Raw genomic sequence first — 57,671 nt, forward strand, 5'->3', positions numbered from 1 at the left:
ACCAGACCCGGCTTGTGCTTCGACGGATCGATTTCCCACAGTTCCTTGATGCCGATGCCATACACCTGCGGATCAGCGCCGTCACGCAGCTTGAACTTGTCGGAAAGCTGGCGGCCCAGATGACCACGCGCGCCTTCGCAGAACAGCGTGTATTTGGCGTGCAACTCCATGCCGAGCTGGAAGTTCTCGGTCGGCTCGCCGTCTTTGCCGATACCGAGATTGCCCGTCGCAACGCCCTTGACCGAGCCATCGCCGTTGTAGAGCACTTCAGCCGCCGCAAAGCCCGGAAAAATCTCGACGCCCAGCGCTTCGGCCTGCTGACCCAGCCAGCGCGTCACATTTGCGAGCGAAATCACGTAGTTACCGTGATTCTTGAAGTTGTCCGGCAGCGCCCAGTTCGGCACCGCCTTCGCGCCCGTTTCGTTGAGGAAAAGAAAGCGGTCTTCCGTCACCTCGACGTCCAGCGGCGCGCCTTTTTCCTTCCAGTCCGGGATCAGTTCATTGATCGCGCGCGGGTCCATGACAGCGCCCGAGAGAATATGCGCCCCAATTTCCGAGCCTTTTTCGAGCACGCAGACGCCGATTTCGACGCCTGTTTCCGCGGCACGCTGCTTCAGCCGAATGGCCGCCGACAGGCCCGCCGGGCCGCCGCCGACGATCACGACGTCGTATTCCATCGACTCGCGCGGGCCATATTGCTCGATCAGACTTGCGGGGGTCATTGATGCTCCTCTTACCGTTAGAATGCTTTTTTCGGGATCGTATTGTCATTGAACGATCCCTGCACTGCAACACAATGAGGCAAGATTAGCACGATCGTTCTATTATTGTGAACCGGGATTTGACCTGATGTCTTGCGCGGCGCGCAGGCCGGCAGTCCCCGTCACATCCACGTTCCAAGGAAAATGACAATGGGCCGTTCGATCAATCTGGAAGGCAAGGTCGCGCTGATTACGGGCGCGTCGAGTGGACTCGGCAAGCGGTTTGCCATGGTGCTGTCGCAGGCGGGCGCCAAGGTCGTGCTGGCCAGCCGACGTATCGAGCGCCTGAAGGAATTGCGTGCCGAGATCGAGGCATCGGGCGGCGCGGCGGCCGTCGTGTCGCTCGACGTGACCGACTACCAGAGCATCAAATCGGCCGTCGCGCACGCCGAGACCGAGGCGGGCACGATCGATATCCTCGTCAACAACTCGGGCGTCTCGACCACGCAAAAGCTGACCGAGGTGACCCCCGCCGACTTCGAATATGTGTTCGACACGAACACGCGCGGCGCCTTTTTCGTCGCCCAGGAAGTGGCCAAGCGCATGATCATGCGCGGCGGCGGCGCGAGCAAACCGGCGTACCGGATCATCAATATCGCGTCCGTAGCAGGCTTGCGCGTGCTGCCGCAAATCGGCCTTTACTCGATGAGCAAGGCGGCTGTCGTGCATATGACGAAAGCGATGGCGCAGGAGTGGGGCCGCCATGGCATCAATGTGAACGCAATCTGTCCGGGCTACATCGATACCGAGATCAATCACCATCACTGGTCGACCGATCAGGGGCAGAAGCTGGTGTCGATGTTGCCGCGCCACCGCGTCGGCAAGCCGGAAGACCTCGACGGACTGTTGCTGCTGCTGGCCGCAGATGAATCGCAGTTCATCAACGGCTCGGTGATCGCCGCCGACGACGGCTTCGGGCTGTCGTGATTTCATCCACTAGGCATTGCGCGCGCTTCAGAGCAGAAAAGCGCGAAACGCGCGATCATTGACACCTGTGTGCAACGTCCGCATCGCGCGGAACGTTGCGCGAACCGGTTTGACGGGCGGCGCCTCGGAGCGCGCCCGAAGCCTTACCGATTTCCGATTCAACCTGTAGAAGAAGTGCAATGAGCGATTACCACCCCGTTTTTGAAATGTCGATGCCGATCCGCTGGGGCGACATGGATGCGTTTGGCCATGTGAACAACACGGTCTATTTCCGTTACATGGAGCAGGTGCGGATTTCCTGGTTCGAGCAGCTTGGCATCGCGGGCGGCAATGGCGAAGGGCAGGGGCCTGTGATCGTCAATGCATCGATGGAATTTCTGAAGCAGCTGCACTATCCCGGCGACGTGATTGGCCGCATGACAGTCGGCACGCCGGGCCGCAGCAGTTTCGACACGGGCTTCGAACTGTTCCGCGCCGACGATCCCAACACGCTGTACGCGCGCGGCAATGCGAAGTGTGTGTGGATCGATTACGCGGCAGGCAAGTCGGTGCCGATTCCCGATTTGCTGCGCTCGACGATCGAACATGCGCATCTCGTGAAGGCCTGAGCGCTTTTCATCGCCCAGTGAAGACCTCGCGCGCCGGCCGTCCGTGCCGGCGCCACAGCGCTACCTCAAAAGTCAGTTCCCCAGCAGCCGCTGCAGCAGTTCCGTCGCGTTGCCCGTGCCGTATTTGCGCATCAGCCGCGCGCGATATACATCGACGGTCCGCGAACTGATGTCGAGAATCCTGCCTATCTGCTTGCTGGTTTTCCCCGTCACCAGTTGCGCGGCGATCTCGCGCTCGCGCGGCGTCAGTTCGACGGCCACGCGCCGCGTCGCGCTCAAGTCCTCGAAAGTCCAGACGCCCGCTGCATGCGGTATCGACAGGTCCAGCGAGCGGCCCGTCACGTGGCACCAGAACAGTTCGCCATTGGCGCGCTTCATGATGCGATCGTCGGCGTAACTGCCTTGCGCCGTCATGATGGGCGGAATGCGCTCGCCGATCCGCTCGAACTCGTCGGGCGACGGATACAGCACGGCGAACGATTGTCCCAGCAACGACTCGCGCGAGCGGCCGAAGATCGCGGCTAGCTGCTCGTTGCAGTCTTCGATAATCCGTTCACGCGACAGCACGAGGCCGATCGGCGCGAGATGAAAAGCGGTTTGATAATCCAGAGCGGGCATGAAATCAGCGAAAGCGGCGACAGGATGCGGTACGAATACTTATGTATTTTTGCGTATTGTGCCGCAAGGCCGCCGCATCGTACCCTTTCGGCACATCACAAGATGCTCGGCTGGCGTGCTCGGGCATGGTTTCAAAGGTTTTGCACGAGTCGCGCCACCATTCGCCGCAGATGACTAGAATGGCGTTTCGGGCCTCGCCCGCAGCGCCCAGTCGACAGAAGAACGGCGTCGCACCAATCCGTATTCGGAAATCCAGTCAAGGAAGGGACACACTGATGAATAAAGTCTACGCAAGCGCGGCGGCCGCGCTCGAAGGCATCGTCAAGGACGGCCAGACGTTCGCCGTCGGCGGCTTTGGGCTGTGCGGCATTCCTGAAGCGCTGATCGCGTCGCTGCGCGATTCGGGCGTCAAGGGCATCACCTGCATCAGCAATAACGCGGGTGTGGACGGTTTCGGCCTCGGCCTGCTGCTGGAAACGCGCCAGATCAAGAAAATGATCTCATCGTACGTCGGCGAGAACAAGGAATTCGAGCGCCAGTACCTGGCAGGCGAACTCGAACTGGAATTCACGCCGCAAGGCACGCTGGCTGAAAAGCTGCGCGCGGGCGGCTCGGGCATTCCGGCTTTCTTCACCAACACCGGCTACGGCACGATCATCGCGGACGGCAAGGAAACGCGTCAGTTCGGCGAAAACCACTACGTGCTCGAGCATTCGCTGACGGCCGACGTCGCGCTCGTCAAGGCATGGAAGGCCGACAAGTCGGGCAACCTGATCTATCGCCGCACGGCGCGCAATTTCAACCCGATGTGCGCGATGGCGGGCAAGATCACGGTCGTGGAAGTCGAAGAGATCGTCGAGACGGGCGAACTCGATCCGGACGCGATCCACACGCCGGGGATCTTCGTGCAGCGCATCGTGCTGAACGCGACCCCGGAAAAACGTATCGAACAACGCATCGTCCGCGCGAACGGAGAATAACCATGGCTTGGAATCGTGACCAGATGGCCGCGCGCGCGGCGCAGGAACTGCAGGACGGCTTTTACGTGAACCTCGGCATCGGCCTGCCGACGCTCGTCGCCAACCACGTGCCCGATGGCATGGAAGTGTGGCTGCAATCGGAAAACGGCCTGCTGGGCATCGGCCCGTCGCCGTATGACGACGAAGTGGACGCCGACCTCATCAACGCCGGCAAGCAGACGGTGACGACGCTGCCGGGTTCGTCGATTTTCTCGTCGGCCGATTCGTTCGCGATGATTCGCGGCGGCCACATCAACCTGGCCATTCTCGGCGCCATGCAGATCAGCAAGAAGGGCGATCTGGCGAACTGGATGATCCCGGGCAAGATGATCAAGGGCATGGGCGGCGCGATGGACCTCGTCGCGGGCGTCAAGAAAGTCGTGGTGCTGATGGAGCACGTCGCGAAGGGCGACCAGCACAAGATTCTCGAAGAGTGCACGCTGCCGCTGACGGGCGTGGCCGTGGTCGATCGCATCATTACGGATCTCGGCGTGATCGACGTGGTCGATGGTGGTCTGAAGCTGGTCGAACTGGCCGACGGCGTCACCGTCGACGAGATCAAGGCGAAGACGGGTGCACCGCTCGATACGAGCGCGGTGAGCTGATTTTTTTGCCCGGCATTGCGCCGGGTCAGGTTGTGATGAAGCGGGTGCGATCCAGGTCGCACCCGTTTTTCTTTTGGTTTGCGTGCTTTTTTCCTATGCCGTTCGATCGATGAGAGCCGCGCGCGAAGCGGTTTAGAATCGGTCATGTTCCGTGCGCCTGTGCGCATCGCCTAAATCCGATCGAGGGAAACCTGATGACCGCTACGTCTGTCGCCGCCATGCCCGCATCCGATTCCGCTTCGCCCCGTCAACGCTACGTGCAATGCGCAAGCCCCGCCGGCCTGCATCGCATCGCGTACACCGAATGGGGCGCGCCCGATAATCCGCGCGTGCTGGTGTGTGTGCACGGCCTCACGCGCTCGGGGCGCGATTTCGACCGGCTCGCGGCGGCACTCTCGTCGGTATATCGCGTGGTGTGTCCGGATGTAGCCGGGCGGGGCTTGTCTTCGTGGCTGACCAACCCCACTTATTACGCGATCCCGCAATACGTCGCCGACATGGTCACGCTGGTCGCGCGGCTGGGCGTGGAGTCGGTGGACTGGTTCGGCACGTCGATGGGCGGCCTGATCGGCATGGCGTTCGCGGGGCTGAAAGATTCGCCCATCCGCAAGATGGTTCTTAATGACGTCGGTCCGCATCTGGAACCGGGCGCGATCGAGCGTATCGGCAGTTATCTCGGGCAGCCGGTGTCGTTCGCCACGCAGCAGGAGGCGATCGATCACGCGGCGTTGCTCGCGCAGTCGTTCGGCCCGTTGACGCAGGACGAATGGCGCGAGATCAATGCGCCGCTCGTCTACGAGCGCGATGGCGCGTGGCGCTTCCGTTACGATCCGCGCATCGCGGAGCCGTTCGCGAAGACCACGCCGGAACTGGCCGCGCTTGGCGAGGCTGCGTTGTGGCAGTCGTTTACGGCGATCGAATGGCCGGTGCTGGTGGTGCGCGGCGAGCAGTCCGATCTGCTGTCGCGTGAAACCGTCACGCAAATGGTCGAGAAAGGGCGCAACGTGTCGAGTGTCGAAATCCCCGGTGTGGGCCATGCGCCCGCCTTTCTCTCGGCTGATCAGATCGATATTGCGAAACGGTTCTTTATCGGGGACGGCGCTGACGCGTCATAATATGAGATTGGCGTGGCGTCGTTGACTGCCTGGAGCAACGACTCCTCAAGCAAAACGCATCGTCGCGCCTTGTTTTTTTCATTTTCAACGGACAGGAAATTTCATGGCAGTCATTCGTCATCACGTCGGCAAGCGTCTCTCGGAAACGGCTGTGTATAACGGCACGGTCTATCTGGCTGGCCAGATTGCCGAAGATACCGATCAGGACATCGTCGGCCAGACGCGCGAAGTGCTCGGCCACATCGACCGCCTGCTGGGCGAAGTCAATAGCGACAAGTCGCTGCTGCTGTCGGTGCAGATCTACATCTCGGACATGGTGCACTTCGCCGGCATGAACGGCGCATGGGACGAGTGGGTTGCGCAAGGCAACACGCCGCCGCGCGCGACCGTCGAAGCGAAGCTCGCCAACCCGAAGTGTCTCGTCGAAGTGGTCGTGGTGGCCGCCCAGCGCAGCTAAACCCCGCAGCTAACCTATCAGTCACGTTGCAAGCATTCGCCTGATCCGTCCGCGCACGCCGCGGACCGCCGCACGATGAACACCGACACCGTCACGACCGCTCCGAACCCAACGCCGTCTTTCGACGACGCGCTTGCCTTCGTGCGCGAGCACGCGGGCGACGCGCGCCTGTCGTCGGGCGAGTTGCTTGCGGATCACGCGGCGGGCACCGCGGCCATCATGCGTACGCTCAACGTCGATCCGCCGGCGGTGCTGGCGGCGGCGCTGTTCTCGCTGACGCCGCATCTGCAGAATCCCGAACAGACCATCGCCGATAACTTCGGCGAGGAAGTCGCGCAACTGGTCGGCGATGTGCGCAAGCTGCTGCGCCTCGGCACGGTGAGCATGCGCGCGGCGCAGAACGCGATGCCGGAAGCGGGGCGCGATGCGCAGGCCGCGCGCCGCGCGCAGGTCGAAGCGTTGCGCAAGATGTTGCTCGCGTTCGCGCAGGATATTCGCGTCGTGCTGATCCGGCTCGCGTCTCGCTTGCAATCCATGCGTTACTACGCGGCGGCGAAGATCACGCCCACGCCGGATGTCGCGCGTGAAACGCTCGATATTTACGCGCCGCTCGCGAACCGGCTGGGTATCTGGCAATTGAAGTGGGAACTCGAAGATCTCGCGTTCCGCTTTGAAGAGCCCGTCACCTACAAGCGCATCGCGAAGCTGCTCGACGAGAAGCGTGTCGAGCGTGAAACCTATGTGTCCGAGGCGATCGCGCGACTGCAGAGCGAACTGGCTGCTGCGCACATCCAGGCCGAGGTCAGCGGAAGGCCGAAGCATATCTACAGCATCTGGCGCAAGATGCGCGGCAAGGAACTCGACTTCTCGGAGCTCTACGATGTGCGCGCGTTTCGCGTCATCGTGCCGGACATCAAGGATTGCTACACGGTGCTCGGCATCGTGCACAACCTGTGGCAGCCGGTGCCAAGAGAATTCGACGATTACATCTCGCGGCCCAAGCCGAACGGCTATAAGTCGCTGCACACGGTGGTGATCGGCGACGATGGCCGCGCGTTCGAAGTGCAGATCCGTACGCAGGAAATGCATCAGTTCGCCGAGTACGGCGTGGCGGCGCACTGGCGCTACAAGGAAGCGGGCACGCGCGGTTACGGCGGCCAGTTCAGTGCCAATGAGAAGTACGACGAGAAGATTGCGTGGCTGCGGCAACTGCTCGCGTGGAAAGACGATGTCTCCGAAGGCAAGCCGGGCGAGAAGGGCGCTATCAAACCGTGGGAGCAGCTTCGCCAGGCCACGCTCGACGACGATCACATCTACGTGCTTACGCCGCAGGCGCGTGTGATTCCGTTGCCGCAAGGCGCGACGCCACTCGACTTCGCCTATCACCTGCATAGCGAGTTGGGGCATCGCTGCCGCGGCGCGCGTGTCGATGGCGCGATGGTGCCGCTGAACACGCCGTTGCAGAATGGGCAGACTGTCGAGATCGTCGCGGTGAAAGAGGGCGGTCCATCGCGTGACTGGCTCAATCCGCAGCTTGGCTATCTGCAAAGCAATCGCGCGCGGCAGAAGGTGCGCGCGTGGTTCAACGCGGTGGATGTGCAGGAGAACATTGCCACCGGTCGCGCGATGGTCGAAAAGACCTTGCAGCGCGAAGGCAAGACATCGGTCAATCTCGATCAGCTTGCTGCCAAGCTCGGCTTCAAGTCCACCGACGATCTGTTCTCGGTGGTCGGCAAGGAAGAGTTCAGCTTGCGGCTCGTCGAGCAGGCGTTGAACGATGCGCCACCGGCAGAGCCTGTCGTCGAGGCGCCCGAGCAGTTCGAGAAGCGCAGTAGCGGGGCGAGCGTCGCGCATGGTGCATCGACGGGCGTGCTCGTGGTTGGCGTCGATGCGTTGTTGACGCAACTCGCGCGCTGCTGCCGTCCCGCGCCGCCCGACGATATCGCCGGCTTCGTCACGCGCGGCAAGGGCATGTCGATTCATCGCAGTGATTGCCCAACCTTTCTGCGCATGGTCGAACACGCGCCTGAGCGTGTGCTGCAAACGGCGTGGTCCGCGGACGTGATGAGTGGGCGCGGCAAATCGGTCTATCCCGTCGACCTGTCAATCGAAGCCAGTGACCGCCAGGGCCTGCTGCGCGACATCTCCGAAGTGTTCGCGCGCGAGAAGATGAACGTCGTCGGCGTGAAGACGCAGTCGCGGCGTAACGCAGCGTTCATGCAATTCACGGTGGAAGTGTCGAGCGCGGCGCAGATACAGCGCGCGTGCGCGATGCTGGGCGAAGTGACGGGCGTCGTCAGAGCGACGCGCAAGTGACGCGGCCGTTGCGCTGTTCACGGCGGCGCGACTGGAATTTAGATGTCGCCGCATAAAAACGCTTGCCAACTTTCTCTACGCTCCATATAATCTCGTTTCTCTAGGCTCGTAGCTCAGCTGGTTAGAGCACCACCTTGACATGGTGGGGGTCGTTGGTTCGAGTCCAATCGAGCCTACCAACGAATCAGAAGCTTCGGTTTGCCGAGGTTTCGCAAACGCAAGTTGCAATGAGCGCTTCGGCGCAAAGAGCGAACAAAGCGATCATGGTTATGGCACCGCGAACGTTGACCGGAACAGTTTCGGAGCGACGCTAGTCGAGGACCACTTTCGCCCTTGTGTTTGCAGTAGTCAGCAGGAATACGAATGCGGCCCCTCGAAAGCGGGGCCGCATTTTTTTTGGTCGCATTTTTTAATGGCTTGTTGCCTGTGCCGCCGCCGGCCGGCATGACGGAGAACGAAATGGTTTCGATACGACTGCCCGATGGTTCTGTTCGACAGTACGAGCATCCCGTGACCGTCGCCGAAGTGGCGGCCTCGATCGGCCCCGGTCTCGCGAAGGCTGCGCTTGGCGGCAAGATCGACGGTGAACTCGTCGATACGTCCGCGCTCATCGATCACGATGTGTCGCTCGCGATCGTCACGGACAAGGATGCCGACGGCCTCGACATCATTCGCCACTCGACCGCTCACTTGCTCGCCTACGCAGTGAAGGACCTCTTCCCCGAGGCGCAGGTGACGATCGGGCCGGTAATCGACAACGGCTTTTACTACGACTTCTCGTATAGCCGTCCCTTCACGCCCGAAGATCTCGAAAAGATCGAAAAGCGCATGCAGGAGCTCGCAAAGAAGGACGAGCAGGTGTCGCGTCGCGTGGTGTCGCGTGATGAGGCCGTCGAATACTTCAAGAGCATCGGCGAGAAGTACAAGGCCGAAATCATCGAATCGATTCCTGCCACGGATGAAATCAAGCTGTACTCGCATGGCGGCTTCACCGACCTGTGCCGCGGCCCGCACGTCCCGTCGACGGGCAAGCTGAAGGTCTTCAAGCTGATGAAGCTCGCAGGCGCGTACTGGCGCGGCGATTCGAAGAACGAGCAATTGCAGCGTATTTACGGTACGGCCTGGACGAAGAAGGAAGACCAGGACGCGTATCTGCACATGCTCGAAGAAGCGGAAAAGCGCGATCACCGCAAGCTCGGCAAGCAACTCGACCTGTTCCATATGCAGGACGAGTCGCCGGGCATGGTGTTCTGGCATCCGCGCGGCTGGACGCTGTGGCAGCAGGTCGAGCAGTACATGCGCCGTCGCGTGAACGATGCCGGCTATCTCGAGATCAAGACGCCGATGATCATGGATCGCTCGCTGTGGGAAGCGTCCGGTCACTGGCAGAACTATCGTGAAAACATGTTCACGACCGAGTCTGAAAAGCGCGACTACGCGATCAAGCCGATGAACTGCCCGGGTCACGTGCAGGTGTTCAATCACGGCCTGCGTTCGTACCGCGATCTGCCGCTGCGTTATGCGGAGTTCGGCTCGTGCCATCGGAACGAATCGTCGGGTGCGCTCCATGGCTTGATGCGCGTACGCGGCTTCGTCCAGGATGATGCGCATATCTTCTGTACCGAAGACCAGTTCATCAGCGAATCGATCGCGTTCAACACGCTGGCGATGAGCGTCTATAAGGATTTCGGCTTCGATAACGTCGAGATCAAGCTGTCGCTGCGTCCGGATGCGCGTGCGGGTACGGATGAAACCTGGGATCGTGCCGAGCAGGGTCTGCGCGACGCGCTGACCGCGTGCGGCGTGACCTGGGAAGAGTTGCCAGGCGAGGGTGCTTTCTACGGTCCGAAGGTGGAATACCACATCAAGGATGCGCTCGGCCGTTCGTGGCAATGCGGCACGCTGCAGCTCGACATGGTGCTGCCGGAACGCCTTGGCGCGGAATACGTGGCCGAGGACAACAGCCGTCGCCGCCCGATCATGCTGCACCGGGCAATCGTCGGATCAATGGAGCGATTCCTCGGCATTCTGATCGAGCACCATGCTGGTGCAATGCCTGCGTGGCTCGCGCCGATGCAGGTTGTCGTGATGAATATCGCGGAAAGTCAGGCGGAATACGCACAATCTCTTGCCCAATCGTTGCAAAAACAAGGGGTTAGAGTGGAGGCCGATTTGCGCAACGAGAAGATTAGCTATAAAATACGCGAGCACACGCTGGAGAAGGTGCCGTATTTGCTGGTCGTCGGCGATAAAGAGCGTGATGCACAAACGGTAGCCGTGCGTGCCCGTGGCGGCGTCGATCTGGGCGTGATGTCCCTCGATGCCTTCAGCGAGCGTCTGCGTCAAGACGTACAGACGTTCAACTAACCACCAGGCAGCGCGGCTCGTTTTTTTAATTTTTAGAGGAAACGTAACATCGCTACTGATAAGTCTGCGCATCGCATCAACGGTGAAATCACTGCACCTGAAGTGCGTCTGGTCGGAGTCGACAACGAACCGCTCGGCATCGTAAAACTCGCTGATGCTTTCCGCCTGTCGGAACAGCAGGACGTGGATCTGGTTGAAATCGCACCGCAAGCGGTTCCGCCTGTCTGCCGCCTGATGGACTACGGCAAGTTCAAGTACCAGGAAGCAAAGAAGCAGCACGAGGCCAAGCTCAAGCAGAAGGTCATCCAGGTCAAGGAAGTCAAGTTCCGGCCGGGTACGGATGACGGTGACTACAACGTCAAGCTGCGCAATCTCGTCCGCTTCCTTGAAGATGGCGACAAGACGAAGATCACGTTGCGTTTCCGCGGCCGCGAAATGGCTCACCAGGAAATCGGTATGCGCATGCTCGAGCGTCTGCGTACTGATCTGGATGAAGTCGGTCAGGTCGAGCAAATGCCGAAGATGGAAGGCCGCCAGATGATCATGGTGCTGGCGCCGAAAAAGAAGAAGTAAGCAGACGTCGGCTGCGCGTTTCAATGCGCGCGGTGCGTTTGTCGGAAAGTTTGAAGCGCGCGTCGTCAAAGGCGGCGTATGCGAAGCAGGTTTCGGAAGATGTCCGCGGCAATGTTGAAGCGGGCGTATTTCCCGAAAAGCAGCGACCGGCAGTTCAGGTTGTCTGCATACCAAGTGGAGTGGGTTTCGAAGGGCGGGTGAGGGCTTTCTGAGCCAACCGCACACCCATGTCCATCAAATAATGGAGTTGTCTGTCATGCCGAAGATGAAGACCAAGAAGAGCGCTGCAAAGCGCTTCGTGGTTCGTCCGGGCGGTACCGTCAAGCGCGGTCAAGCCTTCAAGCGCCACATTCTTACCAAGAAGACCACCAAGAACAAGCGTCACCTGCGCGGCGCCACGGCAGTTCATGATTCCGATCTGAACTCCGTACGCGCAATGCTGCCGTTCGCCTAACCCTTAACCGATACTCATAGGAGCGAAACATGCCTCGAGTCAAACGTGGGGTTACCGCACGGGCCCGCCATAAGAAGATCATCAACCTGGCCAAGGGTTACCGCGGCCGCCGCAATAACGTCTATCGCATCGCCAAGCAGGCGGTCATGCGCGCAGGCCAATACGCCTACCGCGATCGCCGCAACAAGAAGCGTGTGTTCCGCGCACTGTGGATCACGCGTATCAACGCGGCGGTGCGTCAGCACGACATGACGTACAGCGTGTTCATCAACGGCCTGAAGAAGGCGTCGATCGAACTGGACCGCAAGGTGCTGGCCGACATGGCTGTGTTCGACAAGGCTGCTTTTGCTGCGATCGTTCAGCAGGTGAAAGCCGCCGTTGCAGCCTGATTGCGCTGTTAGCATCTAGTACTGCGTGGTTCGTTGCAGCGAACATCCGGTAGTCTCGGTGACGCTGCAACAAAAACGGGGCTCCTCACCGAGCCCCTTTTTTGTTGGTCGAGCCAGTTTTACTTCGATTGAATACTGACGTTGAAAAGATGGGATCAATGGATCTGGACCAGATTGTCGCCGACGCAAAAAGCGCCTTTGAACAAGCCTCCGACGTCACCACGCTCGAAAACGAGAAAGCACGCTTTCTCGGTAAATCGGGTGCCTTGACGGAACTGTTGAAGGGGCTCGGCAAGCTCGATCCCGAAACGCGCAAGACGGAAGGCGCGCGGATCAACATCGTCAAGCAGCAGGTCGAAGCCGCGTTGACGGCGCGCCGCCAGGCGCTGGCCGATGCGCTGCTGAACCAGCGCCTCGCCGCTGAAGCCATCGACGTCACCTTGCCGGGCCGTGGCGCGGGCAAGGGCACACTGCATCCTGTGATGCACACGTGGGAACGCGTCGAACAGATTTTCCGCACGATTGGTTTCGACGTGGCCGATGGCCCCGAAATCGAGACCGACTGGTACAACTTCACGTCGCTGAACAGCCCGGAAAACCATCCGGCGCGTTCGATGCAAGATACCTTCTACGTCGACGGCAAGGACGCCGAAGGCCGTCCGCTGCTGCTGCGTACACACACCAGCCCGATGCAGGTCCGCTACGCGCGTACCAACACGCCGCCGATCAAGGTGATCGTGCCTGGCCGCACGTACCGCGTGGACAGCGATGCAACGCACTCGCCGATGTTCAACCAGGTCGAAGGCCTGTGGATCGACGAGAACATCAGCTTCGCCGACCTCAAGGGCGTCTACACCGACTTCCTAAAAAAATTCTTCGAGCGCGACGACATTCTCGTGCGCTTCCGTCCGTCGTACTTTCCGTTCACCGAGCCGTCTGCCGAGATCGACATGATGTTCGAGCACGGCAAGAACGCCGGTAAATGGCTCGAAATTTCGGGCTCGGGCCAGGTTCACCCGACGGTGATCCGCAACATGGGCCTCGACCCCGAGCGCTATATCGGCTTTGCATTCGGCAGCGGCCTCGAGCGTCTGACGATGCTGCGCTACGGCGTTCAGGATCTGCGTCTGTTCTTTGAAAACGACCTGCGCTTCCTGCGCCAGTTCGCCTGAGGCGAGCGAGCAGCGTCATAGCACGCGACGAGAGCGTGACGGTAGTCAACATGAAGATCGCCGTCACGCAAACAGCGCCTCCGGCCTGATGCCATGCATCATCCGGACGCGGACACAACCTGTTTAGAACGTACAGAACCATGCAATTCCCGGAATCCTGGCTCAGAACCTTTGTCGATCCGCAACTGACGACGGCCGAACTGTCGCACGCCCTGACGATGGCCGGTCTCGAAGTCGAAGACCTGCGTCCCGCCGCGCCGCCGACGTCGAAGATCGTCGTGGGCCGCGTGCTCGAAGTCGTCAAGCACCCGGACGCGGACAAGCTCAACGTGTGTCAGGTCGATGCCGGCACGGGCGCGACGCTGAACATCGTGTGCGGCGCGCCGAACGTGGCGCCCGGCATCAAGGTGCCCGTCGCGCTGGTCGGCGCGCAGTTGCCGCCCGCTGAAGAAGGCGGTGCGCCGTTCGCAATCAAGCTGTCGAAGCTGCGCGGCGTGCAGAGCGAAGGCATGCTGTGCTCGGCACGCGAACTGAAGCTGTCGGAAGATCATAGCGGCCTGCTGATCCTGCCGGAAGATACGCCGATCGGCCAGGATATTCGCGAAGCGCTGAACCTCGACGACACCGTGTTCGAAATCAAGTTGACGCCGAACAAGGCCGATTGCCTGTCCGTGTTCGGTGTTGCACGCGAGACGGCTGCCATCACCGGCGCACCGCTGCGCCCGCTCGCGATCAAGCCCGTCGAAGTCAAGCTCAACGAAACGTTGCCCGTGAAGATTTCGGCGCCGGATCTGTGCGGCCGCTTCTCGGGTCGCGTGATCCGTGGCGTCAACGCGCGCGCGAAGTCTCCGGCGTGGATGGTGGAGCGCCTCGAACGTTCCGGTCAACGAAGCATTTCTGCACTGGTCGACATCTCGAACTACGTGATGCTCGAACTCGGCCGTCCGTCGCACGTGTTCGATCTGGACAAGATTCACGGCACGATGGACGTGCGCTGGGGCAAGCGCGGCGAATCGCTGAAGCTGCTCAACGGCAACACAGTCGAAGTGGACGAGACGGTCGGCGTGATCGCGGATGATCAGCACATCGAAAGCCTCGCGGGCATCATGGGCGGCGACAGTACGGCCGTTACGCTCGATACGACCAACATCTATCTCGAAGCCGCTTTCTGGTGGCCCGATAGCATTCGTGGCCGTTCGCGCCGTTATAACTTCTCGACGGACGCGGGTCATCGCTTCGAACGCGGCGTCGATTACTCGACGACCGTCGAGCATATCGAACGCATCACGCAACTGATTCTCGATATCTGCGGTGGCGAAGCCGGTCCCGTCGACGATCAGATCGTCAACGTGCCGAACCGCGCGCCTGTGAAGATGCGTGTCGCGCGCGCGAACCGCATCATCGGTATCGCGATCAGCGCTGAAGAGATCGCGCAGATCTTCACGCGTCTTGGCCTGCCGTTCGAGCGCGAAGGCGAAGATTTCCTCGTCACGCCGCCGCCGTATCGCTTCGATATCGAAATCGAAGAAGACCTGATTGAAGAAGTCGCGCGCATTTACGGTTTCGAAAAGATTCCGGCGCGTCCGCCTGTTGCGCGCAGCGAAATGCGCCGCACGAACGAGACGCAGCGCTCGATTCACACGCTGCGTCACGCGCTCGCCGCGCGCGATTACGCGGAAACGGTGAACTTCAGTTTCGTCGATGCCGAGTGGGAACAGGATTTCGCTGGCAACGACACGCCGGTGAAGCTGCTTAATCCGATCGCAAGCCAGTTGTCGGTGATGCGTACGACGCTGTTCGGCAGCCTGATCAACGTTTTGCGCCACAACCTGAACCGTCGCGCGGATCGCATTCGCGTGTTCGAAGCCGGTCGCGTGTTCCTGCAGGACGCGTCGATCAAGGCTGGTGAGCTGGCTGTCGAAGGCTTCGCGCAACCGAAGATGCTTGGCGCGCTGGCGTATGGTCCCGTGATCGAAGAGCAGTGGGGCGCACAAACGCGTGCCGTCGATTTCTTCGACGTGAAGGGCGACATCGAGGCGCTGCTGGCGCCCGCTGTCGCGCGTTTCGTGAAGGCGGAACATCCGGCGCTGCATCCGGGACGTAGCGCGCGCATCGAACTCGATGGCCGCGCGATCGGCTGGATCGGCGAGCTGCATCCGCGCTGGATGCAGAAGTACGACCTGCCGCACGCGCCCATTCTGTTCGAAGTCGAAGCGGAAGCGCTGATGCAGCGCGCGCTGCCGACCCCGACGGACGTGTCGAAATTCCCGCCGGTGCGTCGCGATATTGCGATCGTCGTCGATCAGAAAATCGAGGTTCAGGCGCTCTTTGACGAGATGCAAAAAGCGCTCACGGAAGAGGCCTGCAAGACCATTCAAAGGGTTGCGCTGTTCGATGAATTTCGTGCAAAATCAAATACTTCCGGCGGACTGGCGGCGCACGAGAAACGCCTTGCGGTCCGTGTAACCTTGCAAGATACTGGTGGCACCCTTCAGGATGAAACGGTCGATCTGGCCATTCAGACTTTGGTGGATCGTCTTGCTCGAGTGTATGGCGCCCGGTTGCGCGGATAACCGATAACGGCTCTTCCGCAAGTTCCGTTCTGGTAGACGCGCCATTTGACAGATATGAATGAAATGAACTCGAGTGATTTCGAAGCCCTTCTTACGGCGCAGCGTAGCGCCATGATTCGCGATATTCCTACCTCATCCTCCAGCGCGTCGGCCGAAGCACCGACGCTCACCAAGGCTGAGCTTGCCGAGCTGCTGTTCGACAATGTCGGGCTCAACAAGCGGGAAGCGAAGGACATGGTCGAAGCGTTCTTCGAGGTGATTCGCGATGCGCTGGAAAGCGGCGACAGCGTCAAGCTGTCCGGCTTCGGCAACTTCCAGTTGCGCGACAAGCCGCAGCGTCCGGGCAGAAATCCGAAAACGGGCGAGGCGATTCCTATCGCTGCGCGTCGTGTCGTGACGTTCCACGCAAGTCAAAAGCTGAAGGCGCTGGTCGAGAACGGCGCTGAAGAGAGCTTCGCGCGCTGATCGAATCGCGCGCCCGCGCAACCACTACGACGGTCAACCGACCGCTAACTGACGATGACAGCGACGATCGAAAAAGTCGTCTTGCCTCCGATTCCCGCGAAGCGCTACTTCACGATCGGTGAAGTCAGCGAGCTATGCGGTGTGAAGCCGCATGTGCTGCGGTACTGGGAGCAGGAGTTCACGCAGTTGCGGCCAGTGAAGCGCAGAGGTAACCGTCGTTACTATCAGCATCATGAAGTGCTGCTGATCAGGCGGATCCGCGAGTTGCTGTATGAGCAGGGCTTCACGATCAACGGGGCGCGCAACCGGCTCGATTCGCATGGCGCTGTGCAAGGCGCGGAAGGCGAGGGCGAAGTGATGGAAGGTACTGTCGTGCAGGCAAGCACGGCTTCCGCCACGGTCGATGTCGATCAGTTGCGCAAAGAATTGCTGCAGGTGATCGACCTGCTTGGTCATTGAATGTTTTGTTGTATCGAGTTTGATTGTTGCAGTTCTATTCGCATGAAGTGTCTGTTATACTCTCATGCTTTCGGGGCGTAGCGCAGCCTGGTAGCGTACCTGCATGGGGTGCAGGTGGTCGGAGGTTCAAATCCTCTCGCCCCGACCAGATGGATAAGAAGGACTTACGGTGCAAGCCGTAAGTCCTTTTTCGTTTGCGCGATGATTTTTCGCGTTCCACTGCCTCTCGCTAACTGCATCGTCATCCTGATTAATCTCGCGCATCAACGGATGTCCGGCAGCAGTGGCATCACTTCCCCGCCTTGAACGCACCCAATGCCGCGCCGAGTTCCTCGTCGCTGAGCGCGGGCACGACTCTGAACGTGAAGAGATCGCCCCACTCAAGCACCCATGCCGCCATCGGCGCACTGCTGTCGGATTCGATGATGGCGAAGCCGCTCAACTCGCCGATCGTATGCCAGCGTCCGAGCATCCTGATGCCGTCGGGCGGCAGGGCGCCGCCCGTCTTCATGAAGCGCTCGACGGCTGATTGCTGTGTCGTCGGTAGGCCGTTCCACTGAACTATGAACTTCATTGCGCACCTCCACTTCACTCGCGACGATGCCGGCCAGTGGCAAGCCGTCACCGTGACGGGCGCTGCGGAGTGCGGCGCTCGGGAGCCTGTATCGCGTGTGGATTCGTCCTACTGAATCGAACATTCGATGCAACCACCTCGGCGTTCCTGAGAATGATAGGTCGCGTGTATCGAACTTCCATTCGACGAATCTGAGGCTGTTGCGAGTGCGCTCGATAGCGTTCCGCGCAAGTCGCAGTGCTTTAAGTTTCCGTTAAGCCTGCGCTTTTACATTGTCATGGCGTTCGGACGATGCAAGAGGTGCTGCGAGGAGTCGTCCGACGCTTCGTGGTCCGCCGGGGGGCGAACCAGACGAAGACCATCGTCGATGCGCATTCGACCGCCGCAAGGTGCCAGATGGCGTGTGGCAAGCGGCCGAACAGTCTTCGCCCGAAGGCTGTGGGGGACGGCCATTGAACCCGGTGCTCCACCGGGTTTTTCTTTTCCGACGCTCGCCGGCATCGCGCCGGCGAGCGCCGCGGATCGCGCGAGTTGCGCCAGGATTGACTCGATTCCGCGCTGAACCGCGCGCCCGGTGGCGCGTCATAAACAGGTGATTTGGCCTATGCCATTTGCCGCGATATTGTCGTGCAATCCGCGTGCAAAACTGTATAGGCATACAGTATAGTATTCACCTATCTGGCGCGGCCGCTTTCCACAAAGCTGGCACTTTGCGCCACCCGATTCTCGCCGAACGCGCACGCGTGGCCGCCACTCGCCGCCATCATGCCCCGGCTAACTCATTCAGACGGACAGGCAAATTGTCATCTAACGGAACGATCCGCATTCGTGGCGCACGCCAGCACAACCTGAAGAACGTCGATCTCGACCTTCGCACGGGCGAAATGACCGTCGTGACGGGGCCGTCGGGCTCGGGCAAATCGAGCCTCGTGTTCGACACGTTGTACGCCGAAGGGCAGCGTCGCTACGTTGAAACATTCAGCGCTTACGCGCGGCAGTTTCTCGACCGGATGGACCGCCCGCAGGTCGATCGCGTCGACGGCGTGCCGCCCGCCATTGCTATCGACCAGACCAACCCCGTACGCAGTTCGCGGTCCACGGTCGGCACGATGACGGAGCTGAACGACCATCTGAAGCTGCTTTACGCACGCGCGGCCGAACTGTTCGACCGCGTAACCGCGCAGGCCGTGCGGCACGATTCTCCGGAAACGATCTACGCGGAACTGGACGCGCGCACGGCTGCCGACGATCCCCGTATTGTCGTGACGTTCCCCGTCGAATTGCCGGAATCGACGAGCGAGGCGGAAGTCGAGCAATGGCTGTCGGCGAGCGGCTACACGCGTGTTCAGGCGCAACGCGAAGTCGCGTCGCCCACGGGCATGCGCAAGGTGCTCGACGTCGTGGCGGACCGTTTTCGGTTGCATCAGGTCGAAAACGCGCGTGTAGTCGAGGCGATCGAAGCGTCGCTCAAGCGTGGCGGTGGGCGAGTCCATGTCTACGTCCTGCCGCAATCGCAAGAGGACGAGGGCGCCGAGCCGCAAATCTGGCGCTTCTCCACCGGGCTGCACAATCCTGACAGCGATCTGCGCTATGCCGATCCTCAGCCCGCGCTGTTCTCGTTCAACTCGGCATACGGCGCGTGCGATACGTGCCGTGGCTTTGGCCGCGTGATCGGCGTCGATCTCGGTCTCGTGATCCCCGACGAACGCAAGACGTTGCGTGGCGGCGCCATCAAGCCGATGCAGACGCCCGCCTGGAAAGAATGCCAGGACGACCTGATGCGTTATGCGGCAAAGGCGAACATTCGCCGCGACACACGCTGGTCCGAACTCACGCAGGACGAGCGCGACTGGGTCATCAACGGCTCACCGGATTGGGACGGCGAATGGCAGAAGCAGTGGTATGGCGTGAAGCGCTTTTTCGGCTATCTGGAGTCGAAGGCGTACAAGATGCATATCCGCGTGCTGTTGTCGAAGTACCGCAGCTATACGCCGTGCGAAACCTGCGGCGGCGCGCGCCGGAAAACGGAATCGCTGTTGTGGCGGCTGGGTTCGAAGCAGAATGCCGACGCCGTGCTGGAACCGGCACAGCGTTTCTTGCCGCGCGGAGTCGACTGGAATCGTGGCCAGCTCGAAGCCTTGCCGGGCCTGACCGTACACGATCTGATGCTGCTGCCCATCGAGCGCATCCGGCGCTTCTTCGATGACATCACACTACCGAGCGCGCTGCTGGACGACGCGCTGAAGCTTCTGCTCGCCGAAGTGCGCACGCGTCTCAAATACCTGTGTGACGTCGGCCTCGGCTATCTCACGCTGGACCGTCAGAGCCGCACCTTGTCGGGCGGTGAAGTGCAACGTATCAACCTGACGACCGCGCTTGGCACGTCGTTGACCAAGACGTTGTTCGTGCTAGACGAGCCGAGCATCGGCCTGCATCCACGCGACCTGAACCGGATCGTCGAAGCGATGCATCGGTTGCGCGACGCGGGGAACACGCTTGTTGTCGTTGAGCACGACCCGTCTGTGATGCTTGCCGCTGACCGCCTGATCGACATGGGACCGGGACCGGGCGAGCGCGGCGGCACGATCATCTACGACGGCACGCCGGACAAGATCCGTTCGGCGGGCACGCTGACGGGCGAGTATCTGGGCGGGCGCAAGCACGTCGCCGATGCTGCGCACTGGGCGCGCCGCGCGGTCGACGCCAGCACGCCGCGCATCGTGCTGGAAGGCGCACGCCAGCATAACCTGCGCGATGTGACCGTCGAAATCCCGCTGCAGCGGCTGGTCTGCGTGACAGGCGTATCGGGCTCGGGCAAGTCGACGCTGATTCAAGACGTGCTGTACCCCGCGCTCGCGCGGCAGCTTGGCAAGGCAACCGAATCGCCGGGTGCGCACCGCAGCCTGACGGGCGTCGAACAGATCAGCGACGCGATCTTCGTCGATCAGTCGCCGATCGGCAAAACCCCGCGCTCGAATCCTGCCAGCTACGTTGGCGCTTTCGACGAAATCCGCAAGCTGTTTGCGAAAGCGCCGCTTGCGCTGCAGCGCGGCTATGGCGCGGGTGTGGTCAGCTTCAACTCAGGCGACGGGCGTTGTCCGACTTGCGGCGGTTCCGGCTTCGAACACATCGAAATGCAATTCCTGAGCGACGTCTATCTGCGTTGCCCGGATTGCGACGGCACCCGTTATCGGCCCGAAGTGCTCGAAGTGAAGATCGAGCGGGCGGGTCGCGCGCTGAGCATTGCGGACGTGCTGGAGTTGACCGTGCACGAAGCGGTCGTGCTGTTCGCCGCAGATAGTGAAGTGCTGCGCGTGCTTCAGCCTATCGTCGATGTCGGTCTTGAATACGTGAAGCTGGGGCAGCCGGTGCCGACGCTGTCGGGCGGTGAAGCGCAACGTCTGAAGCTCGCGGGCTTTCTCGCGGAAACGGCCCAGGCGCAGACGGCACGCAACAGTGCCAAACAGGCGCCGCCGCGTCTTTTCATGTTCGACGAGCCGACTACCGGTCTGCACTTCGATGACATCGCCAAGCTGATGCAGGCGTTCGGCAAACTGCTGGCAGGCGGTCATTCGCTCATCGTGATCGAGCACAATCTCGACGTGATTCGCGCGTCCGACTGGCTGATCGATCTCGGTCCCGAAGGTGGTGACGCGGGTGGCCTCGTCGTGTGCGCGGGTTCGCCGGATGAGGTCAAGCAATGCCCCGGCTCGCATACCGGCGAAGCGCTCGTGCAATACGATCGCGCCATGGGCGTCGCCATCGAACCAACCGAAGCAGCAGAAAAAGCCGAAGCGGCCGCACATGGCATGCCGCTGCAGACGGCGCTCAACGCAGCGCGCGCAAGGCGAGCGGTCGAGGGCGAAGATGTCGTGCGTATCGTCAATGCACGCGAACACAACCTGAAGGCGCTCGACGTCGATATTCCGCACGGCAAGTTCAACGTCATCACGGGCGTGTCCGGTTCGGGCAAGTCGACGCTCGCGTTCGATATCCTGTTCCATGAAGGTCAACGCCGGTATCTGGAATCGCTGAATGCGTACGCGCGCTCTATCGTGCAGCCGGCTGGACGTCCTGAAGTCGATGCCGTGTATGGCATTCCGCCTACCGTCGCAATCGAGCAGCGGCTGTCGCGCGGCGGACGCAAGAGCACGGTCGCCACGACCTCGGAGGTGTGGCATTTCCTGCGTTTGCTGTACGTGAAACTCGGCATCCAGCACTGTATCCACGACGGCGCGCCGGTGACGTCGCAAAGCGTCGAATCGATCCTTGCGCAGCTGATGCGCGATCACAAGGGGCAGCATGTCGGTTTGCTGGCGCCGCTCGTCGTGAACCGCAAGGGCGTCTATACCGATCTCGCGAAGTGGGCGAAAGCGCGCGGCAATACGCATCTGCGCGTAGACGGCGAGTTCGTGTCTGTCGATCCGTGGCCGAAGCTCGATCGTTTCCGCGAGCATACGATCGAATTGCCTGTTGGCGACATCGTCGTGTCGGCAGACAAGGAGGCCGAATTGCGCCGTCTGCTCGACGAAACGCTGGAAGTGGGCAAGGGCGTGATGCATCTGCTTGCACCGCTCGACGGTCTCGAACGCGCGATGACCCGCAACGGCCCAACGGCGCACGTTGGTGAAGTGAAGGTGTTGTCGGTCAAGCGGGCATGCCCCGTGTGCGGTACCAGCTATCCGGAACTGGACCCGCGTATGTTCTCCTACAACAGCAAGCACGGCTGGTGCACGACCTGTGTCGGTACGGGCCTCGCGTTGACGCGCGAACAGCGCGCCGCGTACGACGACACAGTACTCGTCGACGACAATCGTGGGCGCGAGCAGACCTTGCCATCGGACGAGCAGGAACCGGAGGGCGTCGGCGACGAGCCGTGTCCGGATTGCCACGGCACGCGCCTGAATCCGTCTGCCCGCGCGGTGACGTTCAGCGAAACGCCGATTGTCGATGTCGCGCAATGGACCGTGTCGGATACGCGCCGCTGGATCGACGGACTCGAACTGACGGGACGCGATGCGGAAATCGCGCGCGACGTGATCAGTGAAATCGGCAGCCGCCTGCAATTCCTGGAAGAGGTAGGCCTGGGTTATCTGAGCCTCGATCGAGCGGCACCGAGCCTGTCCGGCGGCGAAGCGCAGCGCATCCGTCTCGCGGCGCAACTCGGCAGCAACTTGCAGGGCGTCTGTTACGTGCTCGACGAGCCGACCATCGGTTTGCACCCGCGCGACAACCAGATTCTGCTGAACGCGCTGCGCAAGCTGGGCGACAAGGGCAATACGCTGGTCGTGGTCGAGCACGACGAAGACACGATTCGCCGCGCGGATCACATCATCGACATCGGTCCAGGCGCGGGCAAACGCGGCGGCACGCTGGTGGCGCAAGGGCGTGTCGGCGATCTTTCTGCCCAGTCCGATTCGTTGACCGGTCAGTTTCTCGCGCAGCCCATCCTGCACCCGCTGCAAGCGCGGCGTCCTGTATCGCTTGCCACCAAACGTGCGCCCGCCGTGCCCGAAAAGTGGCTTACCGTGCATGGCGCAACGCTGCACAATCTACGCGACGTAACCGTGGGCATCCCGCTCGGGCGTCTCGTCGCCGTGACAGGTGTGAGTGGATCGGGCAAATCGACCCTCGCGCGCGATGTGGTGATGACGAATCTGCTGGACGCTGTCGGCCGATCAGTGCTGTCGTCGCCGGCGGTGCGCCGTGCGCGCAAGGCCGCACAAGGTGACGAAGCGCCTGCAACGAACCGCCGTTCGAGCGTGCTCGCGCGCAGCGCACCGCGGCCATCGCTCAATGTCACGCACGCGTGGCAGGGCTGCGAATCGATCAGCGGCTACGAATCGATCGATCGCGTGCTCGAAGTCGATCAGACGCCAATCGGCAAAACGCCACGCTCCTGTCCCGCCACATACATCGGCGTGTGGGACACGATCCGTCGTCTGTTCGCCGATACGCTCGAAGCGCGTGCACGCGGCTACTCGGCTTCGCGCTTCTCTTTCAATACGGGCGATGGACGTTGCCCGGCGTGTGAAGGGCAAGGCGTGCGAACCATCGGCATGAGCTTCCTGCCCGACGTGAAGGTGCCGTGCGACGTGTGCCACGGTCAGCGCTTCAACCCCGAGACGCTCGCAGTGACATGGCGCGGCAAGAACATCGGCGACGTGCTGACAATGGAAATTGACGAAGCCGTCGATTTCTTTGCGGCGATGTCGAATATCGCGCATCCATTGCAGTTGATGAAGGACGTTGGCCTGGGTTATCTGACGCTCGGCCAGCCGTCGCCGACGCTGTCGGGTGGCGAGGCGCAGCGCATCAAGCTGGTCACGGAACTGAGCAAGGTGCGCGACGACATCACGCGTCGTGGACAGAAGGCGCCGCACACGCTGTATGTGCTCGATGAACCGACCGTCGGCCTGCACATGGCCGACGTCGCGAAGCTGATCCGTGTGCTGCATCGGCTTGCGAACGCGGGGCATAGCGTCGTGGTGATCGAACACGACCTCGATGTGATCGCTGAAGCAGACTGGATCATCGATCTCGGGCCGGAAGGCGGCGTCGGTGGCGGAACGATCGTGGCATCGACCGATCCCGAAGGTCTGGTTCGCGTCGCGGCGAGCCATACGGGGCAAGCACTGGCACCCGTGCTCGCGCGGGTCGCGAGCGACACGGGCGAGGCAGAGGCGAGCGAGCGCGTGAGCGCAGGGTGACGCTGCGAGTCGGCGGCGCGGTGTTGGTGTTGCTGCGCTGCCGCGCTTGCTGGGCCTCATATAAGCCCGTGACAAAAACGGCGTTCAGGATAGGCATCCAGCAAAAGCAGGGACAAAGACATCATGGGCACACGTCATAGCGCCGCGTTCACGGCCATACTGGCAGCCGTTCTATTCGGTGCGACGACGCCATTTGCGAAAGCATTGCTTGGCGCACTGTCGCCATTTATGGTCGCGGGTCTGTTCTATCTCGGCAGCGGCTGCGGACTGGCGGTTGCAATGCTGATCCGTGGTGTGCGGCGAGAGCCTGCTGTGAACACCCCAAACGAACTGGCCATGCCACGCAGGGAACTGCCGTGGTTGATGGGTGCCATCGCTGCGGGCGGTATTGCGGGTCCGGCGTTGCTGATGTTCGGCCTCGCCGCGACACCAGCGGCGACAGCTTCGCTGCTGCTCAACCTCGAAGGCGTCATCACTGCGCTGATCGCATGGTTCGTGTTCCGTGAGAATGTCGATACCCGTGTATTTCTCGGCATGATGGCGATTGTCGCGGGCGGCGTGCTGCTGTCGTGGCAGCCGGGCGGCGGTGGTGTAGGCGCGGGCGCGTTGCTGGTCGCTGCCGCGTGTCTGTGCTGGGCCATCGACAACAACCTGACGCGCAAGGTCTCGACCAACGATGCAATGTTTAGCGCCTGCGTCAAAGGGCTGGTCGCGGGCGTCGTCAATGTCGGCATCGCGCGGGCGCTCGGCGCGCATGCACCGGCCGCGAGCCTGATCGCTGCATCGATGGTGGCGGGGCTGGCCGGTTATGGTGTGAGTCTCGTGCTGTTTGTTATCGCGCTACGTCATCTGGGTACGGCGCGCACGGGTGCGTATTTTTCGGTTGCGCCTTTGTTCGGCGTCGCGATTTCGTTTGCGCTGTGGCCCGGGCAGCCAACGCCTATCTTCTGGATAGCAGCAGCGTTGATGGCGCTCGGTGTCTGGCTGCATCTACGTGAGCGGCATGATCACGAGCACACGCATGATCCGCTCGACCACAGCCATCGTCATCGGCATGACGAACATCATCAGCACCAGCATGATTTCGATTGGGACGGCGTCGAGCCGCATGTGCATCCACATGTTCACGCACGCATCACGCATACGCACGCTCATTTTCCCGATATACATCATCGACATCGGCATTGAGGGCGCGCGGCCGCGACCGTTGCCGCCGGGCCGCCCGCAAGCAAAGCAGGGGCAACCCGTCTATATTGGTCGCTGTTTATCGATACATATGCTCACAAGGACCTTACATGCCTGATCCTTCCGTCTTTCCGATTGCGAACAAGTGGCCCGCTACGCATCCCGGGCGGATCCAGCTCTATTCGCTGCCGACACCCACCGGCGTCAAGGTCTCGATCATGCTGGAGGAGACCGGCCTCGCGTACGAACCGCATCTGGTGCGCTTCGATGCGAACGACCAGCTGTCGCAGGAATTCATGTCGCTCAATCCGAACAACAAGATTCCCGCGATCATCGATCCCAATGGGCCGGACGGCGAACCGCTGCCGCTGTTCGAGTCGGGCGCGATTCTGCTGTATCTCGCTGACAAGACGGGGCAATTCATCCCGCAGCGTGCTTCGGCGCGCTACGAGACGATTCAGTGGCTGATGTTCCAGATGGCAGGCATCGGGCCGATGTTCGGCCAGATCGGCTTCTTCCACAAATTCGCGGGCAAGGAGTACGAAGACAAGCGTCCGCGCGACCGCTATGTCAACGAATCGAAGCGGCTGCTTAACGTGCTGAACGAGCGCCTCGCAACCCGCACGTGGATCATGGGCGACGACTACACGATTGCCGATATCGCCACGTTCCCGTGGGTGCGCAATCTGGTCGGCTTTTACGAGGCCGGCGATCTGGTTGGCTTCAGCGACTTCCCGCATGTGAAGCGCGCGCTCGACGCGTTTCTCGCGCGTCCCGCCGTCCAGCGCGGGCTGGAAATTCCGAAGCGCGCCTGAGCGCCAACGAAAAAGCCCGTGCCGTCGATACAACGGCACGGGCTCAGTCCTTCCATTACGGCGTTGCAACACTCGCGCCGCCGCTATTGCTAGCGCAACAGTTATTGCCCGCCGAGCGCAGGATCGCTCATGCTCGGCTTGCCCGTCTCGACGTGGCCGGCCACACGGCGCACGAATGCCGTGTCGGTATCGACGGTGATCGTCAGGTCATACCAGCCATACACCTGACGCAGATCGAGATACACGGTGTCGCTATCGCCGCCGCGCACGGTGTGTGTGAGCGTTTTGCCCGAATCGTACGCATTGACGACCTTGAACTGGCAACGCGTGTTGCCATCGTTCTTCAGGCGCAATTGCAGATTGCCGTTCGCCACGTCATAGCCTTCCGCGACTTCCGGCTGCGCGGATTTGTGGCTGTTCCACGCCTGCTGCGCGATCAGCTTGCCGGCAAAGCGGCGCAGGAAGCCGTTCGGCCCGTGCACCGTGAAGTCGTACGAACCATCGGCTTTCACGGCCAGTTGATCGACGAGGCGCTTGCCCGCTGCGACCGTGTAGGTGCGCGGCGCGTCGGCGCTCAGCGCGTCGAATACGAGGAAGTGCGCGCCGGCGTCGCCCGTGTTGACGAAGCGCATCGAGAGCTTGCCGTTGCTGTTGTGATCGTCGATACGCACGAACAGTTCGTACGGCACGGCACGCGCAGGGCGCACGCCCGGCTCCTGCTTCGGCACGGCGCCAATAACAGGCGGCAGCGGCACGTAGTCGGGGTGGCGGTCGCTGTCCTGCGGCTTGTAGGCAGCGGTTGACGGCAGCGTCGGGAACGCATCGTTCGGGTTCTTGAAGTTGAACGCCGAGGTCAGGTCGCCGCACACGGCGCGACGCCACGGTGTGATGTGCGACTCCGACAGCTTGTTGCCCTGGCCGAACCGCGCCTGAATAAATCGAATCACCGACGTGTGATCGAACACCTCCGAGCACACATAGCCGCCTTTCGACCACGGCGACACGACCAGCATCGGCACGCGCGGTCCGAGACCGTACGGACCGGGCGCGTATTTGCCGTTGTTACCGCCGGGATAGATTTCGTTGGTCGTCGCGACCGTCGACAGACCATTCGCATTCGATGACGGCGCGAACGGCGGCGACACGTGATCGAAGAAGCCGTCGTTCTCGTCGTAGTTGATGAGCAGCACGGTCTTGCTCCACAGGTCCGGATTCGACGTGAGAATCTGCAAGACCTGATCGACGTACCACGCGCCGTAGTTGGCCGGCCAGTTCGGGTGCTCCGAGTAGGCTTCCGGCGCGACGATCCACGACACCTGCGGCAACTGGTTGTTCTGCACATCCTTGCGCAGAATGTCGAAGTACGTATCGCCCGCCGACACGTTCGTGCCCGTGCGCGCCTTGTCGTACAGCGGATTGCCCGGCTGCGCGTTGCGATACTGGTTGAAGTAGAGCAGCGAGTTGTCGCCGTAATTGCCGATATACGGATTGTTCGTCCAGCCCCATGAGCCGTTTGCGTCAAGGCCGGTGCCGACGTCCTGATAGATCTTCCACGAAACGCCGGCTGCTTCCAGCACTTCCGGATACGTCGACCAGCCGTAGCCCAGTTCTGAATTGTCGACCACGGGGCCGCCGCCCGAACCGTCGTTGCCGACCCAGCCCGTCCACATGTAGTAGCGGTTCGGATCGGTCGCGCCCATCAGCGAGCAGTGATAGGCGTCGCAGATCGTGAACGAATCGGCCAGCTGATAGTGGAACGGGATGTCGTCGCGCGTCATATACGCCATCGTCGTCGTGCCCTTGTTCGGCACCCACTGATCGTTGCGGCCACCGTTCCATGCGCCGTGCGTCGTCGGCCAGTCATGCGGCAAATCTTGCAGGAACTGCAGGCCGAGATTCGGCGCGGTCGGACGGAACGGCAGCACTTCGCCGACGCCGCCCACCAGCGGTTGATGCCAGACGGATTTGCCGTTCGGCAGGTTGATCGCGCGCGTGTCGCCGAAGCCGCGCACACCGCGCAGCGTGCCGAAGTAATGGTCGAACGAACGGTTTTCCTGCATCAGCACGACGATGTGCTCGACATCGCGGATGCTGCCCGTCTTGTTGTTCGCGGGAATGGCGAGCGCGTTGCGGATGCCGGCGGGCAACATCGTCAAGGCCGTTGCGGAGCCGGCTGCCTGGGCGGCTGCGCGCAGAAAATCACGGCGGTTCTTTGTGGTCATGTTGTCTTCGATCGTGAGGGAAGAAACGGTAAGGGAGGACTTCCACGCGGGGGCATGGAGCCTGACTGGGCAGAACTCAATCGACGGTGTGAATCACGGGTGGTGCGAGAACGACGGAATCGGCTGCGCTGGCGCCGTTGGGGGAGGCGGCTTGTGCCTGCGCGGCAGGGGACTGCGGAGCTTGAAGCGCGGCGCCTGTGGCTGGCGCGGATTGCGAGGGGACGGCGTTGAAAGTCGTGGCGAGAACGGGCTGTTGTGCGACTGACTGTTGATGTTGCGGGTCTTGCGATGTCTGGACGGCGGTGTCGTCGTTGCACGCTGCAGCCGCGATCGATGCCGCCATCACGGCAAGCGCAAGGTGCAAACGCTTGCGTCGCGAGCTACATGCAGTTTCGTGCACAGCGGGCATCGTCATCCTCCGGCGTCAGCTTGAGAGACGCGTAACGATAGCCAGCATGTGTGTAGGTATTGTGAAGCGTGAGGTGACGTAAGACATGCAGCTTTGCTGCATGTCATTCATGCTTGATGGTGCATGCGCGCACAAGCAGTGCTGGAAGGCGAGTGCGCGCTACATGTGATGCAGCGCGCATTCTCTGTGACGGTTCAATGACTTGTGGCGCTTATCGGCAGGTTATCCACAAGGTTGATCACGGATTATGTGGACAACTGCAGTCCAGTGCATTCGCTATCGGGGGCCGCGGAACGGAAACGCCTGCTGACGCACGAATCCATCCGGCATGTAGTCGCCGACCACGCCATAGGTCTCGGGAAAGCGGCGCTCTGCCTTGACGGCCGTGCCGAACAGGTAATCGATGAAGGCGAAATGTGCAGCGTAGTTCTTGTCGATCGCTTCATCTTCGGACGAGTGATGCCAGTGATGAAAATCCGGCGTGACAAACACGTAACGCAACGGACCCCATGGCAAGCTCACGTTCGCATGATTGAACACGGCCTGGAAGCCGACGATGATGATGTACGCATCGATGACTGCCTTGTCGAACCCGAGCACGAATAGCGGGCCGAGCACGACGACGCGCGTGGCGATCAGTTCGAGCACATGCTGGCGCGATCCCGCCAGCCAGTCCATCGACTTGACGCTGTGATGCACGGCATGGAAGCGCCACAGGAAAGGCACTTCATGATAGGCGCGGTGCACTCCATATTCGGCAAGGTCGGCAACCAGCATGCAGAGCAATAACTGCGGCACAAATGCAATCTGCTGCACCGCATGTTGAAAACCTGCATTTGCCATCCATCCAAATGCGCGATGAATCATGAAGTTCACGATCAGCAGCGCAAGCCCGATGATGAAGTGGTTGAACGCGAAGTGCACCATGTCCGTTTGCCATTCGGCCCGGAACACCGGCTGCTTGCGGTGCAACGGAAAGAGCTTTTCGAGCAGCACGAAGATCGTGGTCGAGCCGAGCAGATCGAGAATGAACCAGTCGGCGCCGATATACGGCGTGTGATCCGGAAAATCGCCGACAGGCACACGCGAGCCGCCGAGTGCCACGGCGACGATCACGAAGATGAACGAGAGTGCATTGATGTGCCGGCGATTGTCGACCACGATGCTGCCGAGTGCCAGGCCGCCCGAAACGATCAACGCGCAGAACAGGATCTGCCGCATCAGGTCGACGGAATAGACGTGGCGCAGTTCAGGTGTGGTCAGATACTGCGGGAAATGGAATGCCAGTACGCCGAACAGCGACAGGAAGCTGAGTACCAGCGCGACAACGGTCGCGATCAGTCCGTTGCCGAAGCCGAGCTGGCCGTGACTCGTGAGCAGTTTCTGGGTGGACGCGGCGGTTTTCACAGCCGACTCGAGCGGGGATTCGTGGTGCTTGTCGTGTTGTTTCTGGTCGCGGTTCATGATGTCGTCGACGTAGTGAAGCGCGCGTTGAACGTGAGCAGGCGAACACCTGCGACGCGCGAACGGTGACGCATCCTATAACGATCGGGTAGAACGCGGCGAGTCCAGAATGTAAAGAATGGTGGTGCGGCGAGCGCGCGGCGGCCGAAAAGGCTTTCGATCCGGCTCGCCGTGGCGTGACGGTGCGGTCCCGAACCGACGCGGCCGGTCAGGTTTGCGCGGCGTTGCTGTCGCTGTTGCGTTCGATGAAAGCGGCGATCGCATCGTTGAGTGCTTGCGGCGCATCGCGATGCGGCGAGTGACCGCAATTGTCCAGCTTCGCGAGTGCGGTTTGCGGCGCGCGTTGCGCAATCGTGTCGATCTGCGCCATCGTGCCGTAGTGATCGTCGTGTCCTTGTACTGCGAGCAACGGGCAGTGAATGCATTCGAGTTCATCGACGATGCGCCATGAGCGGAATGCGTCGCTCAGCCACACGTCGTTCCAGCCGTAGAACGCCGAATCGACGTCGTCGTGATGCCGGGCCAGCTTGCTGCGCAGATCCGTCTGCTCATAGGCTGTCTTCGCCTCGGCGATACTGGCGACGGAAATATCCTCGACGAATACATGCGGTGCAATCACAACCGCGCCTGCCAGTGCATCGGGAGAAGCGGCAGCATAGAGCAGCGTGATCGAGCCGCCATCGCTGTGGCCGATCACCCACATGCGCTTTCGTTCATCGGTGCTCACGTGCAGTGCATCGAGCAATGCAGGTAAGACATCGCGCGCCTGCACCGACATGAAGTCGACGGGGAGTTTGACGTGATGCGGACGCGGCGTCGAACGTCCGTAGCCAGGGCGCGAATACACGAGTCCACGCATGCCGAGCCGGTCGCACAGCGATTGGGGCCAGTCTTTCCACATCGCGACCGAGCCAAGCCCTTCATGCAGGAAGACGGCCAGTGGTGCATCGGTCAGATGCGCATTGATCCAGCGGTATTCGATATCCAGCGGGGCGCGTTGCGCAGTGGCGGGCAACGCGATCATCGCGTTTTTGTCACTCAGGCGTGCAGCAGGTTCGGCCATACCGTTCATCAGCTCTTGAGCTGTTCTCGCAGTTTGAAGCGTTGAATCTTACCTGTTGCCGTCTTCGGCAGATCGTCGACGAACACGATGTCGCGAGGATACTTGTGCGGCGCGAGTTTGCCTTTGACGAACGACTTGAGTTCATCTGCGAGCGCATCGCATGCATCGGCATTGTGCTTCAGCACGACGAATGCACGCGTCTTGACGAGTCCGCCATGATCGACGCCCACCACGGCGGCTTCGAGCACGGCAATATGTTGCACGAGCACCATCTCCACTTCGACGGGCGATACATACTGGCCGCTCACCTTCAGCATGTCATCGCTGCGGCCCGCGTACTGATAGCAGCCGCTCGGCAAGCGGCAGTACTTGTCGCCGCTGCGGATCCACTCGCCGAGAAACGTCGCCCGGGTTTTTTCGCGGTTGTTCCAGTACATCAGCGCTGCGCTCGGCCCCTTGATGAACAGGTCGCCGATTTCACCGTCCGGCACAGGGTGACCCGCCTCATCGCGTAATTCCACTTCATATCCGGGCACAGGGCGGCCCGTCGTACCGTATTCGACTTCACCTGCGCGATTCGACAGAAAAATATGCAGCATCTCGGTCGAGCCGATGCCGTCGAGAATCTCGCAGCCGAAGTGCGCAGTGAACCGTTCGCCGATCTCGCGCGGCAATGCTTCGCCCGCCGATGCGCACACGCGCATCGCCACCCGCTCGCGCGGCGGCAGGTTGGGCGAGACGAGCATGCTTGCATAGAGCGTCGGCACGCCGTAGAAGATCGTCGGCCGATGCTCGACCAGCCGCCTGAAGATGGCGTCGGGCGTCGGCCGTTCGGCCATCAGCACAGCCGTCGCGCCGACCGAAAGCGGGAAAGTCAGCGCGTTGCCGAGGCCATAGGCGAAGAACAGCTTGGCGGCGGAAAACACCACGTCGTGTTCTTTGATGCCGAGTACCGGCTTAGCGTAGAGCTCTGCAGTCCAGTACAGGTTGGCATGCGTATGCACTGTGCCTTTCGGCTTGCCGGTCGATCCCGATGAATACAGCCAGAAAGCGATGTCATCGCCGCTGCATGCATTCGGCTTCAGCAACGGGTCGGCGCCATCGATCAACTGGCTCAGCACATGCACGGGCGGCGGATCGACCTGCACTGGCTGCGACACGATCAGCAGGCAGCCATCGTGTTCCGCGTCTGTCATTGCCTGTTCGACGCTCGGCAGCAGCGCGCCCGATGCGATCACGGCACGTGCATGGCTGTGCGTGAGCATGTAGAGATAGTCGGCGGCAGTCAGCAGCGTATTGGCGACCACGGGCACGACGCCCGCATGCAATGCGCCGAGAAACGCGACGGGCAACTCGACCGTATCCAGCATCACGAGCAGGATGCGCTCCTCGGGATGCACGCCGAGCGAGCGCAATGCACCGGCGAAGCGGCGCGCGCGGTCTTCGAGTTGCGCATACGTGATGACGCCGCTGTCATCGACAAAGGCCGGCTTGTCGGGCCGCACGTCGTTGAGGCGAAACAGGTGCGACGCGAAGTTGAATTGAGCAGGTGGCGGCTCGACATTCGGCGCGGGCTCGCCTGCGCGCGGTTCCAGCAGGGCTTGCATGTCTCCTCCGGCAGAGTAAGACGGAGTGCGTGGGAACGATCGTGGCAGCGTGCAGGCGCGTCAGCTGCCGTTCGCGTCCTGAGTGAATTCGATTGCACCTTGCGGCAGCAGATACAGCACGAGTGCCTGACCTTGCGCGACAGTCGGCCGGTGCGCGCTGCCGGGGCCGTACACGCACCAGCCGGCGGGGTGGCCGTCGAAGGTCGCGCCGTCGGAGAGCGGCATGATCAGATCGATTTCGCCGTTTGGATGCACATGATGCGGACCGGCAATGTTCTGCATATCGACCACGTCGACGGAAAAGCCGTGCGTGTCGGGTGTGGGCTTGATGACGCGGCCATACCGGATGCCGCCGTGTTCGCGATTGCATAGCCAGCCTTCGGCGACACCTGCGCGGCACGCACCGGCAAGCTCATCGTAGGTGGCGCTGCCCGCCGGCCAGGTTGCGTTGAGCCAGCCGGCGAGCGAAGCATCGAGTGGGCGGCCATCCAGCCGCGCTGTCACGCCTGCAATGAGCCGCTGAAAATCCTGGGGGGACATGCTTGCCTCCTGTCGACCCGAACCGGCTGGCTGGACAGACGACCCAGAGCGCATGCGCCTGCGATCTGCCGCGGCCCTGCTCGTGCCTCATGCAAGATGATTGCAGCCTGCCTGTACACACGACACGCACCTTAGTTCATGTGCTGCGCAGCCTGCCGTCTCCGTTTTTTCCTATGCCATCTGGCGGAGGGCCAACGGCGTTGTTATTGCGTCGATATGCGGCGAAAATTAACCGTTCACCTTGAGCATGTCAAGCACTATAGTACATATACCTAGTCGATGAGGCTTTGCGACATGAATCAAACTTACTCTGCCGCTGCGACTGATGCGTCAACTACGCCGGGCACCGACGATGAGGCGCCGAAAGCCGAGCGCGAAGAGCGCGATCCCTTCCTGACCGCGATGGGCGAGCGTGTGCGCCTGCTGCGCGCGCGGCGCGGCATGACGCGCAAGACGCTGGCATCGGAAACGGGGCTGTCCGAGCGACACCTCGCGAATCTCGAATCCGGCGTAGGCAATGCATCGGTGCTGGTGCTGCGGCAAATCGCGGCGACGCTGAACTGCCCGCTGGCCGAAGTGATCGGCGACGAAACCACCTCGTCGGCAGAATGGCTGCTGATCCGCGAACTGCTCCACGGCCGCGATCAGGCAGCATTGCAGCGGGCCCGCGTCGCGCTCGCGGAAATGTTCGCGCAGGCGCCGCGCGACCCCCACCGCAAGGACCGCATCGCACTGATCGGGTTGCGCGGCGCGGGTAAATCGACGCTTGGCCGCATGCTCGCGCAGGAGCGCAAGGTGCCCTTCATCGAAATCACGAAGGTGATCCAGCAGATGGCGGGCTGTCCGCCGGCGGAAATCCATTCGCTGTATGGTGCGAGCGCTTATCGACGTTACGAGCAGCGCGCGCTTGAAGCCGTGATTGGCGAGCACGAGCGTGCCGTGATCGCGTCGCCGGGCGGGCTGGTGTCGGAGCCCGCTACCTTCAACGCATTGCTGGCGCACTGTTTCACGGTCTGGCTGCAGGCCACGCCGGAAGAGCACATGCGTCGTGTGGTCGCGCAGGGCGATCTGCGGCCGATGTCCGGCAACAAGGAGGCGATGGAAGATCTCAAGCGCATCCTCGCGGGCCGCGGCGAACTGTACGGCCGCGCCGACATGACCTTCGACACGAGCGAACGCACGCTGGCCGACGCCTATCTGCAACTGCGCGACCGCCTCGCCGCACGCCTAGCAGCTGAACTAGGCGACGAAACGTAATGCATGTGACGTGCACGGTGACGGTAGGGGATAACCCCAAAACATGAAGTAAAGTGCTTTGCATGGTCGAAGTGGTGCACTATTATTCGTTAAAACGAACTGCATCCGCTTCAGGAGACACCCCATGTCCGCAGCCATGTCCCCGGCCGAGATCGCCGCCGCGCGAATCGACTACCGCACGGATCCGTCGCAGTACAAGCACTGGAAGCTGTCGTTCAATGGCCCGGTGGCCACGCTCGGGATCGATATTGCCGAGGACGGCGGCATCCGCGACGGTTACAAGCTGAAGTTGAATTCATACGACCTTGGCGTCGATATCGAACTGCACGATGCACTTCAGCGCATCCGCTTCGAGCACCCGGAAGTCAGGACCGTTGTCATGACGAGTCTTAAGGATCGTGTGTTCTGCTCGGGTGCAAACATCTTCATGCTCGGCCTGTCGTCGCATGCATGGAAGGTCAACTTCTGCAAGTTCACCAACGAAACACGCAACGGCATCGAAGATTCGTCGCGCCACTCGGGCCTGAAGTTTCTTGCAGCCGTCAACGGTTCATGTGCCGGCGGCGGATATGAACTGGCGCTCGCGTGCGATGAGATTTATCTGGTCGATGACCGCTCGTCGTCGGTTGCGTTGCCGGAAGTGCCATTGCTCGGCGTGTTGCCGGGCACGGGCGGTCTGACGCGTGTCACCGACAAGCGCAAGGTCCGCCACGATCGCGCCGACATTTTCTGCACAGTGGTCGAAGGCATTCGCGGCGCGCGTGCCAAAGAATGGCGTCTCGTTGACGAAGTGGTGAAGCCGAACCAGTTCGATCAGGCGATCGCCGCGCGTGCACTGGAACTCGCGCAGCAGAGCGACCGTCCCGCCGACGCGCAAGGCGTGGCGCTGACGCGCGTCGAGCGCACGGATCGCGAAGACGGCCTCACGTATGCGACGCTCGACGTCAGCATCGACCGGGCGAAGCGCACGGCCACGTTCACAGCAAAAGCGCCACCAATCGATCAGCCGACGGAGATCGACGCCATCGTCGCGAGCGGCGCGAAGTGGTGGCCGCTGCAGTTCGCGCGCGAACTCGACGCCGCGATTCTCTCGATGCGCCCCAACGAACTCGACATCGGCACGTGGATCCTGAAGACGGAAGGCGATGCGCGCGCGGTGCTCGCTGCCGACGCCACGCTGCTGCAACACAGGGACCACTGGTTCGTGCGCGAAACGATCGGCCTCTTGCGCCGCACGCTCGCGCGCATCGACGTGTCGTCGCGCTCGCTGTTCGCGCTGATCGAGCCGGGTTCGTGTTTCGCGGGCCCATTCGCAGAATTCGCTTTTGCCGCCGACCGCACCTACATGGCCGCGCTGCCGGCAAACGAAGACGAAGAGCCGGCCATCACGCTGGCGGAAGTCAATTTCGGGCTGTATCCGATGGTCACGCAGCAGTCGCGGCTCGCGCGCCGCTGCTACGAAGAGACGGAAGCGCTCGACGCCGTGCGCGCCACGACCGGCCAGCCGGTGAAAGCCGTTGAAGCGGAACGTCTCGGCCTCGTGACGGCATCGCTCGACGATATCGACTGGGCGGACGAGATTCGCATCGCACTCGAAGAGCGCGCGGCCATGTCGCCCGACGCGCTGACGGGCATGGAGGCCAATCTGCGCTTCAACGGCCGCGAGACGATGGAGACGCGCATCTTCGGGCGATTGACGGCGTGGCAGAACTGGATTTTCAACCGGCCGAACGCGGTGGGCGAGAAGGGCGCGCTCAAGGTGTACGGCAAGGGCAGCAAGGCGCAATTCGACGTGTCGCGCGTATAACGCACGGCCGCCTGCAAGCACAACAACATCGCGCCGATACGAAGCCTCTCGCACCTCCAACGAACGCGCCGCGCTCAAGGAACCGACATGTCCACCATCAACTACAGCGACAAGATCCCGAACAACGTCAACCTCGCCGACGACCGCACGCTGCAGCGCGCGCTCGAACAATGGCAGCCGAATTTCCTGTCGTGGTGGGGCGATATGGGCCCGGACGGCTCGCATGATTTCGACGTGTATCTGCGCACGGCGACGAGTGTCGATCCCGGCGGCTGGGCGCATTTCGATTACGTGAAGATGCCCGATTATCGCTGGGGCATTTTTCTCGCGCCCGGCGATCAGGCGCGCACGATCAACTTCGGCGAGCACAAGGGCGAAGCGGCATGGCAGGAAGTGCCGGGCGAGCATCGCGCGAACCTGCGCCGCATCATCGTCACGCAAGGCGATACGGAGCCCGCTTCCGTCGAGCAGCAGCGTCATCTCGGTCTGACTGCGCCGTCGATGTACGACTTGCGCAACCTGTTCCAGGTGAACGTCGAAGAAGGCCGGCACCTGTGGGCAATGGTGTATCTGCTGCACCGTTACTTTGGCCGTGACGGACGCGAGGAAGCGGAAGCGCTGCTCGGCCGTCGCTCGGGCGATGACGACAACCCGCGCATTCTCGGCGCCTTCAACGAGAAAACACCGGACTGGCTCGCGTTCTACATGTTCACGTATTTCACGGACCGAGACGGCAAGTTCCAGTTGAGCGCGCTCGCCGAGTCCGGCTTCGATCCGCTCGCGCGCACCACGAAGTTCATGCTGACGGAAGAAGCGCATCACATGTTCGTCGGCGAATCGGGCGTATCGCGTGTCGTGCAGCGCACGGCGCAGATGATGAACGAACTGAAGACCGATGACGTGAGCCGGATTCGCGCAGCCGGCGTGATCGATCTGCCGACCATCCAGCGCTATCTGAACTTCCACTACTCGGTGACCATCGATCTGTTCGGTGCGGATCAGTCGTCGAATGCCGCCACGTTTTATAGCTCGGGCCTCAAGGGCCGTTACGAAGAAACGAAGCGCGACGACGATCATCAACTGAACGGGCAGAGCTACAAACTGCTCGATGTCGAGGACGGCAAGCTCGTCGAGCGCGAAGTGCCCATGCTCAACGCGATGAACGAAGTGCTGCGCGACGACTACATCAAGGACTCGGTCGCGGGTGTCGGACGCTGGAACAAGGTGCTGGAGAAGGCGGGCATCGATTTTCGTCTCACCGTGCCGCACAAGGCGTTCAACCGGCAGATCGGCACCTTCAAGGACACGCGCGTCGCGCCCGATGGCCGCGTGATCGGCGAAACGGAATGGGCGGCGAACGAAGCGAAATGGCTGCCGACGCCGGAAGACCGTGCGTACGTTGCGTCGCTGATGGGGCGCGTCGCGGAGCCGGGCAAGTTTGCGAACTGGATCGCGCCGCCCGCAATGGGCATCAACCGTCAGCCCGTCGATTTCGAATACGTGCGTTTCAACTGAGCCTGGCGCAAGCGTTAGCGCGAAGAGGCAGGAGACATCATGAACGCGCCCATACCGGTCGAGATTCTCAAGCAGCATCTGATCGATCCGGAGATCTGCATTCGCTGCAATACGTGCGAAGAGACCTGTCCGATCGATGCGATCACGCACGATGGCACCAACTATGTCGTGATGCCGGACGTGTGCAATGGCTGCATGGCGTGTGTGCCGCCGTGTCCGACGGGCGCGATCGATAACTGGCGCTCGGTGCTCAGGGCCGACGCGTACAGCATCGACGAGCAGTACACGTGGGACGTGTTGCCCGAGCAGGGCACGATGGCCTTGCCGGCGTCGGCTGAAAACACGGCGCAGGACAACGCCGCGAGCGACGACGGCAGCATCGAAGCGCAAGGCATCGAAGTCGATACGGTGCGCGGCGCCGTGGTGCCGCCGTGGTCGGCAGCGCGGCCGTATGTGAATCTCTACACGCACAAGAACCCGACGACGGCGACCGTGGTCGGCAACTATCGCCTGACGGACGAAACGACTGAAAGCGATATACATCACATTGTGCTGGATTTTGGCGCCATGCCGTTTCCCGTGCTCGAAGGGCAATCGATCGGCATTCTTCCGCCCGGCAGCGCGACCGATGGGCGCGCTCATCACGCGCGCCAGTATTCGATTGCCAGTCCGCGTGACGGCGAGCGGCCCGGCTACAACAACGTGTCGCTGACGGTGAAGCGCGTGACTCAGGACTATCAGGGCAACGCGGCAACGGGCGTGTGCTCGAACTATCTGTGCGATCTGAAGAAGGGTGATGTGGTCAACGTGATCGGGCCATTCGGCAGCACGTTTCTGATGCCGAATCATCCGAACTCGCATCTGCTGATGATCTGCACGGGCACGGGTTCCGCACCCATGCGCGCGATGACCGAGTATCGACGCAGACGCAGGCTGAAGGGCGCAACGGGCAGACTGATGCTGTTCTTCGGCGCACGCACGAAAGAAGAGTTGCCTTATTTCGGTCCGCTGACCAACCTGCCGAAGGATTTCATCGATACGAATCTCGCATTTTCACGCACGCCCGGCGAGCCGAAACGCTACGTGCAGGACGCGATGCGTGAGCGTGCCGCCGATGTCGCGCAACTGCTGCGCGACGACAACACCTTCATCTATGTGTGCGGACTGAAGGGCATGGAAGATGGCGTGTTGCAATCGCTCAAGGACATCGCCGGTCAGCAGGGTCTCGAATGGGACGAGCTGTGGGAAAGACTCAAGCGCGAAGGACGCCTGCATCTGGAAACGTACTGAGCGTCAATGACGTTAGCCCTACGCTGAGTCAGTCGGCGACTTCGCGCCGCAAGCGCGGATAACAAGCTGCACGACCTGCTCGGTCGCTGCATCGAAAGCTTTCGACGATAACGCGCGCTTGCCGCCGAGCGCGCGTATCTGCGCATCGAAATCGGCGTAGTGCTGCGTCGTCGCCCAGATCATGTACATCAACGTTTGCGCATCGACCTCGGCGAGCAGGCCGCGCGCGATCCAGTCGTCGATCACGGTGACGCGCGTTTCCAGCCATGGCTTCACGCGTTGCTCGAGTATGTCGAGCATATGGTCCGCGCCGTGGATGATCTCGTTGGCCCACACCTTCGAACCTAGCGGGCGCCGCCGCGACAGGTCCATCTTCGCACGCACATAACCGCCGATCGCTTCGACGGGATCGTCGCTGCCTTCGAACGTATTTGCTGCGCGATGCCAGTCCTCGAACAGGTCTTCCAGCACGCGCCGGTACAGCGCGAGTTTGGTCGGGAAGTAGTAATGCACGTTGGCTTTCGGTAAGCCGGCACGTTCGGCGATCATCGCCGTGCTCGCACCTTCGAAGCCGCGCTCCGCAAAAACGGCTTCCGCGCAGGCCAGAAGATGCGCTTCGTTGCTCTCGCGAATGTGAGCCTTGCGCCGCCGCAAAGGGGCGGGCGCTTCGTCGCTGTCGGTCTCGCTCACTGCCGTGTCGTCGTGTCTCATCGTTTGCCTCGGTGCCGCGTCGCGCTTCATTCTAGCCGCTCATCTCGTCATCCACCTAGCTGCTTGCTTGCACGCGTGGCTTACCTGGAAAGTCGTGCTGCGTTGCAATGGCACGCTTCTCGCTCTGTTTTCCCGCGCACAAAAGTCATTGATTTGATGTTTTTAATCGGCTACAACCTGTCCAATCGGACAGGATTCGCAGAGCCGCCGATGCTCAGGGTTTACGTGTGCTAAAGGATGCATCGACGCATGCACGCGTGAAGTGCAGCGATGCCCCAAAGCGAATCGGCAGACCCAGCCGATGCACAGTTTCACTTCGTCGCGAGAGGGCGCCATGCCGCTCGCGTTGAACTGCAAAGCGTGTTGATCCAGAGGAGCAAGACGAATGAATGCGGTATCCGAAGCGTTGAAACAGGGACTCGATACGTCGATCACCGTCAATGGCAAACGTCTGTGGGACAGCCTGATGACGATGGCGAAGATCGGCGCGACACAGAAGGGCGGCGTCTGCCGTCTCGCGCTCACCGATCTCGACAAGGAAGGGCGCGATCTGATCGTCAGCTGGGCGAAGGAGGCGGGCTGCACGGTCAGCGTCGATCAGATGGGCAACGTGTTCATGCGGCGCGCAGGCACGAATCCCAATGCGCTGCCCGTGATGACGGGATCGCACGCCGACTCGCAACCGACAGGTGGCCGCTTCGACGGCATCTACGGCGTGCTCGGCGGACTCGAAGTGATTCGAAGCCTGAACGATCGCAACATCGAAACCGAACACCCGATTGAAGTGGTCATCTGGACCAACGAAGAAGGCTCGCGTTTTGCGCCTGCGATGGTGGCGTCCGGCGTGTTCGCGGGTGTGTTCACGCTCGACTATGGTCTGTCGCGCAAGGATGTCGACGGCAAGACGATCGGCGAGGAACTGAAGCGCATCGGTTACGCCGGCGACGTGCCGTGTGGCGGGCGTCCATTGCATGCCGCGTTCGAATTGCACATCGAACAGGGGCCGATACTCGAAGCAGAGCAGAAGACCATCGGCGTCGTGACCGACGCGCAAGGGCAGCGCTGGTACGAGATCACGCTGACGGGTCAGGAGGCGCACGCCGGCCCGACACCGATGCCGCGCCGCAAGGACGCGTTGCTCGGTGCGGCGCGTGTCGTCGATCTCGTGAACCGTATCGGTCTCGACAATGCGCCGTTCGCGTGTGCGACGGTGGGGATGATGCAGGTGCATCCGAACTCGCGCAATGTGATTCCAGGGCGTGTATTTTTCACGGTCGATTTCCGTCATCCCGACGATGCCGTGCTCGCGAAGATGGACGCAGCACTGCGCGAAGGCGTTGAAAAGATCGCGGGCGGCATCGGCCTTGAGACACAGCTCGAACAGATCTTTTACTACAAGCCCATCAGGTTCGATGCGGCCTGCGTGAAGTCTGTACGCGCCGCCGCCGAACGCTTTGGTTATCCGCATCGCGACATGGTATCGGGCGCGGGTCACGACGCGTGCTACCTGTCACAGGTCGCGCCGACGTCGATGGTATTCGTGCCGTGCGTGGATGGCATCAGTCACAACGAAATCGAAGACGCGACCCCCGAATGGATCGAGGCGGGCGCGAATGTGTTGTTGCACGCGATGCTGGAGCGTGCCTGCGAACCCGCATCGTAAGCGCGCGTTGATGCATTAAGGCTTCATCGTTTCACCTGAAAAATAAGCCGTCCTGGCTTCGTTCGCGCGAAGCCGGCAGGCACGGCTACGTCCTCACATTGACGAAGGAATACGTATGGCTATCAGGCAAAACGGCGACATCGCGGCGCAACGCCTGTCGTCCGAGCAGCTTTCATGCGAATTCACCGATATTTCTCCGCTGCTCGATCCCACGGCGGCCGCTGCCGCGGCGAGCCGCTGTCACTACTGCTACGACGCACCGTGCGTGCAGGCATGCCCGACGCAGATCGATATTCCGAGCTTTATCCGCAAGATCGGCAACGGCAATCTGAAGGGTGCCGCGACCGATATTCTCTCGGCGAATCCGTTAGGCGGCATGTGCTCACGCGTGTGTCCGACCGAGATCCTTTGCGAAGGCGCCTGCGTGCGCAATCATCAGGACGCGAAGCCGGTTGCGATCGGCGCATTGCAGCGTCATGCAACCGATTGGGCGATGGCGCACAACGCCGTGCAGTTCACGCGCGCGCCAGATAGCGGACGTCATGTGGCCGTGGTCGGTGCTGGACCGGCGGGGCTGGCGTGTGCGCATCGGCTCGCAGTGGCTGGTCATCGCGTGACGATTTACGACGCGCATGACAAGGGCGGCGGCCTCAATGAATACGGCATCGCTGCATATAAGACGGTCGATGATTTTGCGCAGCGCGAAGTGGACTGGTTGCTGTCGGTAGGTGGCATCGAACTGAAAACGGGTATGGCGCTAGGCCGTGACGTGACGCTCGATACGTTGCGTCAACAACACGACGCCGTGTTTCTCGCTGTGGGCCTTGCAGGTGTACGCGCACTTCAACTCGAAGGCGAAGCACTCAATGGCGTGATGAACGCCGTCGATTTCATCGAGCAGGTACGTCAGGCAAGTGATCTCGGCACAGTGCCTGTGGGCCGCCGCGTCATCGTGATCGGTGGTGGCAATACGGCTGTGGATGCGGCCGTGCAGAGCCGCAAGCTCGGCGCGACGAACGTGACGATGGTGTATCGGCGCGGCGTCGAATCGATGAGCGCGACGTGGGCCGAACGCGAGTTCGCGCAGATGCAGGGCGTCACGCTGATTACCCATGCAAAGCCTGTGCGTCTTGCGGGCAGCGAGGGCACGGTAACGGGCGTCGAGTTCGAACGCACCACGAATGACGGCAGCACGGAGCGCTTCACGCTCGAAGCCGACATGGTGCTCAAGGCGATCGGCCAGACGCTCGTGAGCATCGGCCTCGATCACGCATTGTTGACGCTCGACGAAAGCCGCATTGCCGTCGACGAACACCTGCGCACCTCGCTCGACAAGGTATGGGCAGGCGGCGACTGCGCTGCATCGGGCGGTATCGATCTGACCGTGCAGGCCGTGCAGGACGGCAAGCTCGCGGCGGCATCGATCGATGCGATGTTCGCGCTCGCTGCCGTCAAGGCAGCCTGAGGCGCGCACGCAAAGCCAAAACAAAAACCGAATCCCCACGGAGCCGAACATGGCCGATCTTCGCTGCACGATTGCCGGCATTACTTCGCCGAATCCTTTCTGGCTCGCGTCCGCACCGCCGACCGACAAGGCCTACAACGTGAACCGTGCGTTTGAGGCGGGCTGGGGCGGCGTGGTCTGGAAGACGCTCGGCCTCGACCCGCATGTGGTCAACGTCAGCTCGCGCTACGGCGCGGTGCAATGGAACGGCCAGCGCATGGCGGGGCTGAACAACATCGAACTGATCACTGATCGTCCGCTCGATGTCAATTTGCGCGAGATCAAACAGGTCAAGCGCGACTGGCCCGACCGCGCGCTGATCGTATCGCTGATGGTGCCTTGCAATGAGCGCGACTGGAAGTGGATCCTGCCGCTGGTCGAGGACACGGGTGCCGATGCCGTCGAACTGAACTTCGGCTGTCCGCATGGCATGAGCGAGCGTGGCATGGGTTCGGCTGTCGGTCAGGTGCCGGAATACATCGAGATGGTCACGCGCTGGGTCAAGGAAGGCACGAAGCTGCCGTGCCTCGTGAAGCTCACGCCCAACATCAGCGATATACGCATGGGCTCGCGCGCTGCCTATAAAGGCGGCGCGGACGGCGTATCGCTGATCAATACGATCAACTCGATCGTCGCCGTCGATCTCGACCAGATGGCGCCGATGCCGACCGTCGATGGCAAGGGCACGCACGGCGGCTATTGCGGTCCTGCCGTGAAGCCGATTGCGTTGAACATGGTGGCAGAAATTGCACGCGACCCGGAGACGCCGGATCTGCCCATCTCCGGTATCGGCGGTATTTCTTCATGGCGCGATGCAGCGGAATTCATGGTGCTCGGCGCAGGCAGCGTGCAAGTCTGTACGGCCGCGATGCACTACGGCTTTCGCATCGTCTCCGATCTCGCAGACGGCCTCTCGAACTGGATGGACGAAAAAGGCTACGCGACACTCGATGACATTCGCGGCCGTGCCGTGCCGAATGTCACCGACTGGAAGTACCTGAACATGAAGTACGACATCAAGGCGCGCATCGATCAGGACAAGTGCATCCAGTGCGGCCTGTGTCACATTGCGTGTGAAGACACTTCGCATCAGGCCATCACGCGCGAGAAAGACGGCAAGCGTCATTTCGAAGTGGTCGATGCGGAATGCGTCGGGTGCAATCTTTGCATGCATGTATGCCCGGTCGAGCAATGCATCACGATGGAGCGCGTCGATAGCGGCGAGTACGCGAACTGGACCACGCATCCCAACAACCCCGCACGCGTGGGTGCAGATGCACCCGCTACGCCGTCCACACAGGAGCATGCGGCAAAAGCGGCCTGAAGAATACCAACAGCATAAAAACAGCACTCAACGAGCGATCAACCGGAGATCTCATCGATGAAGCAGACAGTGCAATCTGCGGACGCGCCGCATGGCAGCAGTCTTTATAACGACGACCTTGCGCCAACAGGCCCCGCGCAGCGCACGTGGAAGTGGTATCACTTCGCGGCGCTGTGGGTCGGCATGGTGATGAACATCGCGTCTTATATGCTGGCGGCCGGACTGACCGAAGAGGGCATGTCGCCGTGGCAGGCGGTGGTGACGGGGCTGCTTGGCAATCTGATCGTACTGGTGCCGATGCTGCTGATCGGTCATGCGGGCGCGAAGCACGGCATTCCTTACGCGGTGCTGGTGCGGGCGTCATTCGGCACGCAGGGCGCGAAACTGCCGGCGTTGCTGCGTGCGATTGTCGCGTGCGGCTGGTATGGCATTCAGACGTGGCTCGGCGGCAGTGCGATCTACACGCTGCTCAACATCCTGACGGGTAACGCGCTGCACGGCGCGGCGCTGCCGTTTCTCGACATCTCGATCGGTCAGCTCGCGTGCTTTCTCGCGTTCTGGGCCTTGCAGATCTACTTCATCGTGCACGGCACCGATTCGATCCGCTGGCTGGAAAGCTGGTCTGCGCCGATCAAGGTCGTGATGTGCATCGCGCTGGTGTGGTGGGCGACGTCGAAGGCAGGCGGCGTCGGTTCGATGTTGTCGGCGCCTTCGCAATTCGCACCGGGCGGCAAGAAAGAAGGGCTGTTCTGGGTCACCTTCTGGCCGGGCCTGACAGCAATGGTTGGCTTCTGGGCGACGCTGGCGCTCAACATTCCCGACTTCACCCGCTTTGCCAGAACGCAGCGCGACCAGATCGTCGGACAGTCGATTGGTTTGCCCGTGCCGATGGCGTTGCTCTCGGTGATTTCGGTGGTCGTGACGTCGGCGACGGTCGTGATCTACGGCAAAGCGATCTGGGACCCGATCGATCTCACGAGCCGTATGACGGGCATTGGCGTCGGCGTCGCGCTGATCATCCTCACGCTCGATACGATGTGCTGCAATCTCGCGGCCAATCTGGTCGGCCCGGCGTACGACTTTTCGAGCCTGTGGCCGAAGGGCATTTCGTATCGCGCGGGCGGGATGATCACGGCGACCATCGCAATCGTGATGATGCCGTGGAAGATTCTCGCTACCACGCAGGGTTACATCTTCACGTGGCTGGTCGGCTATTCGGCGTTGCTTGGGCCGGTCGCGGGCATTCTGATGGTCGATTACTTCTTCATTCGCGGCACGCGGCTCGATCAGCGTGAACTATTCGACGAGAACGGCGAATACAGCTACACGGGCGGCTGGAATATCGCAGCCGTGGTGGCGCTGCTGGTCGGCGTGCTGCCGAATCTGCCGGGCTTTCTGCATACCGCATTTCCCGCATCGTTTCCCAATGTGCCTGCGTTCCTCAATACGCTCTACACGTATGCGTGGTTCGTGGGACTGGCGCTCGCATCCATCGTCTACGGCACGTGGATGAAGCTGCGTCGCAGTCCGGGCGCAAGCATGGCGAGTGCATGAGCGGACGATTGAACATTTGACGGAGGAGGCACGCATGACAACCCTGATTCGCGGCGGCACAGTAATCGATGCGGACCGCACGTACAGAGCCGACGTGTTGATCGCGGACCCGCAGGACGGCGGCGCGATCCTGCAGATCGAGCGCACGATCGAGCCACCTGCCGGTGCGAACATCGTCGATGCGCATGATCAGTATGTGATGCCTGGCGGCATCGATCCGCATACGCACATGGAACTGCCCTTCATGGGCACGACCGCGAGTGACGATTTCTATACGGGCACGGCGGCGGGACTATCGGGCGGCACGACGAGCATCATCGACTTCGTGATTCCAAGCCCGAAACAGCCGCTAATGGACGCGTTCAAGGAATGGCGCGGCTGGGCGGAAAAAGCCTCCGCTGATTACGGCTTCCACGTGGCCGTGACGTGGTGGGACGATTCCGTCTACAAAGATATGGGCACGTTGGTGCATGAGCATGCCGTATCGAGCTTCAAGCACTTCATGGCCTACAAGAACGCGATCATGGCCGACGATGAAGTACTGGTGAACAGCTTCTCGCGTTCGCTCGAACTCGGCGCGCTGCCCACGGTGCTCGCTGAGAACGGCGAACTCGTGTTCCAGTTGCAGAAGCAACTACTCGCGAAAGGCTTCAGGGGGCCTGAGGCACATCCGCTGTCACGCCCGCCCGAAGTAGAAGGCGAGGCGGCCAATCGCGCGATCCGCATTGCGCAGGTGCTGGGCGTGCCGGTTTATATCGTGCACGTCTCTGCGAAAGAGGCAGTCGAAGCGATTTCGCGCGCGCGCAATGAAGGTCAGCGCGTATTCGGCGAAGTGCTGCCAGGGCATCTGGTGATCGACGAAGCGGTGTATCGCGATCCCGACTGGACGCGTGCCGCCGCGCATGTGATGAGTCCGCCGTTCCGCACGAGCGAGCATCGCGAGGCCTTGTGGCGTGGTCTGCAATCGGGCCAGTTGCATACGACAGCAACCGATCACTGCGTATTCTGCGCGTCGCAAAAGGCGATGGGCCGTGAGGACTTCACGAAGATCCCGAATGGTTGCGGCGGTGTGGAAGACCGGATGTCCGTACTATGGCATGAAGGCGTGAACAAAGGGCGCATCACGCCGAATGAATTTGTGCGGATCACGTCGGCGAATGCCGCGCAGATTTTCAACCTTTATCCACGCAAAGGCGCCGTGCAGATCGGCGCAGACGCGGATCTCGTCATCTGGGATCCGGCGGCAACGAAGACGATCTCGGTGAACGCGCATCATCAGAAGGTCGACTTCAACGTGTTCGAAGGGATGACGGTGCAGGGCGTCGCCACGCATACGTTCACACGCGGCGCGCACGCGTGGGCCGACGGCGACCTGCGTGCGCAGCGCGGCGCGGGGCAATACCTGAAGCGCCCGCCGAACGCCGCTTACTATGATGCCGTGCGGGTCGCGAACAAGCTGAAGGAGCCGCATCCCGTCGAACGCTGATTGCGCCTATCGCGTCAGGGCATGCATGGCCGCTCCCGCTTTTTCACGGCGGGAGCGGCCGTTTTCGTTTTCGGGTATGCTTGCGCGCCTTGCTGCAGGCGGGCACGGACTCGGCACGACCCGGACAGGCCGTCAGGCCCCATGCCCTGCAAGGGTTCGGCGCGCCCCCGTATACTTGCGCATTGCCAACCTTGGCATTTCGGTCTAGTTTATTCCGCCTCGGCATATACATAAGCCTTCTAATGCGTTGTGGAAATAAGGACCGTTTGCTACAGTCCGCCCACGCTGCCGGACGGGTGTTCCTGCAGATAAAACGCAAAACCGGACAAAACGAACCTCGGAGCACAACCCTATGAAGTCGATTCGATCCCTGCTGCTGAGCGGCCTGCTGCAAGTCGCCACGGCGACGGCCGCATTCGCCGCCGACGACCTCGCCAAGATCAAGTCCGCCGGCGCCTTCAAGGTCGGCACGGAAGGCACCTACGCGCCGTTCACGTTCCACGATGCGTCGAACCAGCTGACGGGCTTCGACGTCGAAATCGCCCGCGCGATCGCAGCGAAGCTGGGCGTGAAGGCCGAGTTCGTCGAAGGCAAGTGGGATGGCCTGATCGCCGGTCTCGACGCCAACCGCTACGACGCCGTGATCAACGAAGTGGCCGTCACGGACGCGCGCAAGCAGAAGTACGACTTCTCGGACCCGTATATCGTGTCGCATGCAGCGCTGATCGTGCGTTCGGACAACAACGCGATCAAGGGCTTCGACGATCTGAAGGGCAAGAAGTCGGCCAATACGCTGACCAGCAACTTCGGCAAGATCGCCACGGCGCACGGCGCGGAAGTGATCCCCGTGCAAGGTTTCAACGAATCGATCGATCTGCTGACCTCGGGCCGCGTCGATGCAACCGTCAACGATTCGCTGTCGTTCCTCGACTTCAAGAAGCACAAGCCGGACGCGAAGGTGAAGATCGCTGCCATCGATACGTCGTCGGATAGCTCGGACCATTCGGCTGTGCTGATCCGCAAGGGCAATCCTGAACTGCAGGCCGCGATCAACAAGGCACTGGCCGAGATCAAGGCGGACGGCACGTACGCGAAGATCTCCGAAAAGTACTTCGGTAAAGACGTTTCCAAGTAAGAACAAAGGCGAGCCTGAATCATGCCTGCATGGTTGCACCTGATGGGTGACTCACTGTGGCCGCTGCTGTATGCGGGCCTCGTGTTCACCGTGCCGTTGACGCTCGTGTCGTTTGCGATCGGCATCGCGCTCGCGTTCATCGTCGCGCTGGTCCGGCTGTTCGGGCCGGGCTGGTCGGTGGCGATCGTGCGCTTCTATGTCTGGCTGTTTCGCGGCTCGCCGCTGCTGGTCCAGCTGTTCGTCATCTTCTATGGCCTGCCGAACGTCGGGATCGTGCTCGATCCGCTGACGGCGGCCATCATCGGTTTCTCGCTGAACGTCGGCGCGTATAACTCGGAAGTGATCCGTGGCGTGATCGAGTCGATCCCGAAAGGGCAGTGGGAAGCCGCGTATTCGATGGGCATGACGCGCGCGCAGGCACTGCGTCGCGCGATCCTGCCGCAGGCGGCGCGCGTCGCGCTGCCGCCGCTGTCGAACTCGTTTATCGCGCTGGTCAAGGACACGTCGCTGGCCGCCGTGCTGACCGTGCCGGAAATTTTCCAGGCCGCACAGCGCATCGCGTCGGTGACGTACGAGCCGCTCATTCTTTACACGGAAGCCGCGCTGATCTATCTGGTGTTCAGTTCGGTGCTGTCGTCCGCGCAGGTGCGTCTCGAGCGTCGCTTCGGCCGTCACGCGCTTTTCACATCGGGTAACTGAACGATGATCCGCCTCGACAAAATCGAAAAGTATTTCGGCGATCATCGCGTGCTGAACAGCGTCGATCTCGCGCTCGCGCAAGGCAACGTGACGGCGCTGATCGGGCCGTCGGGCAGCGGCAAAAGTACGCTGCTGCGCTGCGTGAACCTGCTCGAAGTGCCGGAAGCGGGTTCGCTCGAATTGGGCGATCAGCGCATCGAGTTCAGCCGCACGGAGAAGCCGTCGAAGGAAGCCGTGCTGGCAATGCGCCGCCGCACAGGCATGGTGTTCCAGAACTTTCAGCTGTTCCCGCATCGCACCGTGATCGAAAACGTGATGGAAGGTCTCATCACCGTGCAGAAATGGGATCGCGAACGGGCGCGCGTGCGCGCGCTCGAACTGCTGGAGAAGGTCGGTATCGCGCACAAGGCGGATGCGTGGCCCGTCACGCTGTCGGGCGGCCAGCAGCAGCGCGTGGCGATTGCGCGCGCGCTCGCGCCGTCGCCGGAAGTGCTGCTGTGCGACGAGCCGACCTCCGCGCTCGATCCGGGCCTCGCGGCCGAAGTGGTCGAAGTGCTACGCCAGCTCGCAAAGGAAGGCATGACGATGCTGATGGCGCCGCACGATTTGCGGCTCGCGGCATCGATTGCGCGTAATGTGGTGTTTCTGAGCAACGGCTCGATCGTCGAGCAGGGCCATTCGCGCGATATTTTCACCCGGCCCAAACAGCCGGAACCGGCGAGCTTCGTGTCGACCTTGACGCAAACCCTGCCCGACAACTGGGAAGACTGACGGCTGCTGTTCATACCTTGCTGCCCCTGACGAAACGGCGCCCGCGGGCGCCTTTGTCCGTTCCGAGGGGCCGCCCTTCATGCCCGGCGCCGACGGCTACGCTACAATGGCCGTCGCCCTGAATGATGGAATATCGATGAAGATCCGCACTCCTGTTATCGCATGCTGCATGGTCGCCGCCGCCTTGTCCGCGGGGTGCGCGGCCGTGTACAAAAACACCAGTGCGTGCGAACAGGCCATGCGGCAGTCGGCGAGCGAGTTGTCCGCAGCCGACACGCTGCAGATCACGCACGCGGGCGCTGCCATCCACGGCAGCCGTGTGGTGGTGGAAGGCACGCTTGCCCATCCGCAGACTGCGTCGGAAGCGGCTGTCGCCAAGGCGCCCAACACCAACATCATCGAAGCGGGGCTGCTGGCGCCCCTCACGGCCGCCTTCGCCAGATCGGGGCCGCAGAAGACCGCGGTGCCCGCTGCGGCGGAATGCACGTACGACGCGAGCGGTCAGACCTCGTTCCGCTGGCTCGCGCCCGCGCGGCTCGTGAAGGACACCGCGCCAGCCGACGAGTCGCACTCCGACGAGTAAGCCACGCCTCACCCGCGCTGCGTCCGGTCGCAGCGCGCCGTTGCCGTGAGCCACGTGCTGCCTGCACGCGCTGCCGCGAATGCACCGTGCTACGATTTCTGCGTGCAATGCAGATGTCAGGAGGGCAGCATGGACGGCTTCGTCAGACATCAGATTGAAGGCGCATCCGTCGATATCGACGTGGTGCCCGTCACGCCGCGCGGCTAGTGCGCGCGTTTTCGCATCTTCCGCGATGCTGCCGACAAACCGGAATGGCATCAGGTCCATGTGTCGGGCTGCGTGTTCGACACCCCCGAAGAAGCCGAGGAAGCTGCGCGTTCGATGGCGCTCGAAAAGGTGCTCGCGGCGGGCGGTTCCTGACGCGGATGTCCTTTGCTGCGTCCGCAGCGTGGCGCGCGATTGCCTTCACTGTCGCGCCAGCCAGCACGCGCACCCGTTTGCTTTCTCCAGTCTATGTCGATCGAACAATTCCTACTTTGGGAGTTTTCTTGTATTGACGCGTGCACCGTCTCCGTAGGATTTGCCTGTCGTAACCGACATCGATGAAGTGTCGGTACGTAGGAGGCAGTCTTGCGGATCAGGCGGTCATCGTTCATCGAATCGCACGTTCAATATGATTCGGTATCCGAAGTGAAAAGCCCGTATCGCGCTTGATGCCATGTCTTGGGGAGAGAAGTCGTTTTCCGTAGCAAGGTTTTGGATGATCAATGTGCAGAGCGTAGCAAGTGTGGGGCGTCAGCCGGTTTCTTCGCTGCAGCTTCGTGAGGACTGGCGTATGGGCCGCCGCGGATATGCGGGCATGGCAGTCGCGGTGGGTCTGGGCTCCATGATATGGGGCCCGCAAACGGCGCGGGCTGTTCCCGTCACCGACTACATCGCGGTGAGCAACAATGTGATGGCGGGCTCGCCGACCACGGCAACGAACGATCTAAACACGATGGCCATTGGTCCGTCCGCTAACGCGTCGGGGGACTCGGCGCTGGCCGTGGGGGCCGGGGCGGGCGCGAGCCGCGCGGGAGCGACGGCAATCGGCACGCGCACGGCCGCACTGGGGCTGAGTTCGGTGGCGCTCGGCTATACCGCGTCGACAGGTTTCGGTGCGACCCGGGCGGTGTCGATCGGTTATATGTCGGACGCGGAAGGCGTCGATTCGCTTGGGTTCGGCGCGATGTCGATGGCCTTGGCAGACCGTTCGCTCGCGTTCGGCGTCAATGCCTACACGGGAAAGTCAGCCATCGACGCGCTGGCGTTCGGTTCGAATGCGAGCGCAGTGGCAAGTGGCGCCGTTGCGCTCGGCGCGAATGCGACGGCAGATCGTGCGAACACGGTGTCGGTCGGCAATAGCGCGGTGCAACGTCAGATCGTCAATCTTGCGGCGGGCACGGCGGACACGGATGCCGTCAACGTCGGGCAATTGCGCAATGCGGTGTCAGCGGGTATCGGGGACGCGGTGATGTACGACTCGTCCGCGCACGACGCCGTGACATTGGGCGGCACGAATGCGAGCGTGCCCGTACGGCTTGGCAACGTGGCCAACGGCGCGGTCGATGCCGCTAGTCTGGACGCGATCAATGGCAGCCAGCTGCATGGCCTGGGCTCGAGCGTCGCGTCGGCGCTGGGCGGCGGTGCGTCAGTGGCGGCAGACGGCACGATCGTCGCGCCGACGTATAGCGTGGGCGGCAGCGTGTTCCGGAACGTGGGCGATGCGCTCGGCAACCTCGATGGCCGGGTCACGAGCAATACGAACGCGATCAACGACCTGAACGTCGCGCTCGGCAACGTGATCAACAACGGTGTCGAGCCGCGCTATTTCCACGCCAGTTCCACACTTGCCGACGCATTGGCAACGGGACCGGAATCGGTCGCGATAGGCGGGGGCGCGCAGGCGGCGTTCTCCAACTCGGTCGCGCTCGGATCGAACGCGGTGGCTGATCGCGCCAATTCGGTGTCGGTCGGCTCGGCGGGCAACGAACGGCAAATCACTCATGTGGCTGCCGGCACGGCCGACACGGATGCCGTCAACGTCGCGCAGTTGAAGCAGGCTGGCCTGGTCGACGGTAATGGCAATGTGACGAGCGCGGTGGTTTATGACAGCGCAGGCGGTCAGGTCAACTACTCGAGCGTTACGCTCGGGCAGGGCGTGGCTGGCGGGACAGGCATTCACAATCTGGCCGATGGCGTAGTGGCTAGCGACGCCGTCAACCTCGGTCAACTGAACGACGCGATGAGCCGGATCACCAATGCGCAAGCTGCATCGTCGCCGTTTGTGAACGTGACGGGCGACACGGCGACAGAAGCCGCGTCGGCCAATGGCACACACGCCACGTCAGTGGGCGCTGCCGCCGTGGCCAATGCCGATCAGGCGACGGCGCTGGGTGGTGGCGCGCAATCGAACGGCACGGCAGCGACCGCCATCGGCGCACAGGCCGTTGCCAAAGTGGCGAACGCCTCAGCATTTGGCGCGGGCAGCCAGGCGGTCGCCAGCGGTGCGGTGGCGTTGGGCGCGGGGTCAGTCGCAGATCGCGCGAACACGGTTTCGGTTGGTCAGGCGGGCGGCGAGCGGCAGATTGTCAACGTCGCGCCGGGCACGCAGGGCACCGACGCCGTCAACCTGAATCAGCTTAACTCCGCCGTCAATCAGGCTAACCAGTCTATTCAGGATCTCGACCGAAGCACGCGGAAAGGCATTGCGTCCGCGTCGGCGCTGCAAATCGTCACGCCGTATCTGCCCGGACGCACCACGCTCAATGCGGGTGTCGCCGGGTATCGTGGTCAAGCGGCGTTTGGGCTGGGCGTGTCGCGCTGGAACGAGAAGGGGACGATCAATCTGAATGCAGGGGTGGCATCGTCGGGTAGCAACAGTACGATTGTCCGCGCGGGCATCGGCATCGTGCTTGGCAACTGATTCTGCCGGAGCGGGCGCGGGTGGCTGTTGTCGGCACCCGCGCGCAATGTCCACGTATTGCGTGGCAATCACCTCAAAACGCGTAGAACGGCCCCTGGCCAGCGGAAGTCTGCCGTGACGCGATGGCGGTGTAGACGCGCCGTCCAAAGAAAAACGGCAGTCCCCAGTCGAACACGCTCGACATGCCGCCCAGATTGTTGAACGCGTAGTTTTGTGTGGCGAATAGCGCTGTTGCGTTGGCGATCGAGAAATCGGACGTTGCCGTTGCGCCATTCGTGCCGGTAAGCGTGGCCGTCAAGGATTGCGTCGACGTTGGACACCACCATGCGCCGCAGCGTGCGAGCGTCGTGCTCGGGAAGAACAATCCATTGGAACCGCTGTCGATAAAGCTCTGCGAGTTTGGCTGTCCGTTTAGCGAGGTGGTCACGTAGCCCGAGACTGAATTGGTGTTCAATACCGTGGCGCTGTTGAGTGTGTTGTTGGGCTGGGTATCGATACCGAAGATCATTGACCCCGTCACCGTTGCTGCGCCATTTGGCCCGACGGCGGGCAAGTCGATCACGACGCCGTTGTTATCGAGGGCAAACCGGCTGATCGGATTGGCGACCTGTTTTAGAAGGGGTTGCGTGGTCGACGCACAAGCGCCGGTCGCGTCGCACGCGTAATACCAGCGAGGCGCGCTGGCCACGACGCAGGCTCCGCCGCAGTCGACCGTAAACATGCCGACGCCGAGAATGCCGTTCACGCGCAACGTGGCAGGCGTCATCATCGGCAGGCCCGATGCAGCGCAGTCGGATGGCACGTTGGGCACGGACGGATCGGCAATCACCTGAATCGAGACGCCAGGCGCGAGTTGCCCCGCCATGCGGACATCGGCGGTGCGCACCGCGCCCCACGTGTAGCCGGTGCCGAACACAGCGCATTGAGCGTTGATCTGGCTGGTCGATCCCGTTGGCGGCGTGGCTGCCACGGCGGGTAGCACCAGGCTTGCGGGCAGTTGCGATGCCAGCACGCGCAGACCTTGCGAGCCTGTGTCCACCTGGATGTTGTCGATCGTCACGCAGTTCGACGAGCCAGGTGCGCAGACAGTCACGCTGGTGGTGAGCATGTTGCGGGTACGCGTGGGTGTCGACGTGACGGTGATCGGCTGGACATTGGGTATCGTCGATTGCGGGACGTTGGCGACAGGGGCGCTTGCGGATACGGGTGCGGTTGTCGTCGGTGTGCTGGCGGCAGTGGCAGACGATGCGGGTGTCGTCGATGCCGTGCCGTTCGCGTTGGTCGTGCCACCGGAACCGCCGCCGCATCCTGTCAATACAGCGAGGCTGACGGCGGCAAGGACGGCGGCCAGCGCACGGCAAGCCGCGGAAATCAGTGCGTGATTCATCTCGCCCCCCGTTAGCGCAGATCAGCTTGAGTGATGCCGGCGGGGAGGGCTTGAGGCAGCCATGCACGGCCCACATAGCTGCGCATCTGGCCGCCCGACTCGATGATCACATCTGGATCGTCGACTCGGGATGCATGCAGGCTTCCCGTCGCGTTGAACTGGGCCGCCGCTTCCGTGCGAAGCCGCTGGGCGTAAGGGCCCAGCAGTTGCCCTAGGTCCGGCATCGTCGGACCTTGCCAGGTGTACGCGAAGATCACACCGCTTCCGGTTGTGTATTCGTTGATGGTGGTGCCACCTGCATCGACGGTCGAACGGACTTTGGCCGCGCTGCCCGGCAGCGTCCGCACGGTTGCGGTGTCGCCTGCTGCTAGCGCTGCGGAAGTGCCGCCGAGCTCGGCGTGTGCTTCTGCGGTGACAAACGTGTTTGCACATAACGCGAACACGATCGAGACGCCGACAACGGTCGACGATTGAGTGTTGATCACTGCCATGCTGCGGCCCCCACGGCTCTCGGCCTATTTTTGAGATCGTGTTTTCAAGATAGCACCGGGGTTTTGAGGGGCGGTCAGTTGCTGCGTGGAGGCTGCGGGGTTATCTCGAAATCGATGAATGCCACAAGGCACTTTTGCGTCATTGAAATCAATGACATATGGCAACTATGTGAGCGATTGACGTGATCGGGAAAAACGTGGCGAAACGTTAAATTTCAGGTCAGAGAATCCCGAGATTTGCCGGCTAGCGGATTCATTATGAGATGATGCGGGCGGCCTTGACCGTGCGCGCCTCGATGCGCGGAAGTTCGACATACGAACCTCGGGAGCGCCGATTCGATCGGTACATAACGTTGCGGCCGAAAGCGCAGGAAAGCGTGTGGACCACCGCTTTTTGCACTTCGTGTCGCCGGGCCGGTAAAATGATGGGTTAGTCCACGGAGTAGCCGTGGCTTCCGTGGCTTATAGGAAGGATTCCTGGAACATGACTGAACTTCGTCTCACCAAGCGGTTTGCAGCATTGCTGATGGCAGGCGGGCTGGTCGCCGGCTGCGGCACGTCGTCGCCGAACAAGATCGACTACAAGAGCGACTCGAAATCGAAGGAAGTGTCACTCGCTGTTCCGCCGAACATGCTCGAGGAAACCTCGGACCAGCGTTCGCTGCCGCCGCAAAGCGGCCAGACGTCGCTGTCCACGCTGCAGCAGGTGCAAAGCGAGGCGCCCAGCAACGCAACGGCCGTGGCGCCCGTCGTCAACGGCATGCATATCCAGCGCGACGGCACGGAAAGCTGGCTGGTGCTCGACAATCAAACGCCGGACAAGGCCTGGCCGCAGATCCGCCGCTTCTGGCAGGAACAGGGCTTCCTGCTGGTGGTCGATCAGCGCGACAAGGGCGTGATGGAAACGGACTGGAACGAAACCCATCCGCAGATCAATGATGGCCTGATCCGCAGCACGCTGTCGAAGGCGATGGGCAACTCGTATGTGACGGCGGAGCGCAACAAGTACCGCACGCGTCTCGAAGCGGCGCCGAACGGCGGCACGTATGTGTTCATCAGCCAGAAGGGCTTGCGCGAAGCGCTCTCGGGCACCAACAACGATACGAGCAAGTGGGAACCGAAGCCGAACGATCCCGGGCTCGAAACGGAATACCTGAAGCGCCTGATGGCTGCGCTCGCGAAGAACGATGTGACGACGACCACGGCCAACTCGGCGTCGGCTGCATCGCTGTCGCCGGCTGGCGCGCAAGCGGCGCCGAACGCATCGGCGGGCGCCAAGTCGGCAGCGGCGGCAACGGCGGCACAGAATGTTGCGCTCGCTGCGCAGCAGCCGTCGCGTGATCCGTCATCGGCGGCGACGGAGACATCGGCGCAACTGTCGTCGACGGAACTGACGCTGGGCGAGCCGTATGACCGCGCGTGGCTGCGCGTTGGTCTCGCGCTCGACCGCAGCAACTTCACGGTCGACGACCGCGATCGCAACCGCGGTCTTTACTTTGTCCGCTATGTCGATCCGAAGGATATGACGTCGGCTGAGCAGGGCTTCTGGAACCAGGTGTTCCATGGCCGCAAGGAAAAAGTTGCCAAGCAGTATCGCGTGAACGTGCGTGCCGTGACGCCGAATCAGACGCGCGTTGCCGTCGTCGACGACTAGGGCGATGTCGATTCCTCGTCGCAGGCGAAGCAGATCATGTCGTTGATGGTCGACCAGCTGCACTGACACACCTCGCACTGACGTAACAGGCCGCGCGTCCTCGCGCAGCAAATCAGAAAAGCCCGCGTGACGCTTCTGTCACGCGGGCTTTTTTTCGTCGTTGCGCCGCCGGATCGACGGTCGTCGACTTCCTCTAACGAACGCGAAGCTCACGTGCATGCGTTTTGCTCAGTCGACGATCAGGCCAACCATCGGGAGGAGACCGGCCATGTTCGACGTCATACCGTACTGGATGTGGGTTGTGAGCCTGATCGCGCTGGCCTTGATGTGCGGCGCGGTGCTGTCGGGCGATCCGCCGAAATTGCCCGTCGCGCTGCGCGCTCGGCGCAACACGCACGGGCCGCGCAAGGTCCGCTGACCGATGTCACTCCGGGCCGTGCGTTCGTCGCGGCCCGCGCGTAACGTGAC

The 57,671-nt window shown here is 61.8% G+C and carries 45 protein-coding genes, 2 tRNA genes and 1 pseudogene; 37 read left to right on the top strand and 11 right to left on the bottom strand.

Annotation, left to right across the window (positions count from 1 at the left end; genetic code table 11):
* On the bottom strand, positions 1–722 hold a 722-nt coding region (locus DK391_RS21985), incomplete at its 3' end, for an NAD(P)/FAD-dependent oxidoreductase (RefSeq protein WP_162600888.1).
* A 189-nt stretch (positions 723–911) separates the two neighbouring features.
* Here DK391_RS21985 and DK391_RS21990 point away from each other — a divergent pair.
* Together DK391_RS21990 and DK391_RS21995 are read left to right on the top strand one after the other, a co-directional pair.
* On the top strand, positions 912–1,688 hold the full coding sequence (locus DK391_RS21990) for an SDR family oxidoreductase (protein WP_109480100.1): 777 nt from the start codon (positions 912–914) through the stop codon (positions 1,686–1,688).
* 179 nt (positions 1,689–1,867) lie between these two features.
* Positions 1,868–2,296: a thioesterase family protein gene (locus DK391_RS21995; RefSeq protein ID WP_109480101.1), complete on the top strand. Its 429-nt coding sequence runs from the start codon at positions 1,868–1,870 to the stop codon at positions 2,294–2,296.
* Positions 2,297–2,368: 72 nt separating this feature from the next.
* On the opposite strand, the gene DK391_RS22000 is transcribed toward DK391_RS21995, so the two are convergent.
* Positions 2,369–2,914 (bottom strand): PAS and helix-turn-helix domain-containing protein, encoded by a 546-nt coding sequence (locus DK391_RS22000; protein WP_109480102.1) that lies wholly within the window; start codon positions 2,912–2,914, stop codon positions 2,369–2,371.
* A gap of 275 nt (positions 2,915–3,189) precedes the next feature.
* Between DK391_RS22000 and DK391_RS22005 the strand changes: the two genes are divergently transcribed.
* The 15 genes from DK391_RS22005 (at position 3,190) to DK391_RS22080 (ending at position 17,026) form a co-directional block, all read left to right on the top strand.
* A complete protein-coding gene (locus DK391_RS22005) occupies positions 3,190–3,894 on the top strand; it encodes a CoA transferase subunit A (protein ID WP_109480103.1) in 705 nt (234 codons plus the stop codon).
* 2 nt (positions 3,895–3,896) lie between these two features.
* On the top strand, positions 3,897–4,538 hold the full coding sequence (locus DK391_RS22010) for a CoA transferase subunit B (RefSeq protein ID WP_109480104.1): 642 nt from the start codon (positions 3,897–3,899) through the stop codon (positions 4,536–4,538).
* Positions 4,539–4,732: 194 nt separating this feature from the next.
* A complete protein-coding gene (locus DK391_RS22015; RefSeq protein ID WP_109480105.1) occupies positions 4,733–5,653 on the top strand; it encodes an alpha/beta hydrolase in 921 nt (306 codons plus the stop codon).
* Between the two features lie 103 nt (positions 5,654–5,756).
* A complete protein-coding gene (locus tag DK391_RS22020) occupies positions 5,757–6,110 on the top strand; it encodes a RidA family protein (RefSeq protein WP_109480106.1) in 354 nt (117 codons plus the stop codon).
* A 75-nt stretch (positions 6,111–6,185) separates the two neighbouring features.
* Positions 6,186–8,426 (top strand): bifunctional (p)ppGpp synthetase/guanosine-3',5'-bis(diphosphate) 3'-pyrophosphohydrolase, encoded by a 2,241-nt coding sequence (locus DK391_RS22025; RefSeq protein WP_109480107.1) that lies wholly within the window; start codon positions 6,186–6,188, stop codon positions 8,424–8,426.
* Positions 8,427–8,528: 102 nt separating this feature from the next.
* Positions 8,529–8,605 (top strand) — tRNA-Val (locus DK391_RS22030).
* Positions 8,606–8,885: 280 nt separating this feature from the next.
* A complete protein-coding gene (thrS, locus tag DK391_RS22040; protein WP_109480108.1) occupies positions 8,886–10,793 on the top strand; it encodes a threonine--tRNA ligase in 1,908 nt (635 codons plus the stop codon).
* 48 nt (positions 10,794–10,841) lie between these two features.
* Positions 10,842–11,366 carry a translation initiation factor IF-3 gene (gene infC, locus DK391_RS22045; protein ID WP_109480109.1) on the top strand — a complete coding sequence of 175 codons (525 nt, stop codon included), beginning with the start codon at positions 10,842–10,844 and terminating at the stop codon, positions 11,364–11,366.
* 256 nt (positions 11,367–11,622) lie between these two features.
* Positions 11,623–11,820, top strand: coding sequence for a 50S ribosomal protein L35 (gene rpmI, locus DK391_RS22050; protein WP_004191477.1), 198 nt, complete (start codon positions 11,623–11,625; stop codon positions 11,818–11,820).
* Positions 11,821–11,849: 29 nt separating this feature from the next.
* On the top strand, positions 11,850–12,209 hold the full coding sequence (gene rplT / locus DK391_RS22055; RefSeq protein WP_109480110.1) for a 50S ribosomal protein L20: 360 nt from the start codon (positions 11,850–11,852) through the stop codon (positions 12,207–12,209).
* A 158-nt stretch (positions 12,210–12,367) separates the two neighbouring features.
* Positions 12,368–13,381, top strand: coding sequence for a phenylalanine--tRNA ligase subunit alpha (gene pheS / locus DK391_RS22060; RefSeq protein WP_162600889.1), 1,014 nt, complete (start codon positions 12,368–12,370; stop codon positions 13,379–13,381).
* Between the two features lie 140 nt (positions 13,382–13,521).
* The gene (gene pheT / locus DK391_RS22065; RefSeq protein WP_109480112.1) at positions 13,522–15,954 is read left to right on the top strand and encodes a phenylalanine--tRNA ligase subunit beta; all 2,433 of its coding nucleotides are present in this window, start codon (positions 13,522–13,524) and stop codon (positions 15,952–15,954) included.
* A gap of 54 nt (positions 15,955–16,008) precedes the next feature.
* Positions 16,009–16,419, top strand: a complete 411-nt coding sequence (locus DK391_RS22070; RefSeq protein ID WP_109480113.1) for an integration host factor subunit alpha — start codon at positions 16,009–16,011, stop codon at positions 16,417–16,419.
* A 54-nt stretch (positions 16,420–16,473) separates the two neighbouring features.
* The gene (locus DK391_RS22075; RefSeq protein ID WP_109480114.1) at positions 16,474–16,878 is read left to right on the top strand and encodes a MerR family transcriptional regulator; all 405 of its coding nucleotides are present in this window, start codon (positions 16,474–16,476) and stop codon (positions 16,876–16,878) included.
* A gap of 71 nt (positions 16,879–16,949) precedes the next feature.
* A tRNA-Pro gene (locus tag DK391_RS22080) sits at positions 16,950–17,026 on the top strand.
* Positions 17,027–17,167: 141 nt separating this feature from the next.
* Here DK391_RS22080 and DK391_RS22085 read toward each other — a convergent pair.
* Positions 17,168–17,452 (bottom strand): DUF3303 domain-containing protein, encoded by a 285-nt coding sequence (locus tag DK391_RS22085; RefSeq protein WP_109480115.1) that lies wholly within the window; start codon positions 17,450–17,452, stop codon positions 17,168–17,170.
* A gap of 800 nt (positions 17,453–18,252) precedes the next feature.
* On the opposite strand from DK391_RS22085, the gene uvrA reads away from it, so the two are divergent.
* From uvrA to DK391_RS22100, 3 genes are all read left to right on the top strand, one after another.
* Complete coding sequence (gene uvrA, locus DK391_RS22090) at positions 18,253–24,162, top strand: excinuclease ABC subunit UvrA (protein WP_109480116.1); 5,910 nt, start codon at positions 18,253–18,255, stop codon at positions 24,160–24,162.
* 123 nt (positions 24,163–24,285) lie between these two features.
* A complete protein-coding gene (locus DK391_RS22095) occupies positions 24,286–25,350 on the top strand; it encodes a DMT family transporter (protein ID WP_109480117.1) in 1,065 nt (354 codons plus the stop codon).
* 107 nt (positions 25,351–25,457) lie between these two features.
* Positions 25,458–26,162: a glutathione binding-like protein gene (locus DK391_RS22100; RefSeq protein ID WP_109480118.1), complete on the top strand. Its 705-nt coding sequence runs from the start codon at positions 25,458–25,460 to the stop codon at positions 26,160–26,162.
* Between the two features lie 101 nt (positions 26,163–26,263).
* On the opposite strand, the gene DK391_RS22105 is transcribed toward DK391_RS22100, so the two are convergent.
* The 5 genes from DK391_RS22105 to DK391_RS22130 all read right to left on the bottom strand — a co-directional run bounded on the left by DK391_RS22105 (position 26,264) and on the right by DK391_RS22130 (position 33,467).
* On the bottom strand, positions 26,264–28,384 hold the full coding sequence (locus DK391_RS22105; RefSeq protein WP_109480119.1) for a phospholipase C, phosphocholine-specific: 2,121 nt from the start codon (positions 28,382–28,384) through the stop codon (positions 26,264–26,266).
* Between the two features lie 685 nt (positions 28,385–29,069).
* Positions 29,070–30,257 carry a sterol desaturase family protein gene (locus DK391_RS22115; RefSeq protein WP_109480120.1) on the bottom strand — a complete coding sequence of 396 codons (1,188 nt, stop codon included), beginning with the start codon at positions 30,255–30,257 and terminating at the stop codon, positions 29,070–29,072.
* 208 nt (positions 30,258–30,465) lie between these two features.
* Positions 30,466–31,329, bottom strand: a complete 864-nt coding sequence (locus tag DK391_RS22120) for an alpha/beta hydrolase (protein WP_109480121.1) — start codon at positions 31,327–31,329, stop codon at positions 30,466–30,468.
* The gene (locus DK391_RS22125) at positions 31,329–32,927 is read right to left on the bottom strand and encodes a benzoate-CoA ligase family protein (RefSeq protein WP_109480122.1); all 1,599 of its coding nucleotides are present in this window, start codon (positions 32,925–32,927) and stop codon (positions 31,329–31,331) included. Before DK391_RS22125 ends, DK391_RS22120 begins: the two co-directional genes overlap by 1 nt.
* A gap of 60 nt (positions 32,928–32,987) precedes the next feature.
* Positions 32,988–33,467 (bottom strand): DUF4863 family protein, encoded by a 480-nt coding sequence (locus DK391_RS22130; protein ID WP_109480123.1) that lies wholly within the window; start codon positions 33,465–33,467, stop codon positions 32,988–32,990.
* A 294-nt stretch (positions 33,468–33,761) separates the two neighbouring features.
* Between DK391_RS22130 and DK391_RS22135 the strand changes: the two genes are divergently transcribed.
* The 4 genes from DK391_RS22135 to boxA all read left to right on the top strand — a co-directional run bounded on the left by DK391_RS22135 (position 33,762) and on the right by boxA (position 39,336).
* Complete coding sequence (locus tag DK391_RS22135) at positions 33,762–34,724, top strand: helix-turn-helix transcriptional regulator (protein ID WP_109480124.1); 963 nt, start codon at positions 33,762–33,764, stop codon at positions 34,722–34,724.
* 136 nt (positions 34,725–34,860) lie between these two features.
* Positions 34,861–36,531, top strand: coding sequence for a 2,3-epoxybenzoyl-CoA dihydrolase (gene boxC / locus DK391_RS22140; protein ID WP_204117417.1), 1,671 nt, complete (start codon positions 34,861–34,863; stop codon positions 36,529–36,531).
* An 87-nt stretch (positions 36,532–36,618) separates the two neighbouring features.
* The gene (boxB, locus tag DK391_RS22145) at positions 36,619–38,046 is read left to right on the top strand and encodes a benzoyl-CoA 2,3-epoxidase subunit BoxB (protein WP_109480126.1); all 1,428 of its coding nucleotides are present in this window, start codon (positions 36,619–36,621) and stop codon (positions 38,044–38,046) included.
* A 39-nt stretch (positions 38,047–38,085) separates the two neighbouring features.
* Complete coding sequence (boxA, locus tag DK391_RS22150) at positions 38,086–39,336, top strand: benzoyl-CoA 2,3-epoxidase subunit BoxA (protein ID WP_109480127.1); 1,251 nt, start codon at positions 38,086–38,088, stop codon at positions 39,334–39,336.
* A gap of 18 nt (positions 39,337–39,354) precedes the next feature.
* Here boxA and DK391_RS22155 read toward each other — a convergent pair whose 3' ends face one another.
* Positions 39,355–40,077, bottom strand: coding sequence for a TetR/AcrR family transcriptional regulator (locus DK391_RS22155; protein ID WP_109480128.1), 723 nt, complete (start codon positions 40,075–40,077; stop codon positions 39,355–39,357).
* Between the two features lie 355 nt (positions 40,078–40,432).
* Between DK391_RS22155 and DK391_RS22160 the strand changes: the two genes are divergently transcribed.
* The 11 genes from DK391_RS22160 to DK391_RS22210 all read left to right on the top strand — a co-directional run bounded on the left by DK391_RS22160 (position 40,433) and on the right by DK391_RS22210 (position 53,671).
* Positions 40,433–41,710 (top strand): Zn-dependent hydrolase, encoded by a 1,278-nt coding sequence (locus DK391_RS22160; protein ID WP_109480129.1) that lies wholly within the window; start codon positions 40,433–40,435, stop codon positions 41,708–41,710.
* A gap of 115 nt (positions 41,711–41,825) precedes the next feature.
* A complete protein-coding gene (locus DK391_RS22165) occupies positions 41,826–43,175 on the top strand; it encodes an NAD(P)-dependent oxidoreductase (protein WP_109480130.1) in 1,350 nt (449 codons plus the stop codon).
* Between the two features lie 49 nt (positions 43,176–43,224).
* A complete protein-coding gene (gene preA, locus DK391_RS22170) occupies positions 43,225–44,538 on the top strand; it encodes an NAD-dependent dihydropyrimidine dehydrogenase subunit PreA (protein WP_109480131.1) in 1,314 nt (437 codons plus the stop codon).
* Between the two features lie 57 nt (positions 44,539–44,595).
* Positions 44,596–46,092 (top strand): NCS1 family nucleobase:cation symporter-1, encoded by a 1,497-nt coding sequence (locus DK391_RS22175; RefSeq protein ID WP_109480132.1) that lies wholly within the window; start codon positions 44,596–44,598, stop codon positions 46,090–46,092.
* A 34-nt stretch (positions 46,093–46,126) separates the two neighbouring features.
* The gene (hydA, locus tag DK391_RS22180; protein ID WP_109480133.1) at positions 46,127–47,578 is read left to right on the top strand and encodes a dihydropyrimidinase; all 1,452 of its coding nucleotides are present in this window, start codon (positions 46,127–46,129) and stop codon (positions 47,576–47,578) included.
* 352 nt (positions 47,579–47,930) lie between these two features.
* The gene (locus tag DK391_RS22185) at positions 47,931–48,713 is read left to right on the top strand and encodes an amino acid ABC transporter substrate-binding protein (RefSeq protein ID WP_109480134.1); all 783 of its coding nucleotides are present in this window, start codon (positions 47,931–47,933) and stop codon (positions 48,711–48,713) included.
* Positions 48,714–48,734: 21 nt separating this feature from the next.
* Positions 48,735–49,412, top strand: a complete 678-nt coding sequence (locus DK391_RS22190) for an ABC transporter permease subunit (RefSeq protein WP_109480135.1) — start codon at positions 48,735–48,737, stop codon at positions 49,410–49,412.
* Positions 49,413–49,415: 3 nt separating this feature from the next.
* Positions 49,416–50,183: an amino acid ABC transporter ATP-binding protein gene (locus DK391_RS22195; protein ID WP_109480136.1), complete on the top strand. Its 768-nt coding sequence runs from the start codon at positions 49,416–49,418 to the stop codon at positions 50,181–50,183.
* Between the two features lie 136 nt (positions 50,184–50,319).
* Complete coding sequence (locus tag DK391_RS22200) at positions 50,320–50,766, top strand: hypothetical protein (protein ID WP_109480137.1); 447 nt, start codon at positions 50,320–50,322, stop codon at positions 50,764–50,766.
* 45 nt (positions 50,767–50,811) lie between these two features.
* Complete coding sequence (locus DK391_RS45340) at positions 50,812–50,973, top strand: hypothetical protein (RefSeq protein ID WP_239482913.1); 162 nt, start codon at positions 50,812–50,814, stop codon at positions 50,971–50,973.
* Positions 50,974–51,541: 568 nt separating this feature from the next.
* On the top strand, positions 51,542–53,671 hold the full coding sequence (locus DK391_RS22210) for a YadA-like family protein (RefSeq protein ID WP_239482914.1): 2,130 nt from the start codon (positions 51,542–51,544) through the stop codon (positions 53,669–53,671).
* Between the two features lie 73 nt (positions 53,672–53,744).
* Here the strand turns inward: DK391_RS22210 and DK391_RS22215 are convergent, their stop codons facing one another.
* Together DK391_RS22215 and DK391_RS22220 are read right to left on the bottom strand one after the other, a co-directional pair.
* Positions 53,745–55,058 (bottom strand): DUF3443 domain-containing protein, encoded by a 1,314-nt coding sequence (locus tag DK391_RS22215; RefSeq protein WP_109480139.1) that lies wholly within the window; start codon positions 55,056–55,058, stop codon positions 53,745–53,747.
* 11 nt (positions 55,059–55,069) lie between these two features.
* A complete protein-coding gene (locus DK391_RS22220; RefSeq protein ID WP_109480140.1) occupies positions 55,070–55,549 on the bottom strand; it encodes a DUF2844 domain-containing protein in 480 nt (159 codons plus the stop codon).
* A gap of 484 nt (positions 55,550–56,033) precedes the next feature.
* Between DK391_RS22220 and bamC the strand changes: the two are divergent.
* Both bamC and DK391_RS44950 read left to right on the top strand, forming a co-directional pair.
* Positions 56,034–57,269: pseudogene (gene bamC, locus DK391_RS22225) on the top strand (outer membrane protein assembly factor BamC).
* A 202-nt stretch (positions 57,270–57,471) separates the two neighbouring features.
* Entirely contained in the window at positions 57,472–57,621 is a 150-nt protein-coding gene (locus DK391_RS44950; RefSeq protein ID WP_204117416.1) for a hypothetical protein, read from the top strand.
* Positions 57,622–57,671 lie beyond the last annotated feature (50 nt).

Origin of the sequence: Paraburkholderia sp. C35, assembly GCF_003121405.1 — a bacterium.
GTDB lineage: Bacteria > Pseudomonadota > Gammaproteobacteria > Burkholderiales > Burkholderiaceae > Paraburkholderia.

What these genes read in the sequence shown, in the direction of transcription:
- DK391_RS21990 (WP_109480100.1), top strand. Translation starts at nt 912, where the DNA reads ATGGGCCGTTCGATCAATCTGGAAGGCAAGGTCGCGCTGATTACGGGC.
- DK391_RS21995 (WP_109480101.1), top strand. Translation starts at nt 1,868, where the DNA reads ATGAGCGATTACCACCCCGTTTTTGAAATGTCGATGCCGATCCGCTGG.
- DK391_RS22000 (WP_109480102.1), bottom strand. Translation starts at nt 2,914, where the DNA reads ATGCCCGCTCTGGATTATCAAACCGCTTTTCATCTCGCGCCGATCGGC.
- DK391_RS22005 (WP_109480103.1), top strand. Translation starts at nt 3,190, where the DNA reads ATGAATAAAGTCTACGCAAGCGCGGCGGCCGCGCTCGAAGGCATCGTC.
- DK391_RS22010 (WP_109480104.1), top strand. Translation starts at nt 3,897, where the DNA reads ATGGCTTGGAATCGTGACCAGATGGCCGCGCGCGCGGCGCAGGAACTG.
- DK391_RS22015 (WP_109480105.1), top strand. Translation starts at nt 4,733, where the DNA reads ATGACCGCTACGTCTGTCGCCGCCATGCCCGCATCCGATTCCGCTTCG.
- DK391_RS22020 (WP_109480106.1), top strand. Translation starts at nt 5,757, where the DNA reads ATGGCAGTCATTCGTCATCACGTCGGCAAGCGTCTCTCGGAAACGGCT.
- DK391_RS22025 (WP_109480107.1), top strand. Translation starts at nt 6,186, where the DNA reads ATGAACACCGACACCGTCACGACCGCTCCGAACCCAACGCCGTCTTTC.
- thrS (WP_109480108.1), top strand. Translation starts at nt 8,886, where the DNA reads ATGGTTTCGATACGACTGCCCGATGGTTCTGTTCGACAGTACGAGCAT.
- rpmI (WP_004191477.1), top strand. Translation starts at nt 11,623, where the DNA reads ATGCCGAAGATGAAGACCAAGAAGAGCGCTGCAAAGCGCTTCGTGGTT.
- rplT (WP_109480110.1), top strand. Translation starts at nt 11,850, where the DNA reads ATGCCTCGAGTCAAACGTGGGGTTACCGCACGGGCCCGCCATAAGAAG.
- pheS (WP_162600889.1), top strand. Translation starts at nt 12,368, where the DNA reads ATGGATCTGGACCAGATTGTCGCCGACGCAAAAAGCGCCTTTGAACAA.
- pheT (WP_109480112.1), top strand. Translation starts at nt 13,522, where the DNA reads ATGCAATTCCCGGAATCCTGGCTCAGAACCTTTGTCGATCCGCAACTG.
- DK391_RS22070 (WP_109480113.1), top strand. Translation starts at nt 16,009, where the DNA reads ATGAATGAAATGAACTCGAGTGATTTCGAAGCCCTTCTTACGGCGCAG.
- DK391_RS22075 (WP_109480114.1), top strand. Translation starts at nt 16,474, where the DNA reads ATGACAGCGACGATCGAAAAAGTCGTCTTGCCTCCGATTCCCGCGAAG.
- DK391_RS22085 (WP_109480115.1), bottom strand. Translation starts at nt 17,452, where the DNA reads ATGAAGTTCATAGTTCAGTGGAACGGCCTACCGACGACACAGCAATCA.
- DK391_RS22095 (WP_109480117.1), top strand. Translation starts at nt 24,286, where the DNA reads ATGGGCACACGTCATAGCGCCGCGTTCACGGCCATACTGGCAGCCGTT.
- DK391_RS22100 (WP_109480118.1), top strand. Translation starts at nt 25,458, where the DNA reads ATGCCTGATCCTTCCGTCTTTCCGATTGCGAACAAGTGGCCCGCTACG.
- DK391_RS22105 (WP_109480119.1), bottom strand. Translation starts at nt 28,384, where the DNA reads ATGACCACAAAGAACCGCCGTGATTTTCTGCGCGCAGCCGCCCAGGCA.
- DK391_RS22115 (WP_109480120.1), bottom strand. Translation starts at nt 30,257, where the DNA reads ATGAACCGCGACCAGAAACAACACGACAAGCACCACGAATCCCCGCTC.
- DK391_RS22120 (WP_109480121.1), bottom strand. Translation starts at nt 31,329, where the DNA reads ATGAACGGTATGGCCGAACCTGCTGCACGCCTGAGTGACAAAAACGCG.
- DK391_RS22125 (WP_109480122.1), bottom strand. Translation starts at nt 32,927, where the DNA reads ATGCAAGCCCTGCTGGAACCGCGCGCAGGCGAGCCCGCGCCGAATGTC.
- DK391_RS22130 (WP_109480123.1), bottom strand. Translation starts at nt 33,467, where the DNA reads ATGTCCCCCCAGGATTTTCAGCGGCTCATTGCAGGCGTGACAGCGCGG.
- DK391_RS22135 (WP_109480124.1), top strand. Translation starts at nt 33,762, where the DNA reads ATGAATCAAACTTACTCTGCCGCTGCGACTGATGCGTCAACTACGCCG.
- boxC (WP_204117417.1), top strand. Translation starts at nt 34,861, where the DNA reads ATGTCCCCGGCCGAGATCGCCGCCGCGCGAATCGACTACCGCACGGAT.
- boxB (WP_109480126.1), top strand. Translation starts at nt 36,619, where the DNA reads ATGTCCACCATCAACTACAGCGACAAGATCCCGAACAACGTCAACCTC.
- boxA (WP_109480127.1), top strand. Translation starts at nt 38,086, where the DNA reads ATGAACGCGCCCATACCGGTCGAGATTCTCAAGCAGCATCTGATCGAT.
- DK391_RS22155 (WP_109480128.1), bottom strand. Translation starts at nt 40,077, where the DNA reads ATGAAGCGCGACGCGGCACCGAGGCAAACGATGAGACACGACGACACG.
- DK391_RS22160 (WP_109480129.1), top strand. Translation starts at nt 40,433, where the DNA reads ATGAATGCGGTATCCGAAGCGTTGAAACAGGGACTCGATACGTCGATC.
- DK391_RS22165 (WP_109480130.1), top strand. Translation starts at nt 41,826, where the DNA reads ATGGCTATCAGGCAAAACGGCGACATCGCGGCGCAACGCCTGTCGTCC.
- preA (WP_109480131.1), top strand. Translation starts at nt 43,225, where the DNA reads ATGGCCGATCTTCGCTGCACGATTGCCGGCATTACTTCGCCGAATCCT.
- DK391_RS22175 (WP_109480132.1), top strand. Translation starts at nt 44,596, where the DNA reads ATGAAGCAGACAGTGCAATCTGCGGACGCGCCGCATGGCAGCAGTCTT.
- hydA (WP_109480133.1), top strand. Translation starts at nt 46,127, where the DNA reads ATGACAACCCTGATTCGCGGCGGCACAGTAATCGATGCGGACCGCACG.
- DK391_RS22185 (WP_109480134.1), top strand. Translation starts at nt 47,931, where the DNA reads ATGAAGTCGATTCGATCCCTGCTGCTGAGCGGCCTGCTGCAAGTCGCC.
- DK391_RS22190 (WP_109480135.1), top strand. Translation starts at nt 48,735, where the DNA reads ATGCCTGCATGGTTGCACCTGATGGGTGACTCACTGTGGCCGCTGCTG.
- DK391_RS22195 (WP_109480136.1), top strand. Translation starts at nt 49,416, where the DNA reads ATGATCCGCCTCGACAAAATCGAAAAGTATTTCGGCGATCATCGCGTG.
- DK391_RS22200 (WP_109480137.1), top strand. Translation starts at nt 50,320, where the DNA reads ATGAAGATCCGCACTCCTGTTATCGCATGCTGCATGGTCGCCGCCGCC.
- DK391_RS22210 (WP_239482914.1), top strand. Translation starts at nt 51,542, where the DNA reads ATGGGCCGCCGCGGATATGCGGGCATGGCAGTCGCGGTGGGTCTGGGC.
- DK391_RS22215 (WP_109480139.1), bottom strand. Translation starts at nt 55,058, where the DNA reads ATGAATCACGCACTGATTTCCGCGGCTTGCCGTGCGCTGGCCGCCGTC.
- DK391_RS22220 (WP_109480140.1), bottom strand. Translation starts at nt 55,549, where the DNA reads ATGGCAGTGATCAACACTCAATCGTCGACCGTTGTCGGCGTCTCGATC.
- DK391_RS44950 (WP_204117416.1), top strand. Translation starts at nt 57,472, where the DNA reads ATGTTCGACGTCATACCGTACTGGATGTGGGTTGTGAGCCTGATCGCG.